The sequence below is a fragment of the Calothrix sp. CCY 0018 genome (assembly GCF_963920925.1).
Taxonomy (GTDB): Bacteria; Cyanobacteriota; Cyanobacteriia; order Cyanobacteriales; family Nostocaceae; genus Rivularia.
The window spans coordinates 1-56,385 of record NZ_CAWUDI010000051.1; the positions used below are offsets into that span (position 1 = coordinate 1).

51 protein-coding genes and 2 pseudogenes are annotated in these 56,385 nt (G+C 38.5%); 35 read left to right on the forward strand and 18 right to left on the reverse strand.

What is annotated here, in order from left to right:
* The first annotated feature begins 322 nt into the window (after positions 1–322).
* On the forward strand, positions 323–1,576 hold the full coding sequence (locus ACM03V_RS28295; RefSeq protein ID WP_414624140.1) for an MFS transporter: 1,254 nt from the start codon (positions 323–325) through the stop codon (positions 1,574–1,576).
* A gap of 80 nt (positions 1,577–1,656) precedes the next feature.
* Here the strand turns inward: ACM03V_RS28295 and ACM03V_RS28300 are convergent, their stop codons facing one another.
* The 5 genes from ACM03V_RS28300 to ACM03V_RS28320 all read right to left on the reverse strand — a co-directional run bounded on the left by ACM03V_RS28300 (position 1,657) and on the right by ACM03V_RS28320 (position 6,210).
* Complete coding sequence (locus ACM03V_RS28300; RefSeq protein ID WP_414624141.1) at positions 1,657–2,769, reverse strand: sensor histidine kinase; 1,113 nt, start codon at positions 2,767–2,769, stop codon at positions 1,657–1,659.
* Between the two features lie 71 nt (positions 2,770–2,840).
* On the reverse strand, positions 2,841–3,209 hold the full coding sequence (locus tag ACM03V_RS28305) for a hypothetical protein (protein WP_414624142.1): 369 nt from the start codon (positions 3,207–3,209) through the stop codon (positions 2,841–2,843).
* 4 nt (positions 3,210–3,213) lie between these two features.
* Entirely contained in the window at positions 3,214–3,711 is a 498-nt protein-coding gene (locus tag ACM03V_RS28310) for a Rab family GTPase (protein ID WP_414624143.1), read from the reverse strand.
* 17 nt (positions 3,712–3,728) lie between these two features.
* Positions 3,729–5,522, reverse strand: coding sequence for an OmpA family protein (locus tag ACM03V_RS28315; RefSeq protein WP_414624144.1), 1,794 nt, complete (start codon positions 5,520–5,522; stop codon positions 3,729–3,731).
* Positions 5,523–5,610: 88 nt separating this feature from the next.
* Entirely contained in the window at positions 5,611–6,210 is a 600-nt protein-coding gene (locus ACM03V_RS28320) for a hypothetical protein (protein ID WP_414624145.1), read from the reverse strand.
* An 836-nt stretch (positions 6,211–7,046) separates the two neighbouring features.
* Between ACM03V_RS28320 and ACM03V_RS28325 the strand changes: the two genes are divergently transcribed.
* Complete coding sequence (locus ACM03V_RS28325) at positions 7,047–8,252, forward strand: sensor histidine kinase (protein WP_414624146.1); 1,206 nt, start codon at positions 7,047–7,049, stop codon at positions 8,250–8,252.
* On the opposite strand, the gene rnc is transcribed toward ACM03V_RS28325, so the two are convergent.
* Positions 8,249–8,971 (reverse strand): ribonuclease III, encoded by a 723-nt coding sequence (gene rnc, locus ACM03V_RS28330; RefSeq protein WP_414624147.1) that lies wholly within the window; start codon positions 8,969–8,971, stop codon positions 8,249–8,251. The two genes, ACM03V_RS28325 and rnc, sit on opposite strands and share 4 nt — an antisense overlap.
* Before the next feature lie 486 nt (positions 8,972–9,457).
* On the opposite strand from rnc, the gene bchD reads away from it, so the two are divergent.
* The gene (gene bchD, locus ACM03V_RS28335) at positions 9,458–11,488 is read left to right on the forward strand and encodes a magnesium chelatase ATPase subunit D (RefSeq protein WP_414624148.1); all 2,031 of its coding nucleotides are present in this window, start codon (positions 9,458–9,460) and stop codon (positions 11,486–11,488) included.
* 967 nt (positions 11,489–12,455) lie between these two features.
* Here bchD and ACM03V_RS28340 read toward each other — a convergent pair.
* A complete protein-coding gene (locus ACM03V_RS28340; RefSeq protein ID WP_414624149.1) occupies positions 12,456–13,001 on the reverse strand; it encodes an REP-associated tyrosine transposase in 546 nt (181 codons plus the stop codon).
* A gap of 172 nt (positions 13,002–13,173) precedes the next feature.
* On the reverse strand, positions 13,174–13,734 hold the full coding sequence (locus ACM03V_RS28345; RefSeq protein WP_414624150.1) for a pentapeptide repeat-containing protein: 561 nt from the start codon (positions 13,732–13,734) through the stop codon (positions 13,174–13,176).
* A gap of 380 nt (positions 13,735–14,114) precedes the next feature.
* On the opposite strand from ACM03V_RS28345, the gene dusA reads away from it, so the two are divergent.
* Positions 14,115–15,077 (forward strand): tRNA dihydrouridine(20/20a) synthase DusA, encoded by a 963-nt coding sequence (dusA, locus tag ACM03V_RS28350; protein WP_414624151.1) that lies wholly within the window; start codon positions 14,115–14,117, stop codon positions 15,075–15,077.
* A 177-nt stretch (positions 15,078–15,254) separates the two neighbouring features.
* Entirely contained in the window at positions 15,255–16,889 is a 1,635-nt protein-coding gene (locus tag ACM03V_RS28355; RefSeq protein WP_414624152.1) for an alpha-D-glucose phosphate-specific phosphoglucomutase, read from the forward strand.
* Positions 16,890–17,139: 250 nt separating this feature from the next.
* Here ACM03V_RS28355 and ACM03V_RS28360 read toward each other — a convergent pair whose 3' ends face one another.
* Positions 17,140–17,928 carry an RNA polymerase sigma factor SigF gene (locus ACM03V_RS28360; protein ID WP_414624153.1) on the reverse strand — a complete coding sequence of 263 codons (789 nt, stop codon included), beginning with the start codon at positions 17,926–17,928 and terminating at the stop codon, positions 17,140–17,142.
* Between the two features lie 357 nt (positions 17,929–18,285).
* Between ACM03V_RS28360 and ACM03V_RS28365 the strand changes: the two genes are divergently transcribed.
* The 11 genes from ACM03V_RS28365 to ACM03V_RS28415 all read left to right on the forward strand — a co-directional run bounded on the left by ACM03V_RS28365 (position 18,286) and on the right by ACM03V_RS28415 (position 26,393).
* The gene (locus ACM03V_RS28365) at positions 18,286–19,020 is read left to right on the forward strand and encodes a Bax inhibitor-1 family protein (RefSeq protein ID WP_414624154.1); all 735 of its coding nucleotides are present in this window, start codon (positions 18,286–18,288) and stop codon (positions 19,018–19,020) included.
* 752 nt (positions 19,021–19,772) lie between these two features.
* A protein-coding gene (gene prfB / locus ACM03V_RS28370) for a peptide chain release factor 2 (protein ID WP_414624155.1) occupies positions 19,773–20,892 on the forward strand; the annotation gives its coding sequence in 2 pieces (ribosomal slippage) (positions 19,773–19,844 and positions 19,846–20,892; 1,119 coding nt in all).
* Positions 20,893–21,131: 239 nt separating this feature from the next.
* Positions 21,132–21,287 carry a DUF3285 domain-containing protein gene (locus ACM03V_RS28375; protein ID WP_414624156.1) on the forward strand — a complete coding sequence of 52 codons (156 nt, stop codon included), beginning with the start codon at positions 21,132–21,134 and terminating at the stop codon, positions 21,285–21,287.
* A 14-nt stretch (positions 21,288–21,301) separates the two neighbouring features.
* A complete protein-coding gene (ybeY, locus tag ACM03V_RS28380; protein WP_414624157.1) occupies positions 21,302–21,844 on the forward strand; it encodes an rRNA maturation RNase YbeY in 543 nt (180 codons plus the stop codon).
* A gap of 131 nt (positions 21,845–21,975) precedes the next feature.
* On the forward strand, positions 21,976–22,431 hold the full coding sequence (locus tag ACM03V_RS28385) for a diacylglycerol kinase family protein (RefSeq protein ID WP_414624158.1): 456 nt from the start codon (positions 21,976–21,978) through the stop codon (positions 22,429–22,431).
* An 84-nt stretch (positions 22,432–22,515) separates the two neighbouring features.
* Entirely contained in the window at positions 22,516–23,115 is a 600-nt protein-coding gene (locus ACM03V_RS28390) for an anthranilate synthase component II (RefSeq protein WP_414624159.1), read from the forward strand.
* Complete coding sequence (locus ACM03V_RS28395) at positions 23,116–23,886, forward strand: MBL fold metallo-hydrolase (RefSeq protein WP_414624160.1); 771 nt, start codon at positions 23,116–23,118, stop codon at positions 23,884–23,886. It abuts the gene before it with no gap.
* Positions 23,887–24,199: 313 nt separating this feature from the next.
* Positions 24,200–25,477, forward strand: a complete 1,278-nt coding sequence (gene iscB, locus ACM03V_RS28400) for an RNA-guided endonuclease IscB (protein ID WP_414624161.1) — start codon at positions 24,200–24,202, stop codon at positions 25,475–25,477.
* A gap of 88 nt (positions 25,478–25,565) precedes the next feature.
* Entirely contained in the window at positions 25,566–25,727 is a 162-nt protein-coding gene (locus ACM03V_RS28405; protein ID WP_414624162.1) for a type II toxin-antitoxin system RelE family toxin, read from the forward strand.
* A complete protein-coding gene (locus ACM03V_RS28410) occupies positions 25,705–25,827 on the forward strand; it encodes a type II toxin-antitoxin system RelE family toxin (protein ID WP_414624163.1) in 123 nt (40 codons plus the stop codon). The genes ACM03V_RS28405 and ACM03V_RS28410 overlap by 23 nt, the downstream gene beginning before the upstream one ends.
* A 272-nt stretch (positions 25,828–26,099) precedes the next feature.
* Positions 26,100–26,393 carry a hypothetical protein gene (locus ACM03V_RS28415; protein WP_414624164.1) on the forward strand — a complete coding sequence of 98 codons (294 nt, stop codon included), beginning with the start codon at positions 26,100–26,102 and terminating at the stop codon, positions 26,391–26,393.
* A gap of 78 nt (positions 26,394–26,471) precedes the next feature.
* On the opposite strand, the gene ACM03V_RS28420 is transcribed toward ACM03V_RS28415, so the two are convergent.
* Positions 26,472–27,740 (reverse strand): family 10 glycosylhydrolase, encoded by a 1,269-nt coding sequence (locus tag ACM03V_RS28420; RefSeq protein ID WP_414624165.1) that lies wholly within the window; start codon positions 27,738–27,740, stop codon positions 26,472–26,474.
* A gap of 766 nt (positions 27,741–28,506) precedes the next feature.
* Here ACM03V_RS28420 and ACM03V_RS28425 point away from each other — a divergent pair.
* From ACM03V_RS28425 to ACM03V_RS28435, 3 genes are all read left to right on the forward strand, one after another.
* Positions 28,507–28,767: a hypothetical protein gene (locus tag ACM03V_RS28425; protein WP_414624166.1), complete on the forward strand. Its 261-nt coding sequence runs from the start codon at positions 28,507–28,509 to the stop codon at positions 28,765–28,767.
* Positions 28,768–29,213: 446 nt separating this feature from the next.
* A complete protein-coding gene (locus tag ACM03V_RS28430) occupies positions 29,214–29,519 on the forward strand; it encodes a DUF3181 family protein (protein WP_414624167.1) in 306 nt (101 codons plus the stop codon).
* 94 nt (positions 29,520–29,613) lie between these two features.
* Positions 29,614–29,832, forward strand: a complete 219-nt coding sequence (locus ACM03V_RS28435) for a hypothetical protein (RefSeq protein ID WP_414624168.1) — start codon at positions 29,614–29,616, stop codon at positions 29,830–29,832.
* Positions 29,833–30,055: 223 nt separating this feature from the next.
* Here the strand turns inward: ACM03V_RS28435 and ACM03V_RS28440 are convergent, their stop codons facing one another.
* A complete protein-coding gene (locus tag ACM03V_RS28440; RefSeq protein WP_414624169.1) occupies positions 30,056–31,339 on the reverse strand; it encodes a CCA tRNA nucleotidyltransferase in 1,284 nt (427 codons plus the stop codon).
* Between the two features lie 91 nt (positions 31,340–31,430).
* On the opposite strand from ACM03V_RS28440, the gene ACM03V_RS28445 reads away from it, so the two are divergent.
* A complete protein-coding gene (locus ACM03V_RS28445) occupies positions 31,431–31,679 on the forward strand; it encodes a Ycf34 family protein (protein ID WP_414624170.1) in 249 nt (82 codons plus the stop codon).
* A 144-nt stretch (positions 31,680–31,823) separates the two neighbouring features.
* Complete coding sequence (gene tsaB, locus ACM03V_RS28450; protein WP_414624171.1) at positions 31,824–32,447, forward strand: tRNA (adenosine(37)-N6)-threonylcarbamoyltransferase complex dimerization subunit type 1 TsaB; 624 nt, start codon at positions 31,824–31,826, stop codon at positions 32,445–32,447.
* 24 nt (positions 32,448–32,471) lie between these two features.
* On the opposite strand, the gene ACM03V_RS28455 is transcribed toward tsaB, so the two are convergent.
* Positions 32,472–32,816 carry a hypothetical protein gene (locus ACM03V_RS28455; protein WP_414624172.1) on the reverse strand — a complete coding sequence of 115 codons (345 nt, stop codon included), beginning with the start codon at positions 32,814–32,816 and terminating at the stop codon, positions 32,472–32,474.
* A gap of 414 nt (positions 32,817–33,230) precedes the next feature.
* On the opposite strand from ACM03V_RS28455, the gene ACM03V_RS28460 reads away from it, so the two are divergent.
* Positions 33,231–33,398, forward strand: coding sequence for a hypothetical protein (locus tag ACM03V_RS28460; protein ID WP_414624173.1), 168 nt, complete (start codon positions 33,231–33,233; stop codon positions 33,396–33,398).
* Positions 33,399–33,750: 352 nt separating this feature from the next.
* Complete coding sequence (locus tag ACM03V_RS28465) at positions 33,751–35,673, forward strand: prolyl oligopeptidase family serine peptidase (protein ID WP_414624174.1); 1,923 nt, start codon at positions 33,751–33,753, stop codon at positions 35,671–35,673.
* 110 nt (positions 35,674–35,783) lie between these two features.
* On the opposite strand, the gene thrC is transcribed toward ACM03V_RS28465, so the two are convergent.
* Complete coding sequence (thrC, locus tag ACM03V_RS28470; RefSeq protein ID WP_414624175.1) at positions 35,784–36,878, reverse strand: threonine synthase; 1,095 nt, start codon at positions 36,876–36,878, stop codon at positions 35,784–35,786.
* Between the two features lie 381 nt (positions 36,879–37,259).
* Here thrC and ACM03V_RS28475 point away from each other — a divergent pair, with 381 nt between their 5' ends.
* Positions 37,260–37,445, forward strand: a complete 186-nt coding sequence (locus ACM03V_RS28475; RefSeq protein ID WP_414624176.1) for a hypothetical protein — start codon at positions 37,260–37,262, stop codon at positions 37,443–37,445.
* 593 nt (positions 37,446–38,038) lie between these two features.
* Here ACM03V_RS28475 and ACM03V_RS28480 read toward each other — a convergent pair.
* Entirely contained in the window at positions 38,039–39,574 is a 1,536-nt protein-coding gene (locus tag ACM03V_RS28480; protein WP_414624177.1) for a hypothetical protein, read from the reverse strand.
* Between the two features lie 284 nt (positions 39,575–39,858).
* On the opposite strand from ACM03V_RS28480, the gene ACM03V_RS28485 reads away from it, so the two are divergent.
* Both ACM03V_RS28485 and ACM03V_RS28490 read left to right on the forward strand, forming a co-directional pair.
* Positions 39,859–40,053 carry a hypothetical protein gene (locus ACM03V_RS28485; RefSeq protein ID WP_414624178.1) on the forward strand — a complete coding sequence of 65 codons (195 nt, stop codon included), beginning with the start codon at positions 39,859–39,861 and terminating at the stop codon, positions 40,051–40,053.
* 241 nt (positions 40,054–40,294) lie between these two features.
* Positions 40,295–40,897: a hypothetical protein gene (locus ACM03V_RS28490; RefSeq protein ID WP_414624179.1), complete on the forward strand. Its 603-nt coding sequence runs from the start codon at positions 40,295–40,297 to the stop codon at positions 40,895–40,897.
* Between the two features lie 537 nt (positions 40,898–41,434).
* On the opposite strand, the gene ACM03V_RS28495 is transcribed toward ACM03V_RS28490, so the two are convergent.
* Positions 41,435–41,635: a hypothetical protein gene (locus ACM03V_RS28495; protein ID WP_414624180.1), complete on the reverse strand. Its 201-nt coding sequence runs from the start codon at positions 41,633–41,635 to the stop codon at positions 41,435–41,437.
* Positions 41,636–41,946: 311 nt separating this feature from the next.
* On the opposite strand from ACM03V_RS28495, the gene ACM03V_RS28500 reads away from it, so the two are divergent.
* From ACM03V_RS28500 to ACM03V_RS28510, 3 genes are all read left to right on the forward strand, one after another.
* Positions 41,947–42,192 (forward strand): hypothetical protein, encoded by a 246-nt coding sequence (locus tag ACM03V_RS28500; RefSeq protein WP_414624181.1) that lies wholly within the window; start codon positions 41,947–41,949, stop codon positions 42,190–42,192.
* A gap of 402 nt (positions 42,193–42,594) precedes the next feature.
* Complete coding sequence (locus tag ACM03V_RS28505; RefSeq protein WP_414623808.1) at positions 42,595–43,431, forward strand: hypothetical protein; 837 nt, start codon at positions 42,595–42,597, stop codon at positions 43,429–43,431.
* 26 nt (positions 43,432–43,457) lie between these two features.
* Positions 43,458–44,297, forward strand: coding sequence for an ATP-binding protein (locus tag ACM03V_RS28510; RefSeq protein WP_414624182.1), 840 nt, complete (start codon positions 43,458–43,460; stop codon positions 44,295–44,297).
* Here ACM03V_RS28510 and ACM03V_RS28515 read toward each other — a convergent pair.
* On the reverse strand, positions 44,187–44,801 hold the full coding sequence (locus tag ACM03V_RS28515; protein WP_414624189.1) for an RNA-guided endonuclease InsQ/TnpB family protein: 615 nt from the start codon (positions 44,799–44,801) through the stop codon (positions 44,187–44,189). The two genes, ACM03V_RS28510 and ACM03V_RS28515, sit on opposite strands and share 111 nt — an antisense overlap.
* A pseudogene (locus ACM03V_RS28520) lies at positions 44,802–44,855 on the reverse strand (hypothetical protein); the annotation flags it as partial. It lies immediately after the preceding gene.
* Between ACM03V_RS28520 and ACM03V_RS28525 the strand changes: the two are divergent.
* The 5 genes and pseudogenes from ACM03V_RS28525 to ACM03V_RS28545 form a co-directional block, all read left to right on the forward strand.
* Positions 44,839–45,410: pseudogene (locus ACM03V_RS28525) on the forward strand (IS701 family transposase); the annotation flags it as partial. The pseudogenes ACM03V_RS28520 and ACM03V_RS28525 overlap by 17 nt on opposite strands.
* A 533-nt stretch (positions 45,411–45,943) precedes the next feature.
* The gene (locus ACM03V_RS28530) at positions 45,944–46,612 is read left to right on the forward strand and encodes a response regulator (RefSeq protein WP_414624183.1); all 669 of its coding nucleotides are present in this window, start codon (positions 45,944–45,946) and stop codon (positions 46,610–46,612) included.
* 176 nt (positions 46,613–46,788) lie between these two features.
* Positions 46,789–48,735, forward strand: a complete 1,947-nt coding sequence (locus ACM03V_RS28535; protein WP_414624184.1) for a CHASE2 domain-containing protein — start codon at positions 46,789–46,791, stop codon at positions 48,733–48,735.
* 82 nt (positions 48,736–48,817) lie between these two features.
* Positions 48,818–49,579 (forward strand): DUF928 domain-containing protein, encoded by a 762-nt coding sequence (locus ACM03V_RS28540; protein WP_414624185.1) that lies wholly within the window; start codon positions 48,818–48,820, stop codon positions 49,577–49,579.
* A gap of 322 nt (positions 49,580–49,901) precedes the next feature.
* On the forward strand, positions 49,902–50,096 hold the full coding sequence (locus ACM03V_RS28545; RefSeq protein WP_414624188.1) for an HNH endonuclease: 195 nt from the start codon (positions 49,902–49,904) through the stop codon (positions 50,094–50,096).
* A 181-nt stretch (positions 50,097–50,277) separates the two neighbouring features.
* Here ACM03V_RS28545 and ACM03V_RS28550 read toward each other — a convergent pair whose 3' ends face one another.
* A complete protein-coding gene (locus ACM03V_RS28550; protein WP_414624186.1) occupies positions 50,278–53,097 on the reverse strand; it encodes a DUF2225 domain-containing protein in 2,820 nt (939 codons plus the stop codon).
* A 395-nt stretch (positions 53,098–53,492) separates the two neighbouring features.
* Between ACM03V_RS28550 and ACM03V_RS28555 the strand changes: the two genes are divergently transcribed.
* Positions 53,493–56,385 (forward strand): filamentous hemagglutinin N-terminal domain-containing protein (locus tag ACM03V_RS28555; RefSeq protein WP_414624187.1); only part of this gene is annotated, 2,893 nt, incomplete at its 3' end.

Sequence of the window (56,385 nt, forward strand, 5' to 3'; positions counted from 1 at the left end):
ATAATCTAAATTCTTAGGCTAGAAGCCCAGTGTCTTTAGACCTGGGTCGTTGACAGGTATATTTCTAACCTGCTATTACTAAATTTCGCGTATTATTTTAGCTTCCTACTTGTGCGGGCTACCACCTCACAAGGGTAGATTTTTTTAGCTTCTGAGTGCTTCTACTAAAACACTATCGCTATAGTAGGATTAATTCTCTCATCACGACCATGTTATGTGAAGTAATGTAACATAGAGCTTGTAGTCTTCTATTTGTTTCGAATTGTTGAACGATAAATAAAAACTACAAATCGCAAACCTCACACAATACTTGCATTTACCCGTGAAAGTTTTATTTTCACTCGATAGTAATTTACGGCGAAACCTGCTGGTTTTATTTGTAGCAGGTTTATTATTTTGGGCTAGTTTGGCTTCGTTATTGCCAACTTTACCGATTTATATCGAAGATATTGGAGCAACAAAGCAGCAAATCGGTTTAGTAATGGGTAGTTTTGCTATTGGATTGTTATTATTTCGTCCATTTTTAGGTCAATTAGCAGATAAAAAAGGTCGAAAAATTGTATTAATAATCGGTCTTTTATCAGCCGCAATTGCTCCCATTGGCTACAATTTTGTGCAATCTATACCGCTGTTACTTGTAATTCGTGCCTTCCACGGTATTAGTATTGCTGCTTTTTCTACTGCATTTTTAGCATTAGTTGCAGATATCGCACCTGTAGAAAATCGCGGTGAATTAATTGGCTATATGAGTTTAGTTAATCCGGTTGGTTTAGCGATTGGGCCTGCATTAGGCGGTTATTTAATGGAAGCATATGGTTATACGCCATTGTTTATATTGTCTACTACTTTGGCAAGTCTTGGATTATTATTTTCTATACCGATTATTAATCCGATAGTTCAAGCACAGGAGAAAGTTATAAATAGCGAGAGTCCATTTTGGCAAAAGTTGATTAGTCCTAGAATGAGAATTCCCGCTATTCTATTATTAATAATCGGTTTAACGCTGGGAAATTTACATACCTTCGTAGCATTATTTATCAAATCGACCGAAGCAAATTTAAACCCTGGATTATTTTACACGGCAGTAGCGATCGCCAGTTTTTGTTCTCGGTTTTTTTGCGGAAGAGCTAGCGATAAATTTGGTCGTGGTTTATTTATTACCATCAGTTTAATTTGCTACACATTGGCAATGGTATTATTATGGACGGCCAATAGTTCTACGGATTTCTTATTAGCAGCGCTATTTGAAGGAATTGGTAGTGGTACGATAATTCCCATGATTGCAGCGATGATAACAGATCGAAGTTATCCTCACGAAAGAGGACGAACTTTCAGTTTGTGCATGGTAGGTTTTGACGTTGGTGTAGCGCTTGCTGGCCCAATTTTCGGTATCGTTGCTCAACAAATAGGTTATCGCAACATATTCGGATTTAATTTTGCTATTACGTTTACAGCAATCATAATCTTCATTACTTTATCAAGTAAAAATTTACCTGCTTCTTTACGCTTCGCTTTCGGACGTGGTGTCGATGTTTACTCGCTGAATAAGGTTGAGGAAGTGGGAGTTAGGAGTTAGGAGTTAAACAATTTTGGATTGAGATTTACCAATTACCAATCCCGCTCTAATATTTTCCAATGCCCAATGCCCAATTCCCATTAATTAGCTTTCAATAAACGAAACCAAAACCGGGAACCTCCATTTTCACGAGATGTAAAACCGATTTTTCCTCCCCAACGCTCGACTGTTATTTTACAAAAATAAAGTCCAATTCCGGATTTACCGGATTTTTTTTGTCCTTGAGTGAACTTTTGAAATAAAGTATTGGCAATTTCTAAGGGTACGCCGCTTCCTTCATCTTCCACGCTAACAAGGATATATTCTTCTTGCTGCTGTAAGTTTACAGTAACAGTAGAGTTTGGGGGACTGTGACGAAAAGCATTTTCTACTAAATTTGCCAATATTCTATCTAAACGTGATTTATCACCAACTACTTGCCAATTTGCGGAAGTATCTATATCTTTAGCAAGTAGCAAGTGCATTTTATTTAATACGAAAGTCGGCGTTAGTAGTTGAACAATATCAGATACTGCTACTAAAGCGTCTGGTGCTGTCTCAACTTCATCTTTAAAGCTTTCTAGCGATTTTACTTCTGTAGAAAATGCATTCAAAATTTCTCTAATCAACTTTTCTTGTTGAACTGTTTGCTTTCTACCAATTTCTAAACGCTGTTTACCTTTATCTGATAAACTTTCTAATTCTAATAGAGCCAAACAACAGTTTATACCGCTTAATTGTCCGGCGACATCATGTATAATGCAGTGAATTAAAACTTCTTTTTTCTGATTTTCTTTAATAATATGTTGATAATTTAGCTTATTTTCTCTAGCTTGCTGAATCAAGCTTTGCTTTTCTAGATAAGCATCGCTCATCATTTCAATTAGTAATATTTTTTTTTCATCTGCAAGCAAAGCGGAAGCTTCAAAATGAAATTCATTCCCAGCGAAGTCTAAATCGCTCCAGATTCCCGATTTCAAAGGTTTCTCATCATTACTTTGCCAATATTCTTCTGCATCAACTAAAAAGTTCTCTACAAAAGGAAAGTTTTCTTCAGGAATTAATATTTCCATTCCTGGTTCTAATTTTTTACGGCAAAACCGCTTAATCCACTTTGGTATCTGTCCGATAAATTTAAATTTGCCAACATCAAGCCGTTCTAAAACTAAAATATTTAAAGCGGCAAAAATTTCTGCTGTTACAGATTCACTCATAATTAAACAGTCGCTGTCTGCAATATTTTTATGTTAGCTTTATTACAGATGTAATATTACTCTTACTTACGTTACATTAAACGAGCAGAGTTTACTTCCTGTTGAATTTTAAATATTTGTATTTCATCCCAAGTTGCATCTAATAATAATACCCAATCTCCTTCTTTTTCTGGAAATAAATGTACATCCACACAAACTCCAGGTTCGGTTTTGACGCAGGGTAAAAACAATGGAACGTCATCAAGCGGTAAAAGTCCTTCAAGAAAGAAAATTTGCTGACTAGCATCTTCTCCTTGCTGTAAATTAGCTACTCCATATACTGTTAACTTTCCACCCCAACTAGATAAACATCCATCTTTACCTACAAAAAGATATGCTAGAGAACGACTTTCTCTCATAAAGTTAACAATATAACTACTTACAGGTAATGGGATATCCATACATTCATCCTTCCAGAATTTTGGTAGCAAGTGTTTGAAAAATTTCTTCTACATTCAATCCAGTTTTTGCACTCGTTTTAATCGTAGTCCATCCTTTATTTTCAATAGCTTGGATACTTTTAGAATCTATTTCCCATTCGTCTTGCAAATCCCACTTATTCAATACTAAAATAAAAGGTACTTTACCTATAGAATCTTCTACTCGTTTTTGTAAATCAAAAGCCGTTTGCAAGGTAGTTTTTCGCGTTCCATCCACAACTAATAAGTAGCCAGATGAACCTCTTAAATAAGAAGTTCTTAATTTCTGAAATTCATCTTCTCCATACAAGTCCCACAAAATTAGATTTAATTCTTTTTCTTCCACCGTTAATGTTTTTCTATCAATTTTCACCCCCACAGTCGTTTGATATTTTTCAGAAAATATGCTGTAAACGAACTTAGCTACTAAGCTTGTTTTACCAGTGGCAAATGCACCCACCATACAGATTTTTTTCTGGAGCATTAAACTTATACCCCTTTCTAATTAGCAACGTCGTCTATAATAACTTTGAATGATACTCTACGATTAAACTTTTTATCTTCTGGTGTTGATTCGGGACGTAAAATCTGTCCAGAAGCTAATGCTTTTGTACTAAATCTATTTTGATCAAAACCTTGAGATGTAAGATAGGTAGAAATTCTCTCCGCACGGTTTTGAGACAGTTTGATATTAGCTGCTTTATCTCCTCCGCTATCTGTATGTCCAGTAATTTGAATTAATAAATTTTTTTCTAAGGATTTCCCTGCATTAATAATATTTTGTAATTTTGACAATAATTTTGATAGTTTTTCTACTTCACCGGGTAAAAATTGAGTTGTACCTTTTTCAAATAGTACTATTATTTCTTCAATTTCTTTTTTATAAGCATTAAGCTGGTCAATATCTAAATCTTTTAAGTCTTTATCTTCATATTTACTAATACCAAGAATAGAGAGCGATGGTTTTTGGTTTCTTGCTGACAAAATCCACTCGCGAGGTGCAGAACCTGTAGCTTTCAAAACACTATTTTCATCCAGCTTTAAAGTAACTGTTTTAGGGTTTCGCAGTAACTTTTCGGCTCTTTTAACAATAATTTTGGGTTCCAGAGATATAAAAGGTTTCCACAGGTGGATAATTTTTTTAGGATTGAGATTAGCTTCTTCCATTAGCTTATCCGTTTGGATTGCTAACGGATCGCGCATACCTGCAATAAAACTTTTTCCATTTCTTTTACCTGTCTTAGTCACTACAATCCCAGGTTGTTCCGACAAATTTTTTACGTAACTATTCCAGCGATTATTGTTTCTAATTGCAAAAAAACCCCAGGTACCTAATATTACCGCTACTATACCCAAAGCAGCCCATGCATAAGTATAATTATTTTTTTTAAGCGGAATGTTATAACGAGATTCCAAACAAGCTTCTAAATACGGCTGACTGGCTGCAAAAGGCTCGGTATCTCCAGAAAAATTATGGATTTCTTTACCTAATTTTATATGTATTTTTTCTATTGTATTTTTAAATACGAACCTTAATTCTTCCGGTGCATTTCCTCGAATAATACCCGCTAAAACACTTGTTGGTCCTTCTTCAATCCAAATAGTGAGTTCTCCAAACTCTAAAGTATGTAATCCTTCATGTTTATGCACATCAAACGAATCTTTGACAAAATCTTGAATCGCTGTCAACATCGCCGAAACTAAAGACGGATCTTGAGCGGATACCAGCGGTGCTACAACGTGTTGCAGCATCAATCCGCTGTTTTTGTCAATCAGAAATACCTGCTCCACTCGATAAACCAGCGTTCGTAACATTACAACTTCTGCGAACGACTTCCCCGTTTGTCTGGCTTCTATTCTCCACTTCAAACTTTGCGGTGAAACACTGTGTTCCAAAGCATAATTGAACGACTGCAACATCTCATCCAAAGCAGTGGCGATCGCCTTTCGCGTAGCGGGGCCAATAATCGGGAAAATGGCCTCGGAAAGTACGTCAATATCTTTCTTAACAGAAGAATCAATCGCTTGCTCAACTGTAGGAACCATTGCTTCCGATAGCTGCTCATCTTTCATTGTTCGCAAAATAATTGCTTCCGGAAGTATGCGACTGATATCTTCAGCATCTACGTCAGGATTATCCAGTTTTTCGTAAAATCGATGAAGTTTCGGCTGCTCAATTCCTAAAAGCAAGCTCCGCAATTCACCCAATTCATCTATATTATTATCATTATTACTTTCAATCTGATTATTATTTAAGGATTCTTCCGCTACTCGATTTCCATTTTTATCGCTCATTTGTAAAATTATCGGATTTATATATCAACGATCGGTAAAATAATAAGTCATTCATTATCATAATCAAATGAATGACTTATAGTGATTACTATTGAGAATTCAAACGCAATGCTAATTCCGAAAATAAAGCCGCTAATTGAGTCCGATCTGTTTTTTCACTTTTGAGTTCGTAAGTCTCCCGCTCTAGTAAACCGACAATCTCTTCGTATTTTTGTCGAATATCATCCTGTAAGCTTTGAGATTGACTGAAAATTTGTTGACGCAACTCCCGCTGAGTTTTATCTGCTTGTTCATCAAGTTCACCCATCTTTTTCTCTAAAGATTCAGCAAGTTTTCTTTGTTCTTCATTAATTGCTTTTACCGCTTCATCGCGCTTTACTTGCTCGTTCTTTGCCCTGGAACTCAAAGAATCTGCTTCTTCTTTAATATAATTTTCTAACGTATCCAGTCGCTTTCTCGTCTCATCTCTTAAATCCGTACATTCTTTAACTAAACGCTCTTCCAAACGAGAAAATTTTTTATCTAACTCCCGCATTTGAGAGCCAACCAAAATATCTCGAACCTTACTTAAGCTATTATTTTCGTGAATCTCAGGATTATTATATTCTATTGGCTTACTGATATTTTTGCTTGATACCATTTGCCCTATTTCAGCCGAATTATTATCGTATTCTTCTGAAGATTTCATTTTCTGCTACATCCTAATCTATATTTCCTGTTCCCGTAATTTCATCATTCGCTAATCCTACAAGCGTATCCCAATATACTCAAGTCTGGATTGTTTTTTTTACTATTGAGTAAACTAACATCCTAAAAATTACCCGAAAAAATCATCCTCCTTAAGATTGAAATTAGATTATACATTGGAAACGCTTATTCTTCTGATAAGTACTATTAACTACATTTTGCAAATAAAATCACCATTTTTTAGTCGCATCTCTTGCTCGATTAATTCTTGCATTCACCATGCAAAAAAAATTATCTAAACTACTGAGATAAGCCGAGAACATTTTGATCGGCTAACGTACTTGTTTGTTTTGCTACATAAGTTGTGAAAAGAAGCAAAAATCGATGAATTAGATTATTTATTGTTTTTTTCTCTTTTTTACTGTTTCTAAGCGCTATACTCTCATCTATATTAAATAATGCAAAAGTTACTTGTTTTGATAAGTTTTTTACGATAATCAAAAATATAATACATAAAATTAGACTTTAATATATTTTGTAACGAAATATATCAAATATTTAGTTAGCTAAATATTGTCCCTACTTCACTATAATAAAAGCAAATATATTTGGTTCTTCAGCACTTGGTATGCTAATTAAATAGTCGTAAAAAGGCAGAAGGCAGAAGGCAGAGGGCAGAAGGGAAAAATAGTTGTAGAAGGTATTTTATATGAATAAATACTTTAAAGTTCTTACATAACAAGTGTTTCGGGCTTTTTAACTGAAGATTTAGCATACTATGTAATGAAGAGCCATATATTTAAAGTTAGCTTCAATTTGCTTAAAATAGCGTAATTTATGGAAGATTTTAGTCAATTACTTATTGATAACAAAGAGAAAATCATCGAAAGGTGGCTGGAAAAAGTTTGTGAAGACAGTCGAGTTGAAAGTACTGATGGTTTATCTCGTCGAGCTATAATAGACCATCTTAATTATGTGCTTACAGCGTTAGCAACGGTTCTTGCCAATAATAGGGAAGATGACTTTCCAGCGATAGTAGAAGCGAGCTTAAGTCATGGAATTCTCCGTGCCGAACAAGGTTATGATGCATCGGAAATAGCTAGAGAATACCATTTGTTTCGTCAAGTTATATTTTCCACTTTGGAAGAATACTTACTAAAAGCATCAGCAGCGGAAGTTATACGAGCTATGCGTTCGATTGATAGCGTAGTGGATGAAGCAATTACTCAATGCTTTGACAGCTATACACAGCAACGAATTGACGAGTTAGAAAATCTACAAAATCAGTTAAGTTTGCATAATCAAGAATTAACTCGGTTTGTTCGTGCTTCTCAAGAAAATCTTTCTTTTTTAGCGCACGAACTGAAAAGCCCTTTAACATCAATCATTGGGTATTCAGATTTATTTTTACGAATACAAAGAACTAATGCCGAAGTTAAAAGTACCTATGGAAATTTAGAACATATCGATCGCGTATTAAATAGCGGTAGAAAATTATTACGCTTAATTAATAACGCATTAGAAATTTCTCGTTTGGAATCAGGAGAAACAAAACTCAAGTTAGAACCAATTAATCCACGTGAATTAATTGAAGAAGTGCATAATATGTTAAAACCTTCTTTAGGAAATAAGAATCTCGAAATTAAGATTAATTGTCAGAAAGCCCCAAAACAAGTAGTTACAGATACACTAAAGTTACAACAAGTTATTACTAATCTTTTAAGTAATGCGATTCGCTATACCGAATCCGGTAAAATTGAAATTAATTGTGAAACTGTAGATGAGAGTAGATGGAACATTGAAGTTTCAGATACCGGAATAGGCATTTCCGAGGAAGACTTACTAAATATTTTTAATCCTTACTATCGTGCTGCTCCCAATAGTAAATCTTGCGTTATTGATGGTACTGGCTTAGGTTTAGCAATAGTTTCACAACTTGTTACAATTATTAAAGGTGAAATTAAAGTAGATTCTAAATTGGGGGATGGTTCTACTTTTAACGTTATTTTACCCCTGGAAATAGAAAACAATTACCAATTCTAAATAAAACCCTCTTCTTCTAAGTTATTCAAAGCATCAATTGCAGCCGCTTTTTTCGCCCCTCTTGTATTTTTACCCATACCTTTACCGTATTTTTTATTATCTACAAATACTTCGGAGAGGAACTCTGGAGCGTGAGGTACACCACCTGTTTTGGTGACAATATATTTAGGAAGATTGGGCGGATTTTGGGGAATGTGGCGCTGAACCCATGCTTGTAACTGATTTATTGGATCGAGATTAGAACGAAATTCAACTATCTCTTCAGGAACCGAATCAAATAGCGGTTCAATCACATTACGTAATACTTCAATATCTGAATTATTATCTAGATAAAAAGCTGCAACTACCGCTTCAAAAGTGCTGCTAAGTAAATTTGGGTTTTGGTATCCTCCTTCACGGATAGCGCCTTTACCCAACCGCATCTTTTTATCTAAACCGACTTCCAAAGCAAACCTTGATAATTGCTTTTCATCTACTAATGCCGAACGTCTGCGCGTTAATTCATCTTCTCCAACTTTTGGATGACGATTATAAAGATAATCTCCGCTTAAATAAGTTAATAAAGCATCACCTAAAAATTCTAAACGTTCGTTATGTTCCCCTTCTTGGGGATGTTCGTGAACGTAAGAACGATGAGTCAGCGCACTACGTAAAAGCGAATCATCATTAAATTTAGCTTTTTGGATTATTTCTACTAATTTTTCTTGTTTGCGAACCATTTCTGTTAATTTAAGGGACAATAAAAATAAAGTTTTAAGTATTCTCAAGAATAATATAATTCTGCAATTTCTACTTCAGATGATGTTTTAAAAGTCAATAAAAATACTAAAAACCTCTCTCCAAACCTCTCTCCTACAAGGAGAGAGGCTTCTAAACCCCCATTCCCTGCTCCGGGAAGGGGGTAGGGGTGTTAGGTTTCCGAGATGCTGTAGGTAAAACATAATACTTCTAAAACATCCTCTCAAATGCAGATATAGCTTTTAAAAATCGCATTCACCATATTCGTGCATTTTTATTTTCAGTTAAACCTCTACCAACCCGTTCGCGATCGCTAATAGCCATCTTTAATAATTTAAGTCACATATAATGCAGTGATTATTTTAACTTAAATTACTCAAAAAACTTGAAAATTCAAATTATTGCTTTGGTAATAATCGACCACTAATTTGGTAAACTATAAGATTAGACTAACTATTATATAAAAAATGGCTGCATCCACTGTTAATTCTAGTTTTACTACTTTTCCCTTAACTGCTGTAGTTGGTCAAGAAGCGATCAAAATAGCTTTACTATTAGCAGCCGTCGATCCAGAATTGGGAGGAGTGGCGATCGCCGGACGTAGAGGAACGGCAAAGTCAGTGATGGCAAGGGCTATTCACGCTTTACTACCGCCGATTGAAGTTGTTAAAGATTCCATTAGTAATTGCAATCCCGACAATCCCCAAGAATGGGATGACGATTTATTATCTTCTAATATCTCAGATGTCGAAACCGAAATTATCCCCGCACCATTTTTACAAATACCTTTGGGAGTCACCGAAGATCGACTTTTGGGTTCGGTAGATGTGGAAAAATCGGTGAAGCAGGGAGAGACAGTATTTCAACCGGGTTTACTCGCTTCAGCACATCGCGGTGTGCTGTATGTAGACGAAATTAACCTTTTAGATGAGCAAATTAGCAATCAACTTTTAAGTGTATTATCCGAAGGGCGCAACCAAATCGAACGCGAAGGAATCAGTTTTCAGCATCCTTGCAAATCGTTATTTATCGCTACCTATAATCCCGAAGAAGGAAGTTTACGAGAGCATTTACTCGATCGCATTGCCATTTCCCTTTCAGCAGACGGCGTTTTAGGTTTAGATGACAGAGTACAAGCAGTAGAGCAGGCGATCGCTTATTCTCGTTCTCCTCAAGAATTTCTCCAGCAGTACGACGAAGATATAGACTCGATCAAAACTCAAATTGTTTTGGCGCGGGAATGGTTGAAAGAAGTTACCATCAGCCAAGAACAAATTAGTTACTTAGTTGAAGAAGCAATTCGCGGCGTAGTGCAGGGGCATCGTGCCGAACTATTTGCGGTAAGAGTAGCCAAAGCTTCCGCAGCACTCGACGGGCGTAACCAAGTCAACCCCGACGATTTGCGCCGTGCGGTGGAATTAGTCATAGTACCCCGCGCAACAGTAATCCAAACACCACCAGAAGAAGAACAGCAGCCACCACCACCACCACCACAACAAAGCCAGGAAGAACCCGAAGACGAATCCGAACAAGAGCAAGACGAGCAGGAAGAACAAGAAAAAGAAGAAGATTCAAACCAAGAAGAGCAGGAACCACCAGGCATTCCCGAAGAATTCGTTTTTGACCCAGAAGGTGTAATCTTAGATGAAAGCGTGCTTTATTTTGCTCAAATGGCACAGCGTCAAGGAAACTCCGGAAGTCGCGGTTTAATCTTTTCCGACGATAGGGGACGCTATATCAAGCCAATGTTGCCTAAAGGAAAAGTTCGTCGCATCGCCGTAGATGCCACATTGCGAGCCGCTGCACCGTATCAAAAAGCACGACGACAACGGCATCCCGGTAGAAACGTCATCGTAGAACAAGGCGATATTCGCTCCAAACGCTTAGCCAGAAAAGCCGGAGCATTAGTAATATTCGTTGTAGACGCTTCCGGCTCAATGGCACTCAACCGAATGCAGTCAGCCAAAGGAGCGGTAATGCAATTATTAACAGAAGCATATCAAAACCGCGACCAAGTAGCCTTAATACCCTTCCGAGGAGAACAAGCAGAAGTTGTATTACCACCCACACGTTCCATCACCTTAGCCCGCACCCGCTTAGAAAAAATGCCTTGCGGCGGCGGTTCACCCTTAGCCCACGGCTTAACCCAAGCCGCACACGTCGGTTTAAACGCTAAAAGAAGCGGAGACATCGGACAAGTAGTTATAGTTGCAATTACCGACGGACGCGGTAATATTCCGTTATCTCGGTCACTAGGAGAACCCCAAGAACCCGGAGAAAAGCCAGATATCAAAGGAGAATTATTAGGAGTAGCCGCCAAAATTCGCGCTTTAGGAATGCAATTGTTAGTAATTGACACCGAAAGCAAATTTGTCTCTACAGGATTCGCGAAAGAGCTAGCAAAGAACGCTGGAGGTAAATATTATCATTTGCCGAAAGCCACAGATAAAGCCATTGCCGCCATGACGAAGGGTGCTATTGCAGATATGAGAATGTAATTGGTAATTGGTAATTGATTATTTGTAGGTTGGCTTCACGGCGCACGAAGAGTTATGATTTTCAACCCGAAATTTGATTGCGCCGTAACCCAACATCAACGTTTACATAAATTTTTATGATGATATCGCTTTATCCACAATTGCGGTGTTGGGTTACGACGCTATATAAATTAATTGGTTAATTGTTAAAACTTGCGGTGCGTCTAACCCAACCTACAAATATCGGCTAGCTCGTAGGTTGGGTTGAGGAACGAAACCCAACGAAACAATACGCTTCATCAATAAATATATGTTGGCTAATTTAAAATTAAATCAAATCACTGATGTTGGGTTACGACGCTATATAAATTAATTGGTTAATTGTTAAAACTTGCGGTGCGTCTAACCCAACCTACAAATATCGGCTAGCTCGTAGGTTGGGTTGAGGAACGAAACCCAACACAATCTAGAAGACTAAACAAAATAATTCAACTAAAAACAAGATTAAACATCCAACGAAACAACGCGCTTCATTTAAAAATGTAGGTTGGTATGAAATCAAAACGCGCTTTGTTGGGTTACGACGCTATATAAATTAATTGGTTAATTGTTAAAACTTGCGGTGCGTCTAACCCAACCTACAAATATCGGCTAGCTCGTAGGTTGGGTTGAGGAACGAAACCCAACACAATCTAGAAAACTCAACGAAATAATTCAAATCAAAATAAATATTAAACATCCAACGAAACAATTCACTTCATTCATAAATTTATGTTGGATAATAAATTATTAAACCAAAATACCGATGTTGGGTTACGACGCAATTTCAATTGTTGGTTGATTTTTAAATATTGTCGTGCGTCTAACCCAACCTACAATTCTTGGTAACAATAATCAAAATGCTGATGTTGGGTTACGACGCAATGTAAATTAATTGGTTAATTATTTAATTTTGTCGTGCGTCTAACCCAACCTACGATTACGATTGTTATTCATTCCCTACCCAATCGGGAAATTCTAATTCCACACCTGCACCCCAATCAATATCATAAATACCTCGTTTAACATCGCGATGAAAGCTTGAATATTTCCAATCTTTGGGTGCTTTTACATATCCATGTCGCACGGGGTTGTAATGAATATAATCGACATGGTAAATAAAATCTGTTTCGTCGCGGATTTGATGTTCCCAAAAACGACGTTGCCAAACTCCTTGTTCTTTTTTGCGCTGCCGCGATGCAGATATTTTTCCTTTATATTTCGGATGACACAGACGACTAAAACCACCTTTAATCAAGTTCCAACGAATTGAAAAATCATCATCGTTTGCCCTGGGTAAAGTCCAAATGCAATGTAAATGTTCGGGTAAAATTGCGATCGCGTCGATTGTAAAATGGTGCTGCTGCATTACCCGTTTAAATATCTTTCTTAGCAATACAATATTTTCTTCATTACACAGAAATTTGCGGCGATTCTGAGTGACAACCGTAAAAAAAAAGGTACCTCCTTCTATTTTGGCTCTACGGTATTCCATTTATTTTATTAGATAAACAAATACGATTATATTCGGTATTATTTGGATTTTATTTCCGATGAAATCACAACGCGCTGATGTTGGGTTACGACGCAATGTAAATTTATTGGTTAATCATCAAATCTTGTCGTGCGTCTAACCCAACCTACGATTATTCACAATCCCCAATTCCCTAATCTTCAAAAATCGCGCCTCGCAACTGCAATTCAACCTTCATCCGATTAGAAATACCTGTATTCCATCCAAATCGAGCATTATTAACCGTAGCGCCACATAAATCGGTATCGGAGAGATTTGCACCGAGTAAATGAGCATCGTTAAGGTTAGCATGACTCAAAACAGCATGACTAAGATTACTTCCTAATAAGTAAGCATTGCTGAGATTCGCGGCTCGCAAATTGGCACCTTGGAGAATACTACCGCTTAAAATAGCTCCTTGTAAGTCTGCTTCTTGTAAATCGGTACCGCGCAAAATAGCAAGACAAAGATTTGCACCTTTCAAACTTGCACCTCGAAGTATAGCAAGACTGAGGTTTGCATTACTAAAATCAAAACCTGACAAATTATTATTTTTGAGTAAATTCCAATTTAACGAGCTATCGCGATCGCCTAAATCAACGCCATTTAAACTACTATTCGTAAAATCACTATCTACCCTAGCGTTGCGCTTCTGAATTTTGTTAATATTAGATGCCTTAAGCACAAATGGTAGTTGATTGTCAACTGTATTCATTCGAGGATTTCTGTATGATTGCCTCTAATAGCTTTATCTTCAAGCCATCCTAAACCACTCTAATGGTAGACAGTTTGCTCTACTGTCTCAAAGAAAAGGATCGATAATTACTAGAGAATAGCAAGCGAGAAAAACTTTTTTCTATTTTCAGCAACAGTTTCAAGTATCATCAAGACCTGTTTAGAAATAAAATAATTAACATATGCGATCGCCACTTTTAGTAGACAGTTGATAAATTGTCACAATCCCTGATTTTAAGATTGTTGCATAGCTAACTTTTATTTATATGTAATCAGTTACCAATTAACAATTATCTGATAATTATATTTATAGCTCCCAATTCCCAACTCCTAACTCCTAACTCCTAACTCTTCCTCCCCATGCCCAATCCCTTAAGCATCGCCCCAATGATGGATAGAACAGATCGTCATTATCGATATTTTATGCGCCAAATTACCCGTCGCACTTTGCTTTATACGGAAATGGTGACGAGTGCGGCAATTATGCACGGGGATAAAGAGCATTTGTTGGGTTTCTCCCTAGAAGAAAAGCCATTGTCGCTACAAGTGGGGGGCGATAATCCCGCAGATTTAGCAGAATGCGCTCGTATTGCCGAAGGTATGGGTTATGACGAAATTAATTTGAATGTAGGTTGTCCCAGCAGTCGCGTACAAAGCGGTAATTTTGGTGCTTGTTTGATGGCGAAACCGCAACAGGTAGCGGATTGTGTAGCGGCAATGATTGATGCTACAAAAATTCCCGTTACCGTCAAGCATCGTATCGGCGTTGACGATTTAGACAGTTATGAGGACATGGTAAATTTTGTTAAAGTTGTCTCTCAAGCTGGATGTCAACGATTTACCGTTCACGCTCGCAAAGCTTGGTTGGAAGGATTGAGTCCCAAAGAAAACCGCGATGTTCCACCCTTAAGATACGAAGATGTGCATCGTTTGAAACAAGATTTTCCCCATTTATTTATTGAAATCAACGGTGGATTTAAAACTTTAACTCAGGTAGAACAGCACTTAAAGTCAGTTGATGCCGTGATGGTTGGGCGTGCGGCTTACGATAATCCCTACCTTTTCGCTACTGTAGATAAAGAATTTTACACGGAAGCAGCCTCGTTTTTTAATAGACGTGAAGTCGTAGAGAATATGTATGATTACATAGATAAATGGGCCGCGAAAGGATTGAAGCTGAATAAAATTACTAGACATATGCTGCAACTCTTCACCGGCATACCTGGTAGTAGAGCATGGAAGCAGCACATTACAGAAAACTCATGTCGTTTCGGAGTTGGTTCCGAAGTTGTGCGGGAAGCTTTGGCGAAAGTGCCAGGTTGAGGGAGATGGGGAGATGGGGAGACAAGGGGAAATCCAATTACCTATTACCTATTGCCTATGTCCAATGCCCAATTACCTATGCCCCATGCCCAATTCCCAATTCCCAATTCCCAATTCCCAATTACAAATTACCCTTTCGCTGGTACTTTTATAATTAATACCCAAGAATTCGTATTTATGAATATTCGTACAGTTTCAACTCAACCGTTTACTGACCAAAAGCCCGGTACTTCTGGCTTGCGGAAGAAGGTTAAGGTTTTTCAAAAGCCTAATTATTTGGAAAATTTTGTTCAATCGATTTTTGATAGTCTCGAAGGCTATGAAGGACAAACTTTGGTTGTGGGTGGTGATGGTCGTTTTTACAACCGCGAAGCTATCCAAATTATTTTAAAAATGGCTGCGGCTAATGGTTTTGGACGTGTATTGGTAGGTGAGAACGGTATTCTCTCTACTCCTGCTGTTTCCTGCATTATTCGCAAGTATAAGGCTTTTGGTGGGATTATCCTTTCTGCTAGCCACAATCCGGCAGGCCCCGATGAAGATTTTGGCATCAAGTACAATACCGATAATGGTGGCCCCGCACCGGAAAAGATTACTGAAGCTATCTACAATCGTAGTAAAACCATTGATGGTTACAAGATTTTAGAAGCAGACGATATAAATTTAAGCAAGTTAGGCAGTTTTGAAATTGGTTCGATGACGGTTCAAGTCATTGATTCAGTAACAGATTATGCCGAGTTGATGCAGTCGCTGTTTGATTTTGACAGCATTCGTCAACTGTTAACTTCGGGTGATTTTCGGATGTGTATGGATTCCCTACACGCTGTAACGGGGCCTTATGCTTACGATTTATTTGAACAGCGTTTGGGTGCCCCAGAAGGAACCGTGCGTAGCGGTAAGCCTTTAGAAGATTTCGGTGGCGGACATCCAGACCCAAATTTAGTTTATGCTCATGAATTAGTTGATATTTTATTTGGAGACAACGCTCCCGATTTTGGTGCTGCTTCCGATGGAGATGGCGATCGCAATATGATTTTGGGACGTAATTTCTTCGTAACTCCCAGCGATAGTTTGGCGGTGTTAGCTGCAAATGCCAAACTAGTACCGGGTTACAGTTCGGGATTAGCTGGTGTAGCGCGATCGATGCCTACTTCTGCGGCTGTCGATCGAGTTGCTGCTGAAATGGGAATTGATTGTTATGAAACTCCGACTGGTTGGAAGTTCTTTGGCAACCTTTTAGATGCAGGTAAAGCGACTCTTTGCGGTGAAGAAAGTTTTGGTACGGGTTCAGATCATGTACGGGAAAAAGATGGACTTTGGGCTGTTTTATTTTGGTTGAATATCTTAGCATCTCGCAAGCAATCAGTTGAAGAAATTGTCAAAGAACATTGGAAAACCTACGGACGCAATTACTACTCAAGACATGATTATGAAGCGGTAGAAACAGAAAAAGCCAATACCTTAATGGAAAATCTGCGTTCTTCGTTATCTTCAATGAAGGGCAAGCAATTCGGTAATTATACAGTTGAGTATGCCGATGATTTTAGTTATACAGATCCCGTAGATGGCAGCGTCAGCCAGAAGCAGGGAATTAGAATTGGTTTTACCGATGGTTCCAGGATTGTATTTCGACTTTCCGGTACGGGTACTCAAGGAGCGACTTTGAGAGTTTACTTAGAAAGCTACGAGCCGGATAGTACAAAACATAACTTAGATCCGCAAGAAGGATTAGCAGAATTAATTACCCTCGCCGATGAAATAGCTCAGATTAAAGCTAATACCGGAAGAGATGAGCCTACTGTTATTACCTAGTTCTTGAGTGAGAAGGGAAGAGGAGGTATAGGGGGTAGAGGGGGGAGAGGGGGTAGAATTTTTAATAATTCCTAACTCTCAACTCTCAACTCCTAACTCCTAACTCCTAACTCTTTATAATTATTCAATTTAGTAAAAAATTCGTTGTCGATGTTGGGGGAAGATGTAAAACTTTGTGCAATTAGCACGCCACAAGAAAAGTCAAAGCCATGTTTAAATTGATAAATTATTGTGTAACATTTTCGATCTATCATGTGACCGTAGCTACAGGCTGTGGTTGCTGCATTAAATTCATTAGATCGTCAACTCCTTTTTGCAGGTACCGCGTTACTGTCATTGGGCTAGTACCAATTTTCTTCGCTGCATCCTTACGAGAAAATTCTTTCAAAAATACTAATTCCACAGCCATCCGAGGCTTTTCTTCCAACATACCCATAGCGCCGTGGAGTTGCTGACGCTCTTCTTCTAAATGCTGTTGAGCCGCTGTTTGGGGACAAGGTAATGCTTCACCCAATGTGATTTGACAATCGATATAGTTAACTACGGTTGCATCCAAACTTAAAGGCATCCGATTTTGCACCGCTAGCTTGGTTTCTTGCCATTCTTGCACCGAAACTTTAAGCTCGCGGGCAATTTCCAAATCTAATGGTTGTCTTCCTAAGATATGCGCTAAATCTTTACGTATTTTCTGCCCTTCGTTGTATAGTTCTTGCCAACGACGGGGAATTTTCAATAAAGTACTGCGATCGCGTAAAAAGTGCAGCATTTCACCCCGAATATAGGGCACAGCAAAAGAACTAAATGCGTATCCTTGAGTGGGATCGAAACGTTCGATTGCTCTTATTAAACCAAAGTAACCAATTTGTTCCAAATCTTCATAAGGTTCGTTACATTGATGGCTAAATTTATGAGCCATTTTACGTACTAAACCACTATGCAATTTTACGAGTCTGTTACGAAGTCTAATAGAGGGATTCTGATGATATATACATAATAATTCCATACCATCAGATCGGAGAGAAGACTGAATTACTGCCATATAATTTCCTTTAGGGACTCTTTTTCCTGTTAAAAGCCGAGCCGAGTAAAGTTCTATCAAAGCTGTAATTATTTTCTAAGGTAATCCTTTTTAATACCATTCGTTGTTTCACTGAAATTACAAGGTGCCAGACCCCTCACATACGTATTTGTACGCATTAAAACTATCTTCATTAATTTGTTTATATGTCAAGATAACTTCCGCCGTATTCCCTCAAAACTTTAACTGGAGTGACTTTTAAGATTATTAAATTGTTCTTAAGAGAACCAATAACTGAACCAATGACTGAGCATGAATTAAATAAATTGCGTAAAAATAGGAGAAGAACAATATCTCAATTAAGAACTTATTGTAAATATGAGTAATACGAGCAATTTCCGCAACGCCATTCGCGACGCTAAAAATCAAGCCCTTATAGGGCCAAACGTAATCGCCAATGCACTTCCTTACGTAGGTGGTGGATTAGTACTTACTGCTTTGGGAACTTATGGTGGACTAGGTGTTATCCGCAATCATCCCGAATTATTTTTCCCCACCTTTATTGGTGCGATAATCGTAGAGTTAATTTTGTTTTTCGTCGCTCAAAATGTAGCTGCTAAAGGTAACAAGCAAGTTGCATTACCTCTACTAGCAGCCTACAGCCTCCTATCTGGGTACACCCTTAGCGGCTTAGTATTTGTAGCGCTGAGAACTCAAGGAGTAGGCATTGAGGGCATTGGTATCGCCGCCCTTGGTTGTGGCGTTACCTTTATCGCCGCCCGTCAGATTGGTTCAAACCTTTCCGACTCTGACGGTATGGCTTTAACTAAAACCGTCCGTTTGGGTGTAATTGCCTTACTTGTAGTTTTGGTACTGCAATTAGGACTTTCCTTTTTTGGCGTATATACCCCTGGATGGTTGGAAATCGGTATTTCTGGCTTAGGTGTATTGTTATTCGCTGGTGCTGCGGTAGTTGACTTTTACGTACTACCCCGTACCTATAAAGATGATGAATATTTACCCGCAGCATTATCGATGTACCTTACCTACATCAATTTATTCATCTTCATCTTACGCCTATTGATTGCTATTAGCGGCGGCGGTAGAGATTAAGAAGAGATGGGGGATGGGGAGATGGAGAGACAAGGGGACAAGGGGACAAGGAGAAAATAATTACTCTTTACTCTTTACTCTTTACTCCCTACTTCCTACTCCCTACTTCTAACTATGCCCCATGCCCAATTCCCTTTTTCGTACTACGATACGTAATGTGTCCTAATAAAATCAAAATCATAGAAATTCCAGCCCACGCAGGTGGGCTTTGCTTGTGTAGCCCCAGACTTCCAGTCTGAGGGTAATTAAAATCTCAATACATCAAAAAACATTAAAACGGGAAAATTTTCCAGACAATCGCTAGAATCATAAAGGAGTATAAAATACACGTAAAACATCTGGGAAGTTGGTAGCCCTGTCTTTTTAAAGCAGGGTGGAAAACTGACCCAAGCAGATTTATCTGCTGTGGTAAAATATTAGTAGCAAGTAGGAACAACCATCTACGTGAAGAAGCATTCCTAGTACGGTGAAATCCCCGCAACGAAGAACCGGATGCAAGATGCATAACGACTAGACGAGCAAGTAATGGCAGGATGTTGAGCGTACCGAACTGGCAGAAGTGATGGACGTAGGATCGCATAGTATTGATACAAGTAAGCGCAATTGCAACATCAATTTTGATAGTTGTTTTGAGCGTCTAGGGGGATATTTGACTATCCCTTTTAAGCGAGTCTTAAAGAATCTGCCTCTTTTTAAAGGGCAGAGTGTCAAGCAGATTCTAGAAGCATCAAAGCTAAAAATCACAAACAAATATGGAAGTTCTAGAAATCAAACGGGAAATCGAAACGCTATCCTTACGCCTGGGTAAAACTCAGGACTATCTTTGACTTACCCGCACTCAAAGCTAAGATTCAAGATTTAGAACAAATCGCAGCACAGCCGGAATTTTGGGAAGATCAAAATAAGGCTCAAGATACGATGCAAGAGCTTAACGAACTCAAAGAGCATCTGCAACAGTATCATGACTGGCATTCTAGCTTAGAGGATACCAGGGCAGTTGTTGAATTATTAGAGTCCGACACCGATGATTCGCTACTGAATGAAGCTGTATCTAACGTTACAACCCTCAGCCGCGAACTCGACCAGTGGGAGTTACAGCAGTTACTTTCTGGCCCCTACGATAGCAAAGGCGCTTTATTAACTATCATGGCCGGTGCTGGCGGTACTGACGCTCAAGACTGGGCAGAAATGATGATGCGAATGTATACCCGTTGGGGAGAAAGTCACGGCTATAAAGTTACAATTTCCGATGAATCTTCCGGAGATGAAGCTGGTATAAAATCGGTGACTCTGGAAATTACGGGGCGTTATGCCTACGGGTATTTACGTTCGGAAATGGGTACCCATCGCTTAGTAAGAATTTCTCCTTTTAACGCTAACGGTAAACGACAAACTAGTTTTGCTGGCGTAGAAGTCATGCCGCAGATAGATGACAATGTAGAATTGGATATCCCCGATAAGGATTTAGAAATTACTACATCTAGAGCAGGTGGTAAAGGCGGACAAAACGTTAACAAAGTTGAAACCGCAGTCCGAATTGTTCACCTGCCCACAAATATTGCAGTGCGATGTACCGAAGAGCGATCGCAACTGCAAAACAAAGAAAAAGCCCTTGCTCGTCTCAAAGCGAAGCTATTAATTGTCGCTCAAGAACAACACGCCCAAGAAGTCGCCGAAATTCGCGGTGACATGGTAGAAGCTTCTTGGGGAAACCAGATACGTAACTACGTCTTCCATCCTTATCAGATGGTGAAAGACTTGCGTACTAATATCGAAACAACCGCCATAGCAGACGTAATGGATGGAGAATTAGATTCCTTCATTCAAGCTTATCTAAGGCAGGAGAATCAGATTACTGAGAATGGGGAATAGGGAGATGGGGAGATAGGGAGACAAGGGGACAAGGAGAGAGGGGGTAGAGGGGGTAGAAAAATTCTTAACTCCTAACTCCTAATTCCTAACTCTTCACCTTTGACCTATAACCTTTAACCTTTGATCTGTATTTGCCCAATTACCAACTACCAATTACCAAATTCTTAGAAAATGCCAAATTGGCGCTCCATTTCTCAACAATTTGTTACATTGGAAGAAGAGTTTGTTATGGAATTTTTATGAACGACTCTTCTACCAAGGAAGATAAACCTAGCTATACGAAACTGGCGATGCGTAATATGGTGCAAAAGGGTGGCACCTCGCTACAGCATTTTGCACTTACTACTTTTGGACTGTTGGCTGTTTTAATTGGTCTTGCTTATCTAACTCATTGACGAGGGGAGATTGAGTGGATAAACGGCTTTCCGTTGAAGTTTACGTGCAGGATAATTATTATAAATCTTCTCCGAACGAGGCTGTGGAGAATGAGGATAAAGATGTCCGCATTTGTGCAGAAACTTGGCAAAAATGGTTTTGTCAATGGGTGGATATGATGCAATCCGATATCCCCCTAGTTTCTGCTTACGAAATTGGGCTGCGTTTGACAGATGACTCAGAAATGCAAACCTTAAATTCTCAATACCGTCATCAAGATAAGCCTACAGATGTTTTGGCTTTTGCAGCTTTAGAAGTAGATTCGCCACACGTTACAGAAATTGATACGGAGGATGAGCCTTTATATTTGGGTGATATTGTTGTTTCCATTGATACTGCTCGTAGGCAAGCAATGCAGCAAGGACATCCCTTGAAAACAGAATTAGCTTGGCTAACATCTCATGGTTTGCTGCATCTTATCGGCTGGGATCATCCTGATGAAGAGAGTTTGCGAAGAATGCTAGAAAAGCAGGTAATGCTACTGAAGACATTAAGTATTGATATAGACCTAGAATAGATTCGCTTATGAGCTTTTTTTGATCTCATCTTTAAAATATTCCTTTAGAAAATTGCCAAAATATTGATTTAACCTTTAAATTTCGGGAAAAATTTCATCTTATGTTTGTAGCAACTATATTTAGAAAGCCTATGTCCCAACAAATTTCATCTTCACCTAAAGCAAACCGTTTAGAAACCGTAGTGTCTAAACAAAGAGAATTATCTTGGGCAGTTGCCTCGAACTTGTTTATTAGTTTTAAATATGCCTGGGCTGGAATTACTTACGCTTTTCAAACTCAGCGTAATTTCCGCATCCACCTATCTGTTTGCGCTTTGGCTATTGGCTTAAGCGTTTTTTTGCATCTGAAGCCGGTAGAAATTGCGGTAATCGGAGTTACTAGCGGTTTAGTTTTAGCTTTGGAGTTGCTTAATACAGCCGTTGAGTCTGTTGTTGACTTGACAGTTGAGCAAAAGTATCATGAATTAGCGAAAATTGCTAAAGACTGTGCTGCTGCTGCGGTGTTGGTTTCGGCTTTGGTGGCGTTGCTAGTAGCTGCTATTCTGATATTGCCTCCTTTGTTCGAGTTGATTTTATCGTCTTTGTAATTTTTGTAATTTACAGTTGAGATAAACGGTTAAGACAATCGGATAAACTTGGCATCAGAGATAAAACTTAGGATTTTAATCGCTGTGCTGATAGTCATAGATAATTACGACAGCTTTACCTATAATTTGGTACAGTATTTGGGTGAACTGGCTGTAAATTTTCCTGTGGCAAGTCAAATTAAGGTATTTCGTAACAATAAAATATCTTTAGATCAAATTCGGGCATTAAATCCTGATGGTATAGTAATTTCTCCGGGGCCTGGAAGACCGGAAGATGCAGGAATTTCTTTACAATTAATTGCAGAATTTGCACCCAACTACCCAATTTTAGGCGTATGTTTGGGACATCAAAGTATTGGTCAAGTATTTGGCGGTAAAATAGTTCCTGCTCCGGAGTTGATGCACGGCAAAACTTCTGAAGTTTTTCATACTGGGGTAGGAGTTTTTCGCGGTTTAGACAATCCGATGACCGCAACCAGGTATCATAGTTTAGTAATAGAGCGAGAAACAATTCCGGAAACGTTGGAAATCACTGCCTGGGTTGAGGATGGGACAATTATGGGAGTACGACACAGGAACTTTCCTCACATAGAAGGTGTCCAATTTCACCCAGAGAGTATCCTGACAAATTCGGGAAAGCAATTATTGCAAAACTTTCTAGAAAAATTACCTTTGAGAGAGTAAATGAAACGACGACAATTGATTGGCTACGCTGGAGCGGGGTTAGCAGGTGCGTTGTTTGCTAATCTGGGTTCTGGGTTGCGAGTAAATGCCCAATCTGGTGATTCGCTGTCAATTAAGTGGTTAGGCCATACTAGCTTTTTGTTTACAGGTGGCGGCACAAAAATTTTAGTTAACCCTTTTCGTACTATAGGCTGTACTGCTGGCTATCGTCCACCAAATGTTGCCGCCGACTTGGTATTAATCAGCAGTCAATTGCTGGATGAAGGTGCGGTTGAAGGTTTGCCAGGAGGGCCTAAATTAATTTATCAGCCTGGGGTTTACCAGTTTAAAGAAATCAAGTTTCAAGGAATAGCGATCGATCACGATCGCGTTGGTGGAAAACGCTTTGGTATAAATACGGCTTGGCAGTGGAAGCAAGCAGGGGTTAATATCTTGCATTTAGGGGGGGCTGCTGCACCTATTTCGTTAGAACAAAAGATTTTGATGGGTCGTCCTGACGTGCTATTAGTACCTGTAGGTGGTAGCGATAAGGCTTATAATGCCGAAGAAGCTAGGAAAGCAATTCAGATTCTGAATCCGAAGTTAATTGTTCCTACTCATTATCGTACTCAAGCTGCGGATAACAATAGTTGTGATATTGCTCCCGTAGATGATTTTCTGACGTTAATGGGTGGAATGAAAGTAAATCGTAGTGAGAGCGATACGATTAGCGTGAATCCCGGTAGTTTACCAGAGAATAGCACCATTCAGGTTTTTAGTTACAATTTTTAAAACAGATTTATAATTCTTGTAGAGCAGGCTTTCGAGTCTGCTTTTTAAATTCATTAAGGGATTAATATGCAAATTAAAGATGTCAACGACCCCGCTCTAAAGAGACGGGGCATCCAGCCTAAAAACTGGTAGCCCCAAGTTGACCAGACTATCGTTAACGGCAAGTGTTTAAGAACCTACCAAGGAATGCGTAGCTAGTTCCTTGCTCTAGAACTAATAAGTTAAACATCTTTAAGGGGTTAAGGAAGTGCTTTTTAGACAGTTACCGACCGTTAACAATGTCGAAGCTAACATTACTATTAAGGCACTAACAATGCAACAAAACTACGTTTTCATAATTGATACAAATAAACAACAATTAAACCCAGTAACGCCAAAACAAGCTCGTAGATTATTAGAAAAGGGTAAGGCAGCAGTTTACCGAATGTATCCGTTTACATTAATACTAAAAACTGCAATTGATAACCCAGTCATTAGACCGTTAACGTTAAAACTTGACCCCGGTAGTAAATTTACAGGTATTGCATTGCTTGACGGTGAAAATGTGATTTGGGCTGCTGACTTAGAACACCGAGGTTATCAGATAAAAGTTGCTTTGTTGTCACGCAGACAATTAAGGAGTAGCCGCAGAAATAGAAAAACTCGGCACAGAAAACCACGTTTTGATAATCGCAAACGTAAAGATAATTGGCTGCCACCAAGTTTAGAACATAGAATCCTAACAACTGAAACGTGGGTAAAACGCTTAGTGTGTTATGTGCCAATATCAGAGTTATGGATTGAAAAAGTTAAATTTGACATGGCGTTGATGCAAAACCCAGTTAGGAGTGGAGTCGAATATCAACAAGGGGAATTAAAAGGTTATCAGGTGCGTGAATATCTACTTGAAAAATGGAGTAGAGAATGTACTTATTGCAGCAAAAAAGATGTTCCATTGCAGATAGAACATATTCTTCCCAAGTCAAAAGGAGGTAGTAATAGAATAAGTAATCTTTGTTTAGCTTGCGAAAAATGTAATCAAAAGAAAGGAAATAAGCTAGTTGAAGAGTTTCTTAAAAAGAAGCCTGACTTACTTAAAAAGATTAAATCTAAGACTAAAAAACCGCTTTTAGATGCTGCCGCAGTTAATGCAACTAGAAACAAATTAGTAACGGTTTTATCTAGTTTATTACCAACAAAAACTGCGACAGGAGCCCAAACAAAATACAACCGAACTAGGTTAAATCTTAAAAAACAACATTGGATTGATGCTGCTTGTGTTGGTGATATTAACAATATAAAACTACTGACAAACCAACCATTGAAAATAAAATGTAATGGTCATGGAACACGTCAAATGTGCAGAACAGACAAGTATGGATTCCCTGCAAGATATGTACCTAGATTCAAATTTGTTAAAGGTTTCCAGACAGGAGACATTGTAAAAGCTGTTGTAACAACAGGTAAAAAAGTTGGCGAATACATAGGGAGAATAGCCACTAGAAGTACTGGTAGCTTTAATATTTCAACCCGTGAAAGACTAGTACAAGGCATCTCACATAAACACTGCAAAACTATTCATAGAAAGGACGGATACTCTTATGCTTTTTAGTGCTATTTCACGGCAAATAAATTTGCTCGTGTCGTTTTTCCTCTTCGCTCTAAAGAGACGAAGTTTCCAAACTCCCGGAGGTCTTTAGATGAATTATGAACTGGAGTTTACAGAAGAATCCGTCACTGACTTAGAAAAGTTAACTCAGGTTATACAAATCCGAATTATTAATAAAATCAATTGGCTTGCAGAAAATTTCGAGCAGTTAACTCCTCAACCCTTAACAGGTGAAGCCGGCAGATTTTTATAAGTTGAGAGTCGGTGACTATCGCGTTCTCTACAGATTCAGCAACGAGCCGAATATTATTATTATTCATCAAGTTGGACATCGTAGAGAAATTTATAATTAATTATTTTGTTAACTCAAGCTATCTGGTGGATCTCTATCCCTAACTCGCGCAACTTTTCCGCCATTTGTTGGGCTTTTTGTTCTGCAATATCGGCGCGTTGTGCTTCCTGTTGTGCCCTAAGTGTCTCTTGTCGTGCGCGTAATGTCTCTAGCTATATCAATTCGTTTTGATTCATAAAATAATTCTTTGAGAAAGGGAATAGGGAATGGGGAACAGGCAATAGCGATCGCAATGAAACATGATAGAATCCCTATAAAGGATTGTATTTAAAAATGGCAGACGAGCAAAAAGTATTTTCAATCTTAAAGGAAGCAAAAAAGCAGGATTTGGTTAAACCTTCGGAAATAACTAATGTATGTTTTGTTTCTTATATAAATACTGCTAACCATATACTTCTAGTAATTCGCAAAACTTCGGATGGTAAACTAAGTACGGAAGAAATAGTTACGGGAACGGGATTAAATAGTAATACTTGTAAAATTTATTTGCGGAGTTTGGAGAAATTAAGTTTTATTAGTCGAGTTAAGGATAAAGAATCTAAAACAGTAATGTGGGAATTAAATTAAAAAATAGGTTCGTAGTAGCGCTTCAGCGCATCATATTTTGGAATCAGGATGCGCTGAAGCGCTACTACGAGCCAAGAGTCATTTTTTATCTGTTCCCTTTGTTTCTATCAATTGATTTAATTTAGCAGCTGTTTCTTTCGGCTTTCCAGCAATCGGAAATACTAAAATACTTTTAATCTCTTTATTATTTACTAATTCTTCTACCCGATGAAATTGTCTGTCACTTATGGCAATGCCATCAACTTTTTTAGCGTAATTAACTTCTTCTTGAAAACCATCTTCGTTATAAGCTTGAATAAATACTCTATCAACTTTCCATTTTTGATAATCGGCAGCGAAATATCTTTTAGCCCAATAAGGATTATGATGGCAAATATCAAAACTAACTGATGGGTTAGCTTGTTTCATTGCAGCTATCATTTGCTGGGTAAATTTTGTTAATTTATCGGTGCGATTAACTTTACCTGGTAATTCTGCATGATAACCTAAATAATCATCCCATTGTACTGCATCGATTTTAGGATATTTTGTGACGAATTCGGCTAATATGTCTCTGAAGAAATTTGCAACTTCAGGTACCTCAACATCAAGCACGTAATGATCTATTCTTGCATAGGTTTTATCTACACCGGGGACAATCCATCTTTTAGAAATTGCTAAATCGAATATCGGACTATTTTTATCGATTTTAATCCCTTTTTCAAAATAAGCGTGAACTTCCATTCCTTGTTTATGAGCTTCATCAATTAACCAATCCAACCATTTATCTTGAAACAGATTTGGACAACTTTTAAAGCCCAGGGTTTGCTGCATGACTTCGCTTTTATACATGGTACAAGCATTACCCCAAACACCATGAATAATTGTATTAAATCCTTTACTCTTGTAGTAACGAACTCTTCGACGAATCATTTCTTCGCTGGCATTATTTGTAACTTGATAGCGACTTAAATAAATTCCTCTAATTTCTTTTTTCTCCCAAGGTGTTTGAGGTGGTGCTGTTGGTTTTGGAGAAGCTTGTTTAACTTGAGTTTCGTTTTTTGGAGATAGAGTTGGTGTTGGTGTTGGAGTCGCTTTTGGTGTTGGGGTAGGAACTGAAGAAACTACTGGAGCCGGATTTGAAGGAAGTTTTGGAGTTGATTGTTTAGGAATTGAAGCAAAAGTTGGAGTCGGCTTTGGAGAAATGAAAGGAATATTTAATTGCTCGCTATTAGGAATAATTTTGCTGATACCTAAGTTATCTCTCTGAGTAAATAACCAGATACCACCTCCTAAAAACAGTATAATTACTGATATTGGAATATTTAAACATCCGCACCCGCTTGGCTCTTTCTTTTTGCGCGACATAGTAATATTAATGGTTTCCTGATAACGACTCAGTTTAATTGATAACTACAGGTTTGACATTGGCGAATTCCGAAAAATAGGCGAAAATAGATTTTTGATTTCAGCAGGTTGTGTCTTTTTAGACTGCTCGTTTTTAGCAGAAGATTATCGATTTAAAAAAACCTTACTAGACAAGCCACTGATAGGGGCGGGTTCCCAAGGCAGCTTTTGGGGGGAAGCTTCCCCCCAAAACGTGCCGCCGACAGTCAGGCAAGTGGCGTGCTGAGAGCGCTGAGGGAAGAGGTAAAGAGAGATAAAAGTAATGAATCTATAGCTAGCTGTAATCTTACTGAGAAATCCAAAATATAGAATTTAATATCTACAATTAATTATTAATTATGAGCATCTTAAATGCCTAATTTTACGTATAAATTAGCTACCTCTGCGGGTTAGCGATAGGCGTTCACCTTACTGTGCGGCTTAGCCGACACCTTCATGTGTATCGCACTTAAAAAGCTAGTGGTTGTAAGGCTTTGGTTGTTTCCAAAGATGTATATTATGTTGAGGTAATAGATAGCCAATTTTGCTCTTCTAAACGCTGCCAAGCTTTACGAATATGTTGGCACTTAGCGATTTTGGATTTTAGATTGCTGCTTCTATTCTAAGTAAATTAGATTTGTGACGCGGATAACATTAAAATTAATAATGTAGAGACGGGGCGCAGTGCTACATCTTCCATCAATGCCGCGTCTCTACACCAAAATTATTGTTTACTCTAATTAATATAATGCCTCCACGTTGGCCCCGCGAACCAGACCGTAAAAACGACCCAGCTTACCGTAAACTGGAAGATAGAATGAATTTCGCCGTTCATGTGGCGACATTTGCTTTATTCAATTCTGGCTTGTGGTTTTTTCACAATTTTCTTTCAACTAACTGGGAATGGTTGCCCATTTTCACATTAAGCTGGTTGGGAATATTAGTCTCCCATCTGATTTATATTTCAGTCATTGCCGATTATTCAGATAATCCCACAAAATCTACCTGAAGATGGATTATCAAAGTGAAAGCGATCGCAACTTGTGGTGGTAAAGTTAACTTGAGAATTTCAGCATAATTCTTAAGTAACTTGTAAATTTGAGGCTGTCAGCAACTCAGGTCTCAAGACACTGAGCTTCAGGCATAGTTCTGAAACTCTTAGCTGACCAGATTAAGGATTAAATTCCTACGTTTAGAGCAAGTGCTAAAAATCATACCTTGAGATGCGTAGCCAGTTTCAAGCACTATAACTGGAAAATTAAACAGGTGTAACGCCAGTTTTGCCAGTGTTTTCCTTTTGAAGCCGACTCTAAACATTATCGAGGCTAACATTACTTAATTGCGGACTAACCATCCAAAAAAAAAGAAAAATGCCAACGGTGGTTAAAACCACTCGCGGCGTTTTTCCACGAGCGCTTTAAAAAGCGTGAGTTTGCAAACTACCGGGATTTTCTTATGAGTAACAACGCAGAATTCATGGAAGCCCTAGCTGCTGAAATTGGCGAAAATGTCTATATAGATATTGCTAAGTGGCACCTTTATTTGTCCGATGCCAAACTGCATACCGTCGTCGCCGAACAAGTTTATCCTTTAATAAGTTCTGATAAATCCGTGGACGAAGAAGATGTCATTCATGTTTTACAGTCTATTCCTATCAAGATAGGTGGCGGTAAAAGTGAAATCTCTTTAATCGATTTGGTTCCATCACAGTGCCAAGTCAGTTTGGTAGATATCTTAGAAAAATATCAGCAAGAAATGTGATTTTTGTGGTTTTTGGTGTCTTAATTCTGGCATCAAAAACTTTTAATTAATAGATTGATAAATAATAAATAAATAAACAAACAGGGGAAAAACAATGTCTACTGCCAAGTTTCACGACGGAAATTCTTTAGCTGACGCAACCGATGAACTAGGTAAAAAAGCTTTGAAACTAGGTTTAATCCCCAGCTTTACCGTGCGTTTTTTTCCTGACAGCAGAGAATATTTTATTGCTCACGATGACAAATCGGAAGCGCTAACACCCGAAGAAGCGTATTTACGTTTTAAGAAATTAGTAGAAAAAGCTAATAATTAAGCTTTTAAGAGGGAACAGGCAACAGGGAATAGGGAACAGGGGGAAAAGAATTAGGAGGATGTTTCAAAAGTCTAATTTGATTCTTAACCTGGCGGTTGAAACCGCTGCTACACAAGCAAAACCCGCCTGCGCGGGTTACAAATTAGTTAGTCCACGGAGGTGGACTTTGCCTGTGTAGCAGCGAATTCTATTCGCCGGATACTATCTTTCATATTTCATCATCTCAAATTCCCAATCCCCAATTCCCAATTACCATCTTCCGTGCAAATTCTATCGCTTCATCAAATGTCGAAATTTTGCCTTCCACTTGTGCCACTGCAATTTCTGTCAGTAATTTACCTATAAGTGGTGACGAAGGGATGTTTAATGATGATATAATGTGTGTCCCACTTACCAATTGAGTGGGATGTGCAACCGGATCATCAGGGCTTAAGTAGCGGGAAAGTAAAGATGCGTATGTTGTCAGTGGCTTGTCTTCAGACATATCCCTGACTACATTACCATAAGCTGTTGCTAAAATGGCTGTAGTCGGGAATACGCTACCCGCTTCTCGGAATAAAAAGTATTGTTCTCTCAAGGATAATTGTGCATCAAGTTTGGGAAATGTTCTCAAGGCTGTAGTTACGCTTTGAACTTCCGCTTTACTATAGGTAAGTTTTTCTAACTCTGTTTCTGCTATTTCTGGCTTGGAATTAACTAAACAAGCTAATTTTGCAATACCCAACCAAGTTGTTTTTACAGTATCTCTAATATTTTGTTGCAGTATTTCCTTCAAAGTTGGAAATTCTTCTGTAAGCTGCAAAGCTACTTTGTCAACTTCTGCAACTAGAGTACAATGCGATGTTGCATATTTAAAAGAAGTTTTTAGTAAACCATCTTCAACAGCTTTGATTAACCAAGGTGTTCCTTGAGGATTTGCCAACATATAACCCAATTCTACCCGAATTCGCTCCGCAGCAACTTTTTCTAAATGGGAAGCTAAAGCGCGAATCGTTGAATGGGTTTCTGCTTCTATACTAAAACCTAATTGTGCAGCTTGACGATATCCCCGCATCAAACGTAAAGGGTCATCTTCCAGATTAGCAGGTGATATCATCCGTAAAATACCCGCTTCTAAATCTGCACCACCATGTAACGGATCTCGGATTTCTTGAGTATGAATATTGTACGCGATCGCATTGATTGTAAAATCTCGTCGATGCAAATCAGTTTCTAGAGAATCGCCTTCCTGTTGGGCTATATCAACGGTAGCATTGGGAAACACTACGCGAGCAATTTGCCTCTGCTCGTCAAGTAAAACAAAACCAGCTTGATGATATTTCGCTATTTTGCGAGCTACATTTACCGCTTCTGAAGGTAAAATAAAATCTAAATCCAGATATTCCCGATTTCTTCCTAAAATAGCATCTCGTACCGCACCACCTACCAAATAAGCTGGTTTTGGCAATAATTCCAGATTAAAAGGTAAAGAATCTGGTGTAAATTTAGACAGAATTGAACCGTACATTGTAATAAAAATAAACTCAAAGGTTAGGCAACAACAGTGTGGCTTGAGCTAGATTAAAAGCAGAGCAAAACAAATATAAGTTGGTTTTAATATGTGTATTTGCGTAAATTGTCATTATGTAGACCGCTGTGCTACCTACAATGCAGTAGAAACACAGCACCAACAACCTCATTTAACAGAAACACCAACCTTTGATCCCAACGAACCCAGTATAAACGTAAATATCCGCACCGAAGGCGAAGTAATTGAAATGGAATGGGACGTTGTGGGATGTTTGAGTTTTAAAGAAGAAAAAGGTAAATGGGCTAAATTACGTCCCGGTGAATTGGTGCCAACTTAACAGTTATCAGTTAACAGTGAACAGTGAGCAGTTAGGAATTAAAAGATTTTAGATTTAAAATCTTTTGAAGGGTTAGAGCAAGGAATTAGGAATTTAAAAGTATTCTACCCCCTCTACCCCCTCTCCCCCCTCTCCCCCTCTCTCATGCTTAAATACGCCTTCGCACTACACACCACAACTCCGGAATTAGGTTTAGCTATCAGTAATTTTGCTGATGACTCGCGTTCTGATGTATGGAAATTAGACCGTAATATTTCTAATTTGATGCATCAATATTTAATAGATTTTGTAAAACCTCAAACTTGGACGGATATAGATTTTATTGCTGTAGCGAAGGGACCTGGGGGTTTTACGGGAACTCGTATCGGGGTTGTGGTTGCTCGTACTTTAGGGCAACAATTGAATATTCCGGTGTTTGCTGTTTCTACTTTGGCAGCATTTGCATGGGATAACCGAAGCGATGATGATAATTTTATTGCCGTACAAATGCCAGCACAACGAGGTATGTTGTATGGTGCGATTTATCAAGTTGTGCCAGATGGTAGCGGACTTACGGCTGTAATGTCTGATGTGGTATTAACCCCAGAAGTATGGGAAGAAAAATTAGCCGATTGGAATGGTAATTATCGGCTTGTTGAAGCAAACTCTGGATTAGCTGCGACGGTAACGAGTATGCTGCAATTGGCTTATTTGGATTGGCAGCGAGGGAAGCGTCCGGAATGGGAGGAAGCTTTACCTTTTTACGGGCAACATCCGGTTAATAATTAGTTGCAAATTGCCCCGACAAGGGTTTTACTCCGGATCGGCCAGCTTGAATCCCCAAGGCTTCAAAACTATCATGGCAACATCTCTTTCGATACCTTCATAAGGTTCCCATTCGGAGCCGGGGTCTTTCGGGTGTCCCTCACCGACATGACCGGCAATTTTGATTACCTGATAGCCTTCCACACGATGCTTTTCCATTCCCCTGGGAAGTGATAGCTTGACTTTGCGACCTACGAATTTAGATGTACTTGCCTCAGCGACAGTTTCGCGAATTAAACAGATATCACCAGCAGTTCCCCAACTAGTTGAGTAGGTGTATAGGAACGATATATAGTTTTTAGGTTTTATGGGTCTTTTTTTTACAGCTTCCATTTTCTATAATTGCTACTCATCTTTTTTCCGGCAGGAGACTTTCAAGAAGATGGAGAGAGGATATCAACCTCCAATTCTTGGCTCAAAATTTTAATCCAAATAGTTATAACACTATATGCGGCAAGATTTTCCTTTAATTATCTTTATAAATTTAAATTTTACCTTCAGTCACACGTTTCGCAGTCATGCCGAGCAAAGGCTCACGCGCTTCCAGCGAAAACACTTCTATAGCAATTTTATATGAGTTGTAATAGTTTGAACTATTGAGGAACCGATTTTTTTTGAAAAATTCGGTTTTTTATTTTTCTGGTATGGGAAAGCGAAGTCACGGGGGTTGCAACTGTAAATCAACGATAATCAAAGTAGCGATTATATTGTTTTATTAATTTACTGATTGTCGAAATTATAAAAAAGATGAAAATTTTAATAATCGAAGATGACGATCGCATTGTTAAACATGATGCAGAAGACTTAAAGCATCAGCATCATGCGGTGGAGGTTGCTGGTGATGGGGTTGAAGGCTGGGAATACACCCAAGCAACGGAATTCGACTTAATTTTATGTTTATTTGATGTTGCCTAAATTGGATGGAATTAGTCTTTTTAACACTCTTTGCCCTATAAGTGCAGAGATTCTTTGTTCATAGGTAGATGGAGCATTACCAGGTTTTGAAATGAAAGTTACCTGGCGGTTGAAACCACGGCTACACAATCCAAAACCCGCCTGCGCGGGTTACAAATCAACTAGTCCACGCAGGTGAACTTTGCCTATGTAGCAGAGCCATTGCTACAACGGGGGTACAAAGCCGTTGTAGCAAATGGCGTGTGGTTTCAATCGCCGAATACTTTTTAAACATCCTCCTGTAAAATCAATAAAGTTCTAGCATCACCCTAGAAAACAATCCAAAATCTAAAATCTAAAATCCTAAATTGAAATGACAATAGCACCTTACGGCTCCTGGCTTTCACCCATCACTACCGATTTAATTACCTCTACAGCAATCGGACTCGGACAAGTTGCGATCGATCGCGAAAATATCTACTGGAGCGAGTTACGGGCTTGGGATAAGGGACGTACTGTTATTGTCCGACGCAACCCCGATGGTGAAACTGAAGATGTGACACCGGATGGTTTTAACGTGCGTAGTCGGGTTCACGAATATGGTGGTGGTTCCTCCACGGTGGCTGATGGTACGGTTTATTTTTCTAATTTTATTGACCAGCGTCTTTATCAGCAAAAACACGGCTCAGAACCGCAACCAATAACACCAGAAATCTCGATGCGCTACGGTGATGGAATTATTGACAATCAGCGGCAGCGAATGATCTGTATTTGTGAAGACCATACGCAACAGGCGAAGGAACCGACAAATACAATAGTTGCTGTTGATTTAACGGAAAATAGCAACCCGCAAGTTCTTGTATCTGGAAATGATTTTTATATTGCACCTCGTTTGAGTGCCGATGGAAAATACTTGGCTTGGTTGACTTGGAATCACCCAAATATGCCTTGGGATAGCGCCGAATTATGGGTTGGTATGGTTCAAGATGATGGTTCGATTGATGATAGACAAAAAATTGCCGGTGGTGTGGATGAATCTGCCAGTCAACCGGAATGGTCGAGTGATGGAACTTTGTATTTTATCTGGGAAAAAACTGGCTGGTGGAATTTATATTCTTGGCAACAGGCGAAGGTAGAAAATTTAACTCCGATTGAAGCAGAATTTGGTAAGCCACAGTGGGGTTTAGGCTCCTCTACCTACGCAATTGAATCAACAGATAGAATCATTTGCAGCTATACCCAGAAAGGAATTTGGTATTTAGCCTCCTTAGATGTAAACACAAATAAACTCGATACTTTCGATTTACCCTATACTGATTTTAGCGGGATAAAAGCAATACCTGGTAAGGTTTTCTTCAACGGAGGACAACCTACTCAAACCAGCGAACTTGTTGAGTTTGATTTAACTACAAAGAAAATACAAGTTTTGCAGCGTTCCAGCAATATTGCCATAGATGACGGCTATCTTTCGCAAATACAGCCGATAGAATTTCCTACCAGCAATGGGAAAACAGCTTATGGATTATTTTACCCACCGCAAAACAAAGATTACACGGCACCTACAAACGAAAAACCACCATTATTAGTCAAAAGTCATGGTGGCCCCACTGCGGCTACATCTTCAAGTTTGAGCTATCGAATTCAATATTGGACGAGTCGCGGTATTGCCGTTTTAGATGTTAACTACGGTGGTAGCACGGGTTACGGGCGCGAATATCGTCAGCGTCTGGATGGAAACTGGGGAATTGTCGATGTGGATGATTGCGCGAATGGTGCTAAATATCTAGTAGAACAAGGTTTAGTAGATGGCGATCGCCTAGCAATTTCTGGTGGAAGCGCGGGAGGATATACAACTTTATCCGCGTTGACTTTCCGCGATACTTTTAAAGCTGGTGCAAGTTATTATGGTGTCAGCGATTTAGAAGCTTTAGCCAGAGATACCCATAAATTTGAATCCAGATATTTAGATAGATTGGTGGGTGCTTATCCAGAAATGAAGGAAATATACGTACAAAGATCCCCTATCAACTTTGCAGAGAATTTAACTTGCCCGGTAATTTTTCTACAAGGCTTGGAAGATAAAATTGTGCCACCAAATCAAGCTGAAACCATGATAGAAGTTTTGCGAAACAAAGGATTACCCGTTGCTTACGTTCCCTTTCCGGGAGAGCAACATGGTTTTCGCAATGCCGAGAATATTAAACGCGCTTTGGAAGCAGAATTCTATTTTTATTCGCGGGTATTTGGGTTTAATGTTGTTGAAGAAATACAAACGGTAGAAATTGAGAATTTGTAGTTACACAGTAGTTAAACCTAACCCCCAGCCCCATAAGAGCAAGGGAAGGGGAGCAAGATTAAAGCCTCTCTCCGCATCCGGAGAGAGGTTGGAGAGAGGTTAATTACCAATTATTCAAACCCCATCAACTTCGCAACAGTTTTAATATCCGCTTCAATACCTTGGGTAAACTGACTTTTATTGTGTTTAATCGCTGTATCTGGATCTTTCAAACCATTACCAGTTAATACACAAACCACAGTCGCACCTGTAGGAACTCGATCTTTTACCTTTAATAAACCTGCCACGGAAGCCGCACTAGCTGGTTCGCAAAAAACACCTTCATCCCCAGCTAAAATTCGATAAGCTTCTAAAATTTCTTCATCGGTAACGGAATTAAATTCACCTTTACTTGCCGATTGTGCCGCTACTGCTTTATCCCAACTCGCAGGATTACCAATTCTAATTGCCGTAGCTAAGGTTTCCGGATTTTTTACAACTTCACCATTCACTAACGGTGCAGCACCCACAGCTTGAAAACCCATCATCTTGGGTAAACGTCCGCATTTACCATGTTGATGATATTGACAAAAACCCATCCAGTATGCCGTGATATTTCCCGCATTACCTACTGGAATACATAGCCAGTCTGGAGCATCACCCAAAATATCTACGACTTCAAAAGCCCCGGTTTTTTGTCCTTCCAAACGATAAGGATTAACCGAATTAACTAAAGTTACCGGATATTCTTCGGCTATATCCCGGACAATTTCTAAAGCCTGGTCAAAATTTCCTTTAATTGCCAGTACTTCCGCACCATATACCAACGCTTGCGCCAATTTACCCAGCGCCACATAACCGTCAGGAATGATTACAAAAGGACGCATCCCCCCGCGTCTTGCATAAGCAGCAGCAGCCGCTGAAGTATTGCCAGTACTCGCGCAAATCACAGCCTTAGCCCCTGCTTCCTTGGCTTTAGAAACCGCCATCGTCATTCCCCTATCTTTGAAGCTACCAGTAGGGTTTAAACCGTCGTATTTTACAAAAACACGTACTTGCTTGCCAATTAGACGCGCAATCGATGGCACGGGAATTAAAGGGGTATTTCCTTCCAAAAGCGTCACAACCGGCGTATTTTCGCTCACAGGCAAGTACTGGCGATACTCTTCGATTAATCCTTGCCAAGGTTGACGATGAGATTTTACAGCAGACAGGCTTAAGGTCACGGGATTTTATAGAGCTACTTATTTTTTACTGCGATATCGAATGACAGTTTATCCTTTTTACTGTATCGGTGGGAAGTATTATGATAACTTTTATCACAATTTGGGCAGTAATCAGTAACCAGTTAGCAGTTAGGAGTTAGGAGTTAGGAGTTAGGAGTTATTAATTTTTCTTCCCCCTCTTCCCCCTCTTCCCCCTCTCTATTTTTATTTTCGGAACAAAATCCCTACCTATATTGTCATTTCAAAGATGTTGCATAGCAAAATAAATTGTTTATATTGCAGCAACTAATACCAGCTATACAAAGATTTAATAATTCTTTAAATTACACTATTATAAGATTTCTAATGGTGTTGAGTAGAGTTTTGGACTTAATTAGTAGTATGTCTGTATCTAGTGTTTCAGAACGCAAACCCGAACATTCCGTCGTCACCTCAACTAGTACTTGCTATCAAGTTGACCAGCAAGTTAAGTTAATGGACTTGCAAGCTGAGGTGGATTTATTGTTGTTACAGTTGCAACAGCTTAAACAGCAAAAAGATGTTTGTACTCACGAACAATCTTGTTAAATTGTTGCTCCGCGTGCTTGTCTATACTTGTATTTGATTAAACCGATGGCAAGCACTGCTAGCTGAAACGCTGATTTTTTCTACGGCGTTTGACTATATTTTGATTATATATTTATGGCTATATTTTATTAGTAGAGCGATTTTTAGCTTTACTGCTATTTTCGCTATCGCACTCAATATTAACTATTGATGTTGATTAATATTGCTTTATTTTACTTTAGCACTATTAGTCATAGCTAGGTTACGTAGAAGTGATTTTTTTTGCTTCTACGTTTGATTTATTTTTGTTATTTTTGGCTATAGATGTAAAAGGGGAACGGGGAATAGGGAACAGGGAATAGAGGAAGAAAATGGTATTAGTTTAAGATGTAGTTCTATAACGCAATAATCCTTGTTATATAGCGAATTTCGGTTGAGTCGAGTACACATTGAACCTCACCCCTTTCCCCTCTCCAAAATAGCGGAGAGGGGTGGAAGGAGAGGGGTGAGGTTGAGCCTGTATTGCACCCAACTGAAAACCGCTATATACAAAATAATTAATTTTAATCGGCACATTCCCCGTTCCCCATTCCCTATTCCCCATTCCCTTTCCCTCAAATTAGCGCCAAAAGCTTTTGAATATAGGTTTGTACCTTATCGGAAATATTAGATTGTGTTTTGAGCCAGTAATAACCTTCATTTGTACCTTGTTGGGATGCGATGACTAAAGCTTTCCACGTTTGTACTTCAGAACGATTGGGGTTTACTTTTAATGCTGCATCAATGCGACTTTCTATTCTTCCGGTATCGGATTTGAGCAAATCTCTAATTTCTGCGGGATTTTCCGGTGATGCTTCAAATACTTTTAAAGCTTCTCCCCATCTGCCATCAATTAAGTCAGCTAATACTTCTTGAGAAGGGCTTGCCCAGCTTGTATCGGCTAATTTTTTGGTAAGTTGAGAATGTTCGCGAATCAAATCGATTTGTGCTTGCGCTGCGGGTGATATTTCCCCTTTCTGCTTCTTGATAAATTGCAGCCATTTGTAAGATGGTGTCCACAGTCCACTTTTCGCAATTAACAGCGCGTCTTTGTAACCTCCATCTTCTAAAGCTGGTGTTTTTAGGGTAATTTCAGATAATTTAACTGGATTGACAACAAATTCACTCTCGTCAATTTGGTAAATTCGCAAACTTGGTTCTAAACCAACTGTTTGACGTACTACTAATTCTTTCTCATCGCTACCAGTTACCTGCTGCCATTCGGGTAAATCTCCGGTAGGGCTTGTCCAAGATATCATCGTTTTTAAATTACGTTTTTCCGGGTTGTAGTGAAGGATATAGCCGTAAGCTGTCAGATTTGAACCTGAAGAACGTTGTCCGCGTAGATAGTACCAAATTCCCGGTAGTGGAGCATCTTTTTCAAAGCGTCCTATTTCATTTATGGGTAAAGCAATGCTCGAACCAGCGTTTTCTTCTATACCTGCATCTACTAATGGAGCTATGACTTCAAATTCTTCTGGCCCGGTAACGGGGAATTGATTGGTGAGATGATAGTATTTTTCTGAGCGCGACTGCCATTCAAAATCTGTTGCTAGCTGGTAAGTTCTCAGTTCGACTATGTATTTACACTCAGAGCTACAATTGTTGCGTTCGCGATAAATAGGTAATAAAAAAGATTCGTCAGTTTCGCTTTCTAAAGGCAAAATTTTTCCGGCTATACGCTTTTGTTTTTGGATTTCTGCTTGAATTTGCTCTACCGTATGGGGTTTATCTTCGGAATTCGAGGCAATTTTACCCCATTTTGGTAAAACAGGATTTAACCAAGTTACAAAAAGCGGATTAAATATAAATAAAATGCTAATCCAGCTAAGAGCTACAACTAAACCCGCACTTGAAAGCAAGATTGCCATAGCAAACATTGATGCTGCTATACTTTTGCGCTTTTTGACTAAGGGGCGATCGCTCGAATAGGAACGAATTTCTTTGGTAGGGGCAGTTTTATTTTTGAGATTTTGTTTAGATTTTTTGATTCTTTTACGAAGCTTGCGAACCTTAGTATTGGGCTGCGCTTTACCGTCTTTTAATGGTTTTGATGAAGGCGAGGATTTTGGATTTCGAGTTTTGGATTGACTCTGCTGGTTTTTTTCCACTGTTAAAACTATATTCGGGTCACAAAAGATACTTCTACTCAATCAGAAATCTTAAATTGCTTGGATCGCGATAAAAACAATGCAAGCCCTTTAAATCACTTTATAAATCTTTGACTTTAAATTCCCCGTAACAGTACTAGCTTTTTCTTTTATACTCGCGCTTCAGAGATATTGCCCAAAAGTTATCAAATAGATTTTTGTCTAAATTCCGTATGATTACTCATGCCATTCGGAAAAGTTGTTAGATACGCTCAACCGTTGTATATATACAACAGTATAAAAAGTTGAAAACAAGTAAAATTTCCTTAATTATCTGTTTTTTAGCTGTGGGAATTACCGGATTTCCAGATAAAGCAATGTCTAAGGAACGGGCTTCTGTGGATTTAGATTTCACTATCCCTAATCAAGGAACGGTGGAGACGAAATTTGAGATAAAGAATACAGAACAATTTAAGATTTCTCAACCACTTGTTATTTAGATTTCTAGGGCGGACGGATGAAGCAAGAATCCCCATCAATAAATTGAAGGGGAGTGTCAAAAACACGTTTAGGTATTAAGGCGAACGATACTGCCAAAAACCTGCTGTCCGGCTCTGAAAACTCCGAAATAGCAGAATAAAACAAGAAATCTGTACTATTGTTTGGTGTCTGGAATAGCACCCCGCATTTGATTAATCAATGCAATTAGTGTGAGAATACCAATCGATAACGGAGGAAATTATGGCAAATAGGTGCAGGTCTAAAAATAAAAAGAAGATTAGAGGTTGGAAAAGACGGATTAAACACATTCAAAAATGGAAACAGCAAAATTTCAACCTGGGTTTAAATAATTTTAACTATGATTATGTCAAAATCTGGATTCACCCTTGGTCAAGTTTTGGAAAACCATCACCGCCATTGTGGTACAGACGGTTAATCTTATCAGCACTGTTGGAAATTTACCACAATTGGAAAAAACAACTTATTGAAAGAGGAGAGCCTTTTTATTTAAAAATTTGGTTGTTTCATCCACGTTTTTCCCATTCACAAGTCGTTGCAGGAATAGGTGAAAGAATTGATTGGTACGAAAATGTTTTTCCTATCCCAGAAAATCAATATGAACCATTTCCCTATTCCGAGTATGCTTCAAATCACTACAATCTGCATGATGTAAAGTGGGAATTACGTATAGATGATATTGAGCATTATGAAAAAATGGATGAATTGACACCCCAAGAAGTGGAAAATCTTCAAAAAACAGCCTACCACATAACTCAAACATCTGACGGGGATACTTTGTACGCAGTCTGGCTAGGCTCAGTCTGGGTTGGTCATATCCAATAATTTACCTCAATTATCAAGCACTAAATTTGAGACTGGTTGGTGCGTGACGCTATAAGTCTTATCGCTACGTTCAAATTTATTCTAAACTACACACCCGTTGCAAAAAATTGTGCCAATAATAGCTCGTCCCAAAGCTCCCGTGCAATATGCCGATCAAGTTGCCAATAGGCTATCGCTTATGATCTTGGATTAAATTCATGAGGGCGATTGCATATCTTTAGTAGGGCTTAGCAACGCCGGCATATTTCTCTTGTAGGGTGCTGTGGCACTTTGATTAATTGTCAACGTAGTAATAAGGTTTGTAGTGTCACGCACCACCCAAGTCTTGTGACAATTGCGGCTATTCCTGTTTAGTATCAAAAAGCTTTGACCGCGATGGTAACGTGCAGGGGTTGCTCCCAAAAGTAAAGTAGTACAGCGCGATGCCATAGGCTCAGGCTTCCGCATCGCCGACATAATCAAGATAGCGATCAACCGCAGGGCTGCGCCGAACACCCTTTATAACGACTTGATCGGCGATCGCACCCCCACTGCTATCTATTCTTTATCATCATCATCCTTATCCTTTTTCTTCAGTCCTAAAATCAGCGGAGTTGCAGCCATCAAAATTGCTGGTAGTAATGCTAGATAATCGTAATATGTTGGTACTTGTCCAACTTGGGGAGTTGGAATATCGGTTGTAGCTGGAACGCCAATGTAGTTTCCAGACAAGATTTGTTGATAATTATTTGGTAACATAAGAGTAAGAAAAATTTTATATTTCTGCCATCACGTTCCTACGAAGCTCGTTCTGGCAGGTGAACAATTGACCCAGTAATGACTACGAATCATTGTTGGGTTATTCTATTAGCCCCATTTTTAACAGTTATTAGTTATCAGTCACGTTTATACAAGCGGGTTTAAGTCCCCTACAAAGAAGGTGGTCAGCGTTGGTAGCGGGTTTAAATCCCACACGCGATATGCCCGTGTTTACTGTTAACTGTTCACTGATTTAAGGCTTTAATTATTAGTGTTGATTTGTTACCAATCGTGACTGCGGCGATGAGCTTTTGCTCCGCCGTAGGCATCGCATAAATCTGAGTCACAGGGTAACTTCACGAGAAGCACCACCACAAAATATTCCCGAACCAGTTACTACACCTCAACTCGACCCCAATGCAGCAGTTCGTGCTGCGGTTAGTGGAAAATGTGATTGTCCCTACGATACTGACAGCCGAGGTCGCAGTTGCGGTAAACGTTCGGCTTATTCGCGCCCCAGTGGTAGAAGTCCCGTTTGCTATGTAGGCCATAGGTGAAGTCAATACCGTAACGGTATATCAATAATAATTTCTTCAATTTGCTATCAGCGCGATTGAGGCAGCCGTACAGGCGATCTAACAGCTTTACTCGAAGAGCGAACTGAACAGCCTTACTCGCACAGTCCCAAGGGGACATGCTTGCGCGAATCTGCGCTTACGCATACGCGATCGCAACATAATTATTAGTTCCTAAACAATTTTGAGCATAATCAGCTAATACTTTATACTCAATATTAAATAATAATTTAACCTGATAATTTTCTAAAACTTAATTAAATATATTTATATATTTATATAATAGTAAATAATTTGATTACCAGACAGATAAATAGTTAGCAGTACAGTCTGCCAGACAATCAGTAGTTGTACTGTACTAAATTCTGTAATGTATAGCAGACAATGAATATACAACCACAAATTAACTGGGATTTTATGGCAGACAAAGTAGAAAATAATGAATCATTATCGGCAGATAGTACGGTAGAAAACACAATTGTTACACCGGATAATCTGCACTCTTCTACTAAAATTACACCCGATAGTTTACCCGACAATAACCAAACTTTACCCGATAGTTCGTTGCAAAACTATAATGTTGTAGCAGACAGTATGCCAGACAATACGCCAGATGACAGTCAAAGTGTTGATAATTTTGCAAGAATTCCCATATCAGAATTTTTAAAAAAATATGGCATCGGTCGCGATCCGCTGTACAGTCGGATGCGGTATTTGCAGATTACAACCTACAAGATAAAGAACAAGGCTTATCTGGATGCAGAACAAGCAGAGCAGATGGACGGACTGCACGAACACATTAAGGCTACCGGACGGATGGAAGGCTATTTGATACCGGAACCATCAGGACCCGTAGCAGAAAAAACGCAGCCGACAGCAGTTGATGAAAATAAAGTTAATCAGCCTTCAGCAAATGCAATAACCGTATCCTCAGAGCAGACATTGAGCGTGACCGAGAATGAATCTATCGATGTACGCCAGCATGAAATATCGCAGATGAACGTGCTAAGCGAACAGATATTCAACAATGCTCAAAATAAAGCAGCGGGGATATTGATAGCTGAGAATGTTTTGGCGGAACAGTTTATCAACAATCCAGAGATGTTGTCCGATGAACTTAAAGCAAAGATTCAGCAATCTGCAAGGATACCTGAAGTTGACCCTTTAGAATACGCCAACGCGCTCGTGAACTTCGCCAAGCCTGGGGTGGTAGCAGCTTAAATTGGTCGGGGATCGTGTTGGCGACTATGGTTATAGCAATTAATGGAGTATCGTCAATTTCGTTGATTGCTGCGATATTAACAATGTCAATTGGGGAATTGGTAGTTAGGTCTAACAAAAAGGTAAATAAAACCGAAATCGAACCACCAGACCAAACCGTTAGTACTCCAATTAATCATCCAACTATTGAAATTGAAGATTTAACCGTTAGTACCGAAGTTACGACTAGCTTTAGACTGTATCGCCAAACCGAATTAAATCGGATTATTGCCTCGCTATTAGCTTCTGGCTCGCTGTTAATTACCGGAGAGGAAGGTTGTGGTAAGTCTGTACTAATATCGGCAGTAGTTGAGAAACTACAAGGAGATGGGTTTGTGGTGGCACACATTGAACCAACTACACCCAAGCAGATGCTGCTCGAAATTGCCTATCAACTAGGAGTAGAAACCCAAAGTTTGGAGGGGAAAGCGCTGAGTGCCGAACAATTGAGAAGAGCGATCGCAAATTACTTAGAAAACAATACGGCGTTTTTGGTAATTGATGACGTGCAGTTTTGTGAGGCGAAATTTCGGATGTGGCTCAAGCAGTTGCGGAAGCTGCAAGTACCGATGTTGTTGCTTGCTACCAATCCACCCAGAACCGATATCTTTATTAACATTCCGCGTATAGAGTTGCAGCCATTGCCTGAATACGCGATTCGGGAATTGATGGAACAAGCAGCACTAGAGCGGGGGATAAATCTAAAACCATCGGAATTATCTAAACTGCAAGAACGGGCTGGGGGAAATCCGATGTTGGCACAAAGAGCAATTGAAGAGGAATATTTGGGGTTGGAAGTAGAAGGAGCCGACCATGATAGATCTTAAATATTTAGCGTTCTTAAATACCTTTCCTGTTGACAATGTGGCTAAAGTCTTAACTCCTAAATCAACACCTACTGTCGGTATTCTTGGCTCAATTACAGAGGGCTTTTTCTGATTATAAGTAAACGAAATATACCATTCATCAGCAATCCGAGATATTGTGACTTTAGATGTAGCTCCATGAGGCAAAACTTCATGCAACTTAATCCAACCAATGGTAGGTAATTTTATTGATTTACCTCCGAACGGCATCGGTTTTCCGCCACAGTTTATTGTAAAAGAATCATCTTCACCTTTTTTCTTAAAGTTTGGATAATCAGCTTGTTTTTTAAAGAAACGGGTAAATGCATTATTTAATTCTTCAAAAGCGAACTCAGTTACTTTCTGGCAAATACCTTTTTCTTTAATCCAACTATATTCGGTTTTCAGATGCTTATTAAAGAAAGTTCTTAATGTTCGGTAATTAAATTTACATCCTGCTTTGTATAGCTCTTGCCAAGTAGCCAAACCCCAATTAAAAGTAAATCGTTTGATGCCAGCGTGCTTCTGGGAAATGACCACAGACCCAGAGACTATGCCTAAAAATACGACTTCATTAGTAATGACTAACATAGAAGGTAAAGTGAAGAAAACTTTAGGTAATCTTTACGGATTAAGAACATGGGTAGAATACGGATTTCGACAATGTAAGCAAGAATTAGGTTGGACGGATTATCGTTTTACTAATTTCAAGGATATTGAAAAATGGTTCGCCAGCGCGTTGCGGGGGTTCCCCCCGTTGTAGCGACTGGCGAACCCGAAGGGTGGGAGATTATTTTCTGTGTGTACACAATGATTAGTTTAAAATCTCAAGCTTTTTTATCCTTAAATCAAAAAAATACAGCTAAAAATAAAACTATCAATAATTCTGCTAATTTTTCAATACATCAACAATGGAATAATGAAGGTGGATGGAAGAATACTTTAAATAATCTTCGTTTAATTGTCCAACCAACCCTACTACTATGGTTAATTTATCCCTGGTTAGATATTTTCCCGAATTCTAATTTATTGCTTGGATTTAACTGTTTGATTGCTGAGATTAATCAATATCAACCATTTTATCCTTCCGGATAATCTCGCTTATTTATTATTTATTTAATTCGGAGAGTGACAGAAGAGGGGTAAGAGGAGCAATATTCATCTATGATTGATACTGTTGGCTGAGGGTCTCTGGGCAAATGTTTTAGTATCTGTAGTTCTACATCCATTACTACAAGACACTTACAGAGTTCATATTTTTATTTCTTCAATTATTATAATCGGAAAGTGACAGAAGAGGGATATTGCTCGCTGTATGTCCCAACCCAGCAAGATGCTTGTCCTTACAAACACGCTCCGAAGACCGCACCAAATTATTAGATAAATCATTTTTTACAAGTCCCTTACACGGGGAATCACAAAAAAAATACACTTTTGTGTATGGATTGCTTAAGTCAAATCTAGTAAAGTAAGACTATACATAGTTTTTTGTACTTGACGAAAAATAAGGTTTATGTATAGCTAGACAGTCTCAAATTAGGGGAAAGTATTCCAAAATCAACAAGTTTTTAGATTTTTGCTTTAAAAAATAACATACTATAGTTTTGGAAACATTACCATAAAAAACTATGCTAAAAACTCTTCTCGTAGATGACCATCATTTAATCGTATCTGGAACATTTAATATGTTGCAGAAGCAATATCCAAATATGGAGATTTTTATTGCAGAAACAGCAAAAGATGCTTTTAATAAAATCGAAAAAGTAAATCAAGAAAACTTATTTTTTGACCTGATTATATTGGACTTATCAATCCCAGAAAACACTGGGATGACTGCTAATATCGATACAGGTATTCAATTAATCAAAGATTTATTAAATAAATATCCTCTGGCAAATTTAATGGTGCAAAGTAGTTATGCTAAGGCACTGGTAAGAGTGAAATATGAAATAGACGAACATCAAGGAGGTTTTGTGATTGCTGATAAAGGACTTTCCGAACAGGAAATGCTGATTCGCATAAATTTAGCAATACAGGGAGCAACTCATACAAAAGATATCAAAACTGGATTGGAATTGAAGCCAGAATGGCTTGAACTTTTGAGTTTGGCATTTGACGAGGGGTTGCAAGATAAAGTAATTGCGGAAAAAATGCATCTTCACGAACGCACTATACGTGCATATTGGACAAAAATTCAAGATGCTTTAAATGTTTATCCTAATGATTGCAAGCAAGGAGGCAAAAATATGCGAATTCAAACTGAAATTATAGCTAGAAAGGAAGGATTGATAGACTAGTACCGCTTCGCGGAAGTAAGAAGTAAAAAGTAAGAAGTTTAATTTTCTACGCTTTTTAGCCATTTTTAATGGTAGTTTTATTTACGCCGACTTGCACTAGTTTTATTCATATAACAAATAAATCTGGGCTGATTAATTGCGAATAGATAAAATATTTCAGATAAGGCTAATCAAAGATGTTGCAAAAAATTGTCCATAGAATTAAACATGAAATACCGATTTGGCGTGGTGCAGCACTTCCTGGAATAGCACTTATTCTGATTGTTATATTTATTCGTTTGAATGGTTCGCTACAGGTTTTAGAATGGATGCTGCTTGATACTTTTTTAAAAATGCGTCCCTCAGAACCTGTAGATAAAGAAGTTGTGATTATTGGCATTAATGAAACTGATATTAAAGAAATAGGGAAATATCCAATACCAGATAGAGAGATTGCAACGCTAATTGAAAAAATACAGAGTTACAAACCTATAGCAATTGGTCTCGATCTTTTTAAAGATATACCAGTAGAGCCTGGTAGTAAAGAATTACGTCAAGTATTTAAAAACAATAAAAATATCATTGGAATTGAAAAACTTTTAAACCCCGGTAAAATTTCTCCACCTCCTAATTTATCTACAGAACAAGTTGGGTTTGTAGATATTATTTCAGATAAGGATGGTAAGTATAGACGTTATTTACTAGCAACTCCTAATCCTGACAATGTACAAGAACACAAGTCTTCCTTATCTTTACGTTTAGCAGAAGCGTATTTATTGGCTAAAAAAAATATTACTATAGACAATGGGAAACATAACCCTAAAGCTATGCGATTTGGTTCTACAGAACTTCCTCTTTTCGATTCAAATTCTGGGGGATATGTAAATACAGATAGTGGGGGAATCCGAATTTTAATGAATTTTCGTAACGGGAAACAAAGATTTCGGGTTTTATCACTTGACGATATCAAAACGGATCAAGTTAACCCAGCTTGGCTGCAAGATAAAATAGTTCTAATTGGGATGACTGCTACAAGCGCTGGAGACTTTTTCAATACTTCTGCAATTTCTGATTTAGAACTTAATGGAGAAATTTATGGAGTTGAATATCATGCTCATGCTACCAGCCAAATTATTCATGCAGTTATCAATGGACGACCATTGTTAAAAACTTGGTCAGATAATTGGGAATACCTGTGGATAGTTACTTGGGGTTTTTCTTCTATTGTAATTGGTAGATTGACGCAATCGGGATGGAAGAATTTATTCGCTGTTGGTGCTATTACTATTTGTTTAGTTGGAGTAAGTTATTTATTATTTATCTGCTGGGGGTGGTGGATTCCTGTTGCACCAGTTTTATTAATTTTAGTCATTAACGGTGTTGGACTGAGTGCTTTTACTTTTTATCGTCACGATCAAGCTCTGAAATTTCAAATAAAGGAACGAGAACGCACTATTGAACATACGTTTACTATAATTCATAACGGTCCTTTACAAACGTTAGCTGATGCTTTGAGTTATCTACGCACCCAAGAACTGCCACAAGAAAAACTTATCTTACAACTTGAAAGACTCAACCATGAAATTCGAGATATTGGTGAGTTTATGAAAACACAAGCTCTGAGTGATAAACATATTTTGCGTTTGGGAAGCGGTTTAATTCTTGATTTAAAAAATCCTATTAACGAACTTTTTTATGAAGTATATACCAGCACTCTGCAAAGAAAAGATTTTAAATATTTAAGTGCTATTAGAGCCAGAACTCGCTGTTTTGAGCCAATAGATGATAAATATTTGAATATTGAAGACAAGCGAGAACTCTGTCATTTTCTAGAAGAATCCTTATGTAATGTAGGAAAACACGCTCTTGGGGCTAAACGAATCCAAGTCATTGGGAAAATTCACGATGAATGCTATAGTTTGAGCGTGAAAGATAATGGATGCGGTATAGATTCATTTTCTGAAAGCAAGGGTACAAAACAATGTAAAGATTTAGCTCAAAGATTACATGGTACTTTTAAACGAGAGTCTGTATCCCCTAAAGGTACTTTATGCGAACTAACTTGGTGCTTGAAAAAGCATAAAAAAAATCATCTGCAAATTAACTCTGTTTATAAAATTGTGTTAAGCAAATTGGGAATGTGACTTTTTCCCAATGTAATTGTTTTTATCTTTTTGTGTAAAACCAAAATAAATCTAGTAATCGGTTGATATTATGATGCATCTAATGTCTCGGATACAAGTTGAATTAATTAATCGTAGATTGTTGAGTGGGTTCTTGCTCGGTTCATTAGTATTTGTACCCACGGTAGCTTTAGCAAAGTATTCACCTGTGGATCCAAATCCTCCTAGAGAAAGTTCTAGGGCTGGAGGTTCTAGAGGTTGTCCAGGTGGAGAAAAAGCACCTTTAACTGTTCTGCTTGCTCCGCATACATTTGTGGGAAAAACCGCTTCTGTACGTCCTACTTTAGCCTGGTTTGCATCCAAACCGGAAGAAACGGACGTTCACATTTATAAGTTAGTTAGCAATGGCAAGCTTGAGACTGTTGCGATAGAAAAACCTCAAACCAGAGCGGGGATAAATAAATTCAAGCTTCCACAAGGTAAAACCTTAACACCAGGTAAGCAATATTTATGGCAGGTATCAGTTAAATGTACTGATGGCAGCTATTCTATGCAAAAAGCGGAATTCGAGGTGGTTCAAAAGCCACAGGCATTAGAAGCACAACTATCTAATGTTACAAACAGCAGCCAAAGAGCAAGTATATATGCTGAAAACGAGTTATGGTATGAAGCTTTAGAGGAAACTCCGAAGATTTCTCGTCAAGGTCAATCAGGAAAAGTCAATTCAGACCTGATCGAAGAACTAATTTTAGTTTACAAGAATGAATTAAAAAATGAAGTTGCTCCCGATAAAAGACAGGATATTGAAAAACAAATTCGTAATTTACAAGTTGTTTTAGGCAAAAACATTAGTCTTGAAAAGTAGCGAAATGGTGATTAGTAAGTAGTAGTCCTTTTTCTTAATTTTGCAGGTTCGGGCTAATGCGTTAACGCACTACCCGTCATAATAAATCTACTATTCACTACTTACCATTTCGTCTCGTTTCCAGTCTCCAGGCTGGGAACGTATTTAGGTTATTGGACTTGAAAAACAAAAAACGTTTTCCAATTCCCAATGCCCCATGCCCCATGCCCCATACCCAATTCCCAATAGACATCGCAGGAATTGAAAATACCCCTCTCCAAACCTCTCCCCCACCGGGAGAGAGGCTTAAAATGCAACAAGAGCCAAACTCCTGAAGCAACAGATTGGAAAGTGTACCTATTGTCGCCATAACTTTATGGATGGAGACTTGCTAGAAATAGACCACAAAGTCCCTAAAAGTCTGGGAGGGAAAGACTCCCTGACTAACAAACAATTACTCCATCGCCATTGTCACGACACAAAGACTGCAAATGATGGCAGTCGGACTGGTTCCATTGTCAAGGAAGCGGTTAAATGAGGAGCGGAATGAAGCGAAAGTTTCACGTTCCGTTCTGGAGAGCAGCGGCTCTCGTAAGGGAGTCGCTGACTTTAATCCTCTGCTTGGGTGAGGAAACTCCTCCAAGCAAGTCGAGTCGCGGAAAGAGGAAACCCTCCTAAGTAATTCTTGGAATCACCGTGGCTTTAGTCCGGTGAGAATGTCAAAGCCAATTACCAATCATAATAAAAGGCGACCAATAATAGGGTTTCTTATATTCTTCTTGTATATCGGATATTTTGTTAGGATTGCGAATCAATGCGATTTGAGCTTGTTGCAAAGCTTGTGCTTTACTTTTTCCTTGACGTAAATTTTGATAAAACTCTTTGACTAAAATTGATGTCGATTGGTCATTTACTGACCATAAGGAAGCTAAAGCGCTTCTAACTCCTGATTGTAAAGCAATACCAGCTAAACCCAGGGTAGCACGATCGTCTCCTGCTGCGGTTTGACAAGCACTTAATGTTAATAGGTCAATTTCGTTGGGATTACTACTAAATTTTCTTAAGGATTTTTCTAAGTCACTAATAGTTAGTGGATTATTATCACCTAAAACTAAAAATGTATCTTCGGGGATAATTCCAAATTGCGCGTGAGTTGCAATGTGAATAATTGGGTAATCAGTTTTTTGCGGTTTCTCATTTGAGTCAGCTAAGCTAAAGTCTTGATAATTAAGTACTTTGTAACTAGAAAATAGCTCTTGAAGCGCTTTTATTTCTTTATTTACATATTCTAAAGCTGGATATTCTTTTTCATCTATTGTCGCTTTTTCACTAAAACCGAATAGCATAGCGCGATTAGTTTTTCCTTTAGCTGCTTTTGGTGCTGTTAAGTTTAAACTTGGTGTTGTGGCGATCGCATATTTTTCAATTAGGTATCGATCTTGATTTTTGTCTATTAAAGCTGACATGGGAATGCTACGAAACAATCCATCTTGAACAAAAACCAGCGTGTCGATCAAGTCTTGGTTTAAGTAACCTTTTTCTTCAAAAGGTCGAATTATCCATTCATAAAAGTTTTCAGCTTGTGCATATACTTTTTTAGCTTCGTCTGAATCTTCTGCGCGAAATGTGTGTTGTTTTATTAACTCCTCAAGAAAGGTTCTTATTTCTGATTCTAATTTTTCACGAGTAATTATTTGATTGTTTGTTTGTTTAATCCACTCAATATGTTGCGAATTATCCGGTAGGCTAAGTAGTATTGCAGCTTTGTTTTCTAGAATGATAGAGCTAAATACAGCAGTTTTACCTTCTTCCCCTCCAACTAATTCGTCAACTTTTTGCGGTGTAATCAGTGCTGAAATACAATCATTCCCAAAATAGTTTTGTAATTCTGCTAATCTCAGGGAATCAATGATATTGCGAGCGGTATCTAATTCTTGAACCTGTTGATTTTTATCGGCTTGTTTACTTGCTTTTTGATTTAAACTAACTTTCGGATTCGCTTTTTCTAGCTTCAAGGATGCTAATTTACGGTATAAAGGTTGAATTACATCGCGGAAATCTAACTGCAAGTCTCTATCTGCTGTAATAATATCAGCGCGGATTTTTTCTAATGTTTGAAAAGCTGCTTCGTAAGCTGCTATCGCATCTGATTCTTTCCCCCTTTTTTCTAAAAGTCTTGCTTGTTGCCATTCCCATAAATACAGGCTATCGTTAGCTTGCAGCTTGTAGTCAGCAGCTAATATTGCTTTTCTAGTTAATTCTAAAGCTTGGCTATAGTTATTTTCACATTCATAAAAATGTCCTGCTGCTCCTAAAGCAAAAGACTGGGCACGAGAATTTTTAATATTATTACTAATTTTGATCGCTTTATTTAGTAATCCGACAACTTCTTCATCAGGTAATTGTCGCTTTTTTGGACATTGAGTGAATGGTGAAGTAACACTATCATCGGCAGATAGATTAGCTAACTCAATTGCTGCATATGCTTTTTGTGGAGAGTCGGGTAATCGATCCAGAAGTGATAAAGCTTGTGTTTTATTCTCTGCATTTGCTCTCTCAGAAGTTTGATAATTTTCGTCTGGGGATAATTTTAATTTCTGAATGCGAGAATTAACTTGAATTAAATTGATCAGCGCTTTCATTTGAGCGGATTTATTATTTTGCGTGACTGCTATTCCGTAACTTTTTTGAAAATTTTTCTGAGCATTCTGATAATAACTATCAGCTTTTACTGCAATGTTGTTGAACTTTGGCAATCCGCTTTCTTTAGCAGAATCTGCATAAAAAGTCCAAAGTTGTGCTTTACCTAAATATACGTTACCCAAACTATTTGATATTTTTTGTAAAGACAAATCATCTACACCAATTTTTTCAGCATAATTTAGATATTTATTTGCTAAATTATATTTTGCTAACAGACGATAAGCTTCCGCAATACTTCCTAATCCTGCGACTTCTCCCTTAATATCGTTTTGAGCGCGAGATATTTCTAAAGCACTTGAGGGCAAACAATTTGATTTACGTTTAATTTTGTAAATATTTATTTTATCTTCCTCTATTTCTGATTCTTCTTCACCGCATAAAATTTCGATCGCCTTTTTATATTGTCCGGAATTACTATATGCTTGCCCAAGCTCTGCGAGCGCTCTTCCTTTTTCGCGGGAGTTTTCAGTTTGTTGATATAAATTTACTGCTGCATTCCAGTATTTAATATTTTGTTCCAAATCGCCCAGTTTTTCAAATGCATTAGCCAAATTTCCGCTAACAATCGCTTGCTCTGGAAACTGCTTGTTTTTTTGATATATATTTAAAGCTGTTTCCCACTCTTGTACTGCTTCTCTATATTTCCCTTCATCATAATATTTAATCCCTTTCTCTACTAATTGGCTAGCATTCCGATCCTGTGCTTTGGCAACCGTACCAAACCCTAATTGATTGGTGGCAATCGAAACATGAGTTAGACATAAGCTAAGTATAAAACTCACTACAAAAAAGGCTGCCAAGATTCGACTTTTTCTGACTGGGTATTGCTTTGACATGATTTAATTCAACTTTTTTATATTTTATTTACAATGCTTTTTTTGTTACTAACAAACATTAAATCTTTAATTATTTTTTCATATTACTAAACATAAGAAACATTAATATAGTTAATTCAATAAATAAGTAGTATCGTATTAACAATGTACAGTATTTTTGGTTGATTATTCTTAATAAAACGGTAAGAGAATGCGCGAGAAAAACTGTAGAGATGCGATATAACGTGTCTCTACTAGTTTGCAGGGATAAGCGAACCAGTAATAAGAAATGAAAAGCACCATTATTCGCTAGGTAAAGTATTTTAGATTAGAAAATTTTGTTAATTTATTTGTAGATTAAGACGGCTTTAAATTTTGATTGCTCGGAAATATTTTTGAAGCATAAGGGGAATGAAATGAAAAATATTGGCTCTAACAGCTTGTGGAAATTATATACAAAGATTTTTATCGGATTTTTAGGCGCAGGCATAACATCAATAAATCCCTGTTTTGCACAAAGTAATAGCAATATTGTACCGGATAACACGTTAGGAACAGAAGCATCACGAATTAACAATAATATAAATGTAAATGATATCCCCAGCACCCTGATAGAAGGTGGAGCAGAGCGCGGTCAAAATTTATTCCATAGTTTGCAGGAATTAAATGTCAGCGAAGGGAGAGGAGCTTATTTTATAGTTCCTAATGATGCGATTCAAAATGTTTTAACAAGGGTAACGGGAAATAATCTTTCTGAAATTTTAGGGACTTTAGGAATTCGTCAGCGAGATGGTAGTAATTTTGTTCGTAATCAAGCAAATCTGTTTTTAATTAATCCCAACGGAATTATTTTTGGAGAAAATGCCACTTTAGATGTAAATGGTTCGTTTGTGGGGACAACTGCTAATGCAATTAAATTTGGTGAGCAAGGATTTTTTAGTGCGACAAATCCCCAAGCACCACCTTTATTAACGGTGAATCCTGATGCGTTGTTGTTTAATCAAATTAATCAAAATGCTGCGATTCAAAATAGTTCATTTGCATCAACAGGAGTAAGAGATCCAGCAGGTTTTAACGTATTCGGTTTGCGGGTTCCCGATGGTAAAAGTTTGCTGCTCTTAGGTGGTGATGTCAGCATGGATGGTGGGGAGTTAAATGCTTATGGTGGGAGAGTTGAGTTGGGAGGATTAGCAGCACCTGGAACTGTAGCGCTAGATATAAACGGTGATGATTTTCAATTGGGATTTCCCGAAAATGTGACTCGTGGGGATGTATCGCTGACCAACAATGCGAATGTTGAGATGTTTACAGGAGGTAGTATTGCTGTTAATGCGAGAAATTTAAACATATTGGACAGTGCTATTGTCTCAAGAGTAATATCTGGGGGAGTAGACAGTAAGGCTGGGAATATTGAAATTAATACAACAGATACAACTACAATTGACGGGACAACTGCAACTAACTTTAGCGGTATAGCCAGTGGTCTAGTCGGTAGCTCTGGAAGCGCAGGAGATATTACCATTAAGACAGGTTCTCTTGACGTTATTAATGGTGTGATTGGTTCTCTTACTAATGGAGAAGGTAATGCAGGAAATGTCACTATCATCGCCAAAGATAAAGTTTCACTAACTAACGGCGGAATAACTAGTCTCGTCGCCTCTTCAGATCGGGGAAACGGAGCTGATGTTAGCATCCAGGCACGAGAAATATCGCTTGCTGAGAGCGCGATAATTACAAATTCTTTAGGCAAAGGTAGTTCTGGAAATATCAAAATCAAGGCTGATGATTCTGTATTTTTAAGTGGAGGTTCTGTAATTTCATCTGAGACTTTTGGACAAGGCAATGCAGGAAGTATTGATATTGAAGCTGGCGGTTTAGTTTCTTTTGACGGAGTTGGAAGGAACAACCGTGTTAGTCGAGTATCCAGTCAGGTGAATCCTTTAATAGTACCAGCACCAGAATTTACAGGAGAACGCATTGGAGGCGATATAAATATTAAAACTGGATCTTTATTAATGAGGGATGCCAACCTTGAAACCTCAACTTTTGGAATTGGAGATGCAGGGAATGTGACGGTAAATGCATTTGATGCCGTTTCCCTTACAAATGGCAATATTTTCAGCACGGTGGGAGCTGGGGGTGTGGGTAAAGGGGGAAATATTACCATTGACTCAAAAACACTTAACTTAGGTTCGGGTGCTGAACTTCAAGCCTCAACTAGTGGAATTGGGAATGCGGGAAATGTGAAAGTTACTGCAACAGATACTGTTTCTCTTATAGACGCGAACATCCTCAGCACAGTAGAAGCAGGAGGTGAAGGTCAGGGTGGCAATATTGATATTAATGCAGCAACACTTTCACTTACTGATAGCGCTCAACTAATAACTATTACTCGTGAAGCATCCGATCAACCACCAGGTAAAGGGAATGCTGGTAATGTAAATGTGAAAGTTACTGTGTTGGTTGATATTGCCGGAGAGAAAAACGAGATTCCTAGTGGGATTTTTAGCTATGTTGACACAGGAAGAGTTGGCAATGGGGGTAATATTACCATAGATTCGGGTTCCTTCTCATTACGAGATGGCGCTCGACTTCGAGCTTCAACTTATGGAATTGGCAATGCAGGGAATGTTCAGGTGACAACAACAGATGCTGTTTCGCTTGCAGGCAATGCTCTCATTCTCAGCACGGTGGAAGCAGGGGGCGTGGGTCAGGGTGGCGATATTGATATTAATGCGGTAACTCTATCACTCACTGATGGCGCTCAACTGCTAACTCTTACTCGTGGTGCATCTGATACTGATACCCAACCAGCAGGACAAGGGGATGCTGGTAATGTTCAGGTGAAAGTTAGTGGAGCGGTTGATATTGCTGGAGAGAAAAACGGTTTTTATAGTGGGATTTATAGCGTTGCAGATACGGGGACAGTTGGCGATGCAGGTAATATTACTATCGATTCTGGTTCTTTCTCATTACGAGATGGCGCTCTTATAAATGCACGTACTAAAACTGACGGTCAAGGTGGCGATGTGATTGTTAATACAGATATTTTTGAAGCGTTCAACGGAGGACAACTGATTGCTATTACGTCAGGCAATGGAAGTGCAGGTAAAATTACTGTTAATGCTAGTGAGAAAACAACTATTAGTGGTAGCGACCCTAATTACGACAATCGACTAGCTCAACTTCCCGATTACGTTGCAATTATTGGCGCTAACAGTGGCTTGTTTGTTAATTCTTCGGGTTTAGGCAACACAGGCAATATCGAAATCAACTCCCCCGAAATCACTTTAGATAACCTTGGTAAAT

Bases quoted from the DNA above. Each gene is read 5' to 3' on its own strand.
- ACM03V_RS28300 (WP_414624141.1), bottom strand. From the start codon at position 2,769: ATGAGTGAATCTGTAACAGCAGAAATTTTTGCCGCTTTAAATATTTTA.
- ACM03V_RS28305 (WP_414624142.1), bottom strand. From the start codon at position 3,209: ATGGATATCCCATTACCTGTAAGTAGTTATATTGTTAACTTTATGAGA.
- ACM03V_RS28310 (WP_414624143.1), bottom strand. From the start codon at position 3,711: ATGCTCCAGAAAAAAATCTGTATGGTGGGTGCATTTGCCACTGGTAAA.
- ACM03V_RS28315 (WP_414624144.1), bottom strand. From the start codon at position 5,522: ATGAGCGATAAAAATGGAAATCGAGTAGCGGAAGAATCCTTAAATAAT.
- ACM03V_RS28320 (WP_414624145.1), bottom strand. From the start codon at position 6,210: ATGAAATCTTCAGAAGAATACGATAATAATTCGGCTGAAATAGGGCAA.
- ACM03V_RS28325 (WP_414624146.1), top strand. From the start codon at position 7,047: ATGGAAGATTTTAGTCAATTACTTATTGATAACAAAGAGAAAATCATC.
- rnc (WP_414624147.1), bottom strand. From the start codon at position 8,971: ATGGTTCGCAAACAAGAAAAATTAGTAGAAATAATCCAAAAAGCTAAA.
- bchD (WP_414624148.1), top strand. From the start codon at position 9,458: ATGGCTGCATCCACTGTTAATTCTAGTTTTACTACTTTTCCCTTAACT.
- ACM03V_RS28340 (WP_414624149.1), bottom strand. From the start codon at position 13,001: ATGGAATACCGTAGAGCCAAAATAGAAGGAGGTACCTTTTTTTTTACG.
- ACM03V_RS28345 (WP_414624150.1), bottom strand. From the start codon at position 13,734: ATGAATACAGTTGACAATCAACTACCATTTGTGCTTAAGGCATCTAAT.
- dusA (WP_414624151.1), top strand. From the start codon at position 14,115: ATGCCCAATCCCTTAAGCATCGCCCCAATGATGGATAGAACAGATCGT.
- ACM03V_RS28355 (WP_414624152.1), top strand. From the start codon at position 15,255: ATGAATATTCGTACAGTTTCAACTCAACCGTTTACTGACCAAAAGCCC.
- ACM03V_RS28360 (WP_414624153.1), bottom strand. From the start codon at position 17,928: ATGGCAGTAATTCAGTCTTCTCTCCGATCTGATGGTATGGAATTATTA.
- ACM03V_RS28365 (WP_414624154.1), top strand. From the start codon at position 18,286: ATGAGTAATACGAGCAATTTCCGCAACGCCATTCGCGACGCTAAAAAT.
- ACM03V_RS28375 (WP_414624156.1), top strand. From the start codon at position 21,132: ATGAACGACTCTTCTACCAAGGAAGATAAACCTAGCTATACGAAACTG.
- ACM03V_RS28385 (WP_414624158.1), top strand. From the start codon at position 21,976: ATGTCCCAACAAATTTCATCTTCACCTAAAGCAAACCGTTTAGAAACC.
- ACM03V_RS28395 (WP_414624160.1), top strand. From the start codon at position 23,116: ATGAAACGACGACAATTGATTGGCTACGCTGGAGCGGGGTTAGCAGGT.
- iscB (WP_414624161.1), top strand. From the start codon at position 24,200: ATGCAACAAAACTACGTTTTCATAATTGATACAAATAAACAACAATTA.
- ACM03V_RS28405 (WP_414624162.1), top strand. From the start codon at position 25,566: ATGAATTATGAACTGGAGTTTACAGAAGAATCCGTCACTGACTTAGAA.
- ACM03V_RS28415 (WP_414624164.1), top strand. From the start codon at position 26,100: ATGGCAGACGAGCAAAAAGTATTTTCAATCTTAAAGGAAGCAAAAAAG.
- ACM03V_RS28420 (WP_414624165.1), bottom strand. From the start codon at position 27,740: ATGTCGCGCAAAAAGAAAGAGCCAAGCGGGTGCGGATGTTTAAATATT.
- ACM03V_RS28425 (WP_414624166.1), top strand. From the start codon at position 28,507: ATGCCTCCACGTTGGCCCCGCGAACCAGACCGTAAAAACGACCCAGCT.
- ACM03V_RS28430 (WP_414624167.1), top strand. From the start codon at position 29,214: ATGAGTAACAACGCAGAATTCATGGAAGCCCTAGCTGCTGAAATTGGC.
- ACM03V_RS28435 (WP_414624168.1), top strand. From the start codon at position 29,614: ATGTCTACTGCCAAGTTTCACGACGGAAATTCTTTAGCTGACGCAACC.
- ACM03V_RS28440 (WP_414624169.1), bottom strand. From the start codon at position 31,339: ATGTACGGTTCAATTCTGTCTAAATTTACACCAGATTCTTTACCTTTT.
- ACM03V_RS28445 (WP_414624170.1), top strand. From the start codon at position 31,431: ATGTGTATTTGCGTAAATTGTCATTATGTAGACCGCTGTGCTACCTAC.
- tsaB (WP_414624171.1), top strand. From the start codon at position 31,824: ATGCTTAAATACGCCTTCGCACTACACACCACAACTCCGGAATTAGGT.
- ACM03V_RS28455 (WP_414624172.1), bottom strand. From the start codon at position 32,816: ATGGAAGCTGTAAAAAAAAGACCCATAAAACCTAAAAACTATATATCG.
- ACM03V_RS28460 (WP_414624173.1), top strand. From the start codon at position 33,231: ATGAAAATTTTAATAATCGAAGATGACGATCGCATTGTTAAACATGAT.
- ACM03V_RS28465 (WP_414624174.1), top strand. From the start codon at position 33,751: ATGACAATAGCACCTTACGGCTCCTGGCTTTCACCCATCACTACCGAT.
- ACM03V_RS28475 (WP_414624176.1), top strand. From the start codon at position 37,260: ATGTCTGTATCTAGTGTTTCAGAACGCAAACCCGAACATTCCGTCGTC.
- ACM03V_RS28490 (WP_414624179.1), top strand. From the start codon at position 40,295: ATGGCAAATAGGTGCAGGTCTAAAAATAAAAAGAAGATTAGAGGTTGG.
- ACM03V_RS28495 (WP_414624180.1), bottom strand. From the start codon at position 41,635: ATGTTACCAAATAATTATCAACAAATCTTGTCTGGAAACTACATTGGC.
- ACM03V_RS28505 (WP_414623808.1), top strand. From the start codon at position 42,595: ATGAATATACAACCACAAATTAACTGGGATTTTATGGCAGACAAAGTA.
- ACM03V_RS28510 (WP_414624182.1), top strand. From the start codon at position 43,458: ATGGTTATAGCAATTAATGGAGTATCGTCAATTTCGTTGATTGCTGCG.
- ACM03V_RS28530 (WP_414624183.1), top strand. From the start codon at position 45,944: ATGCTAAAAACTCTTCTCGTAGATGACCATCATTTAATCGTATCTGGA.
- ACM03V_RS28535 (WP_414624184.1), top strand. From the start codon at position 46,789: ATGTTGCAAAAAATTGTCCATAGAATTAAACATGAAATACCGATTTGG.
- ACM03V_RS28540 (WP_414624185.1), top strand. From the start codon at position 48,818: ATGTCTCGGATACAAGTTGAATTAATTAATCGTAGATTGTTGAGTGGG.
- ACM03V_RS28550 (WP_414624186.1), bottom strand. From the start codon at position 53,097: ATGTCAAAGCAATACCCAGTCAGAAAAAGTCGAATCTTGGCAGCCTTT.